This window comes from Sporosarcina sp. P20a, assembly GCF_002743175.1.
Taxonomy (GTDB): domain Bacteria; phylum Bacillota; class Bacilli; order Bacillales_A; family Planococcaceae; genus Sporosarcina.
Genome location: NZ_PDYT01000027.1, coordinates 1 through 41,211, shown reverse-complemented (window position 1 = coordinate 41,211; position 41,211 = coordinate 1). Strand labels below are relative to the sequence as shown.

The 41,211-nt window shown below is 45.2% G+C and carries 44 protein-coding genes; 1 reads left to right on the top strand and 43 read right to left on the bottom strand.

What is annotated here, in order from left to right; translation table 11 throughout:
• Window positions 1-129 precede the first annotated feature (129 nt).
• From CSV72_RS16600 to CSV72_RS14910, 43 genes are all read right to left on the bottom strand, one after another.
• Window positions 130-729: a hypothetical protein gene (locus CSV72_RS16600; protein WP_158232234.1), complete on the bottom strand. Its 600-nt coding sequence runs from the start codon at window positions 727-729 to the stop codon at window positions 130-132.
• 185 nt (window positions 730-914) lie between these two features.
• Window positions 915-1,316 carry a hypothetical protein gene (locus CSV72_RS15115; RefSeq protein WP_099679040.1) on the bottom strand — a complete coding sequence of 134 codons (402 nt, stop codon included), beginning with the start codon at window positions 1,314-1,316 and terminating at the stop codon, window positions 915-917.
• 90 nt (window positions 1,317-1,406) lie between these two features.
• Window positions 1,407-1,802 carry a hypothetical protein gene (locus CSV72_RS15110; protein ID WP_233191321.1) on the bottom strand — a complete coding sequence of 132 codons (396 nt, stop codon included), beginning with the start codon at window positions 1,800-1,802 and terminating at the stop codon, window positions 1,407-1,409.
• Between the two features lie 81 nt (window positions 1,803-1,883).
• A complete protein-coding gene (gene fabZ, locus CSV72_RS15105; protein WP_099661588.1) occupies window positions 1,884-2,321 on the bottom strand; it encodes a 3-hydroxyacyl-ACP dehydratase FabZ in 438 nt (145 codons plus the stop codon).
• A 53-nt stretch (window positions 2,322-2,374) separates the two neighbouring features.
• The gene (locus CSV72_RS17065) at window positions 2,375-2,941 is read right to left on the bottom strand and encodes a DNA-directed RNA polymerase subunit beta (RefSeq protein WP_233191319.1); all 567 of its coding nucleotides are present in this window, start codon (window positions 2,939-2,941) and stop codon (window positions 2,375-2,377) included.
• 23 nt (window positions 2,942-2,964) lie between these two features.
• On the bottom strand, window positions 2,965-3,798 hold the full coding sequence (locus CSV72_RS15095) for a flagellar hook-basal body protein (RefSeq protein ID WP_099679038.1): 834 nt from the start codon (window positions 3,796-3,798) through the stop codon (window positions 2,965-2,967).
• Between the two features lie 40 nt (window positions 3,799-3,838).
• On the bottom strand, window positions 3,839-4,663 hold the full coding sequence (locus CSV72_RS15090; RefSeq protein WP_099679037.1) for a flagellar hook-basal body protein: 825 nt from the start codon (window positions 4,661-4,663) through the stop codon (window positions 3,839-3,841).
• 76 nt (window positions 4,664-4,739) lie between these two features.
• Entirely contained in the window at window positions 4,740-5,741 is a 1,002-nt protein-coding gene (mreB, locus tag CSV72_RS15085) for a rod shape-determining protein (RefSeq protein WP_099679036.1), read from the bottom strand.
• Between the two features lie 142 nt (window positions 5,742-5,883).
• Window positions 5,884-7,377: a glycerol kinase GlpK gene (gene glpK / locus CSV72_RS15080; protein ID WP_099679035.1), complete on the bottom strand. Its 1,494-nt coding sequence runs from the start codon at window positions 7,375-7,377 to the stop codon at window positions 5,884-5,886.
• 899 nt (window positions 7,378-8,276) lie between these two features.
• Complete coding sequence (locus tag CSV72_RS15075; RefSeq protein WP_099635444.1) at window positions 8,277-8,549, bottom strand: sporulation transcriptional regulator SpoIIID; 273 nt, start codon at window positions 8,547-8,549, stop codon at window positions 8,277-8,279.
• A gap of 109 nt (window positions 8,550-8,658) precedes the next feature.
• The gene (locus CSV72_RS15070; protein WP_199170119.1) at window positions 8,659-9,315 is read right to left on the bottom strand and encodes a M23 family metallopeptidase; all 657 of its coding nucleotides are present in this window, start codon (window positions 9,313-9,315) and stop codon (window positions 8,659-8,661) included.
• A 30-nt stretch (window positions 9,316-9,345) separates the two neighbouring features.
• Window positions 9,346-10,293: a stage II sporulation protein D gene (gene spoIID / locus CSV72_RS15065; protein WP_099679034.1), complete on the bottom strand. Its 948-nt coding sequence runs from the start codon at window positions 10,291-10,293 to the stop codon at window positions 9,346-9,348.
• An 86-nt stretch (window positions 10,294-10,379) separates the two neighbouring features.
• Window positions 10,380-11,675, bottom strand: a complete 1,296-nt coding sequence (murA, locus tag CSV72_RS15060) for a UDP-N-acetylglucosamine 1-carboxyvinyltransferase (protein ID WP_099679033.1) — start codon at window positions 11,673-11,675, stop codon at window positions 10,380-10,382.
• A gap of 640 nt (window positions 11,676-12,315) precedes the next feature.
• The gene (locus CSV72_RS15055; RefSeq protein ID WP_099679032.1) at window positions 12,316-12,549 is read right to left on the bottom strand and encodes a DUF1146 family protein; all 234 of its coding nucleotides are present in this window, start codon (window positions 12,547-12,549) and stop codon (window positions 12,316-12,318) included.
• A gap of 82 nt (window positions 12,550-12,631) precedes the next feature.
• The gene (locus CSV72_RS15050) at window positions 12,632-13,036 is read right to left on the bottom strand and encodes a F0F1 ATP synthase subunit epsilon (RefSeq protein WP_099679031.1); all 405 of its coding nucleotides are present in this window, start codon (window positions 13,034-13,036) and stop codon (window positions 12,632-12,634) included.
• Between the two features lie 24 nt (window positions 13,037-13,060).
• A complete protein-coding gene (gene atpD / locus CSV72_RS15045; protein WP_099635440.1) occupies window positions 13,061-14,476 on the bottom strand; it encodes a F0F1 ATP synthase subunit beta in 1,416 nt (471 codons plus the stop codon).
• Window positions 14,477-14,509: 33 nt separating this feature from the next.
• Window positions 14,510-15,367: an ATP synthase F1 subunit gamma gene (atpG, locus tag CSV72_RS15040; RefSeq protein WP_099635439.1), complete on the bottom strand. Its 858-nt coding sequence runs from the start codon at window positions 15,365-15,367 to the stop codon at window positions 14,510-14,512.
• Window positions 15,368-15,410: 43 nt separating this feature from the next.
• The gene (gene atpA, locus CSV72_RS15035; protein ID WP_099679030.1) at window positions 15,411-16,922 is read right to left on the bottom strand and encodes a F0F1 ATP synthase subunit alpha; all 1,512 of its coding nucleotides are present in this window, start codon (window positions 16,920-16,922) and stop codon (window positions 15,411-15,413) included.
• 28 nt (window positions 16,923-16,950) lie between these two features.
• A complete protein-coding gene (locus CSV72_RS15030) occupies window positions 16,951-17,487 on the bottom strand; it encodes a F0F1 ATP synthase subunit delta (RefSeq protein ID WP_099679029.1) in 537 nt (178 codons plus the stop codon).
• Entirely contained in the window at window positions 17,484-18,035 is a 552-nt protein-coding gene (gene atpF, locus CSV72_RS15025; protein WP_369802736.1) for a F0F1 ATP synthase subunit B, read from the bottom strand. Before atpF ends, CSV72_RS15030 begins: the two co-directional genes overlap by 4 nt.
• Before the next feature lie 147 nt (window positions 18,036-18,182).
• A complete protein-coding gene (atpE, locus tag CSV72_RS15020) occupies window positions 18,183-18,395 on the bottom strand; it encodes a F0F1 ATP synthase subunit C (protein WP_029053447.1) in 213 nt (70 codons plus the stop codon).
• A 70-nt stretch (window positions 18,396-18,465) separates the two neighbouring features.
• Window positions 18,466-19,176: a F0F1 ATP synthase subunit A gene (atpB, locus tag CSV72_RS15015; RefSeq protein ID WP_029053448.1), complete on the bottom strand. Its 711-nt coding sequence runs from the start codon at window positions 19,174-19,176 to the stop codon at window positions 18,466-18,468.
• Window positions 19,177-19,208: 32 nt separating this feature from the next.
• Window positions 19,209-19,577, bottom strand: coding sequence for an ATP synthase subunit I (locus CSV72_RS15010; RefSeq protein WP_099627792.1), 369 nt, complete (start codon window positions 19,575-19,577; stop codon window positions 19,209-19,211).
• Window positions 19,578-20,263: 686 nt separating this feature from the next.
• Window positions 20,264-21,382, bottom strand: a complete 1,119-nt coding sequence (wecB, locus tag CSV72_RS15005; RefSeq protein ID WP_099679028.1) for a non-hydrolyzing UDP-N-acetylglucosamine 2-epimerase — start codon at window positions 21,380-21,382, stop codon at window positions 20,264-20,266.
• A 15-nt stretch (window positions 21,383-21,397) separates the two neighbouring features.
• Window positions 21,398-22,027: a uracil phosphoribosyltransferase gene (upp, locus tag CSV72_RS15000; protein WP_099679027.1), complete on the bottom strand. Its 630-nt coding sequence runs from the start codon at window positions 22,025-22,027 to the stop codon at window positions 21,398-21,400.
• A 394-nt stretch (window positions 22,028-22,421) separates the two neighbouring features.
• Entirely contained in the window at window positions 22,422-23,675 is a 1,254-nt protein-coding gene (gene glyA / locus CSV72_RS14995; protein WP_099679026.1) for a serine hydroxymethyltransferase, read from the bottom strand.
• A gap of 55 nt (window positions 23,676-23,730) precedes the next feature.
• On the bottom strand, window positions 23,731-24,276 hold the full coding sequence (locus CSV72_RS14990; protein WP_199170118.1) for a TIGR01440 family protein: 546 nt from the start codon (window positions 24,274-24,276) through the stop codon (window positions 23,731-23,733).
• 18 nt (window positions 24,277-24,294) lie between these two features.
• Window positions 24,295-24,735 (bottom strand): ribose 5-phosphate isomerase B, encoded by a 441-nt coding sequence (gene rpiB / locus CSV72_RS14985; RefSeq protein ID WP_099679024.1) that lies wholly within the window; start codon window positions 24,733-24,735, stop codon window positions 24,295-24,297.
• Window positions 24,736-26,181: 1,446 nt separating this feature from the next.
• Complete coding sequence (locus CSV72_RS14980; protein ID WP_099679023.1) at window positions 26,182-27,474, bottom strand: methyl-accepting chemotaxis protein; 1,293 nt, start codon at window positions 27,472-27,474, stop codon at window positions 26,182-26,184.
• Window positions 27,471-27,917, bottom strand: coding sequence for a low molecular weight protein arginine phosphatase (locus tag CSV72_RS14975; protein ID WP_099679022.1), 447 nt, complete (start codon window positions 27,915-27,917; stop codon window positions 27,471-27,473). The genes CSV72_RS14980 and CSV72_RS14975 overlap by 4 nt, the downstream gene beginning before the upstream one ends.
• A gap of 54 nt (window positions 27,918-27,971) precedes the next feature.
• Entirely contained in the window at window positions 27,972-28,475 is a 504-nt protein-coding gene (locus CSV72_RS14970) for a manganese efflux pump (protein ID WP_099679021.1), read from the bottom strand.
• A gap of 79 nt (window positions 28,476-28,554) precedes the next feature.
• Complete coding sequence (locus tag CSV72_RS14965; RefSeq protein ID WP_099679020.1) at window positions 28,555-29,586, bottom strand: L-threonylcarbamoyladenylate synthase; 1,032 nt, start codon at window positions 29,584-29,586, stop codon at window positions 28,555-28,557.
• Window positions 29,587-29,646: 60 nt separating this feature from the next.
• The gene (locus CSV72_RS14960; protein WP_099679019.1) at window positions 29,647-30,216 is read right to left on the bottom strand and encodes a stage II sporulation protein R; all 570 of its coding nucleotides are present in this window, start codon (window positions 30,214-30,216) and stop codon (window positions 29,647-29,649) included.
• A gap of 47 nt (window positions 30,217-30,263) precedes the next feature.
• Entirely contained in the window at window positions 30,264-31,115 is an 852-nt protein-coding gene (gene prmC, locus CSV72_RS14955) for a peptide chain release factor N(5)-glutamine methyltransferase (RefSeq protein WP_099679018.1), read from the bottom strand.
• The gene (gene prfA, locus CSV72_RS14950; RefSeq protein ID WP_099679017.1) at window positions 31,108-32,184 is read right to left on the bottom strand and encodes a peptide chain release factor 1; all 1,077 of its coding nucleotides are present in this window, start codon (window positions 32,182-32,184) and stop codon (window positions 31,108-31,110) included. The genes prmC and prfA overlap by 8 nt, the downstream gene beginning before the upstream one ends.
• A gap of 92 nt (window positions 32,185-32,276) precedes the next feature.
• Window positions 32,277-32,873, bottom strand: a complete 597-nt coding sequence (locus CSV72_RS14945; protein WP_099679016.1) for a thymidine kinase — start codon at window positions 32,871-32,873, stop codon at window positions 32,277-32,279.
• A gap of 759 nt (window positions 32,874-33,632) precedes the next feature.
• Window positions 33,633-33,848 (bottom strand): 50S ribosomal protein L31, encoded by a 216-nt coding sequence (gene rpmE, locus CSV72_RS14940; protein ID WP_099679015.1) that lies wholly within the window; start codon window positions 33,846-33,848, stop codon window positions 33,633-33,635.
• A 440-nt stretch (window positions 33,849-34,288) separates the two neighbouring features.
• On the bottom strand, window positions 34,289-35,569 hold the full coding sequence (gene rho, locus CSV72_RS14935; RefSeq protein ID WP_099679014.1) for a transcription termination factor Rho: 1,281 nt from the start codon (window positions 35,567-35,569) through the stop codon (window positions 34,289-34,291).
• Window positions 35,570-35,731: 162 nt separating this feature from the next.
• Window positions 35,732-36,697 carry a class II fructose-bisphosphatase gene (gene glpX / locus CSV72_RS14930; RefSeq protein ID WP_099634589.1) on the bottom strand — a complete coding sequence of 322 codons (966 nt, stop codon included), beginning with the start codon at window positions 36,695-36,697 and terminating at the stop codon, window positions 35,732-35,734.
• A gap of 137 nt (window positions 36,698-36,834) precedes the next feature.
• A complete protein-coding gene (locus CSV72_RS14925) occupies window positions 36,835-38,112 on the bottom strand; it encodes a UDP-N-acetylglucosamine 1-carboxyvinyltransferase (protein WP_099679013.1) in 1,278 nt (425 codons plus the stop codon).
• Between the two features lie 20 nt (window positions 38,113-38,132).
• A complete protein-coding gene (gene fsa, locus CSV72_RS14920) occupies window positions 38,133-38,780 on the bottom strand; it encodes a fructose-6-phosphate aldolase (RefSeq protein WP_099634591.1) in 648 nt (215 codons plus the stop codon).
• A gap of 95 nt (window positions 38,781-38,875) precedes the next feature.
• Window positions 38,876-39,733, bottom strand: coding sequence for a class II fructose-bisphosphate aldolase (locus tag CSV72_RS14915; RefSeq protein ID WP_099679012.1), 858 nt, complete (start codon window positions 39,731-39,733; stop codon window positions 38,876-38,878).
• Between the two features lie 97 nt (window positions 39,734-39,830).
• A complete protein-coding gene (locus tag CSV72_RS14910) occupies window positions 39,831-40,199 on the bottom strand; it encodes a response regulator (protein WP_099679043.1) in 369 nt (122 codons plus the stop codon).
• A gap of 245 nt (window positions 40,200-40,444) precedes the next feature.
• On the opposite strand from CSV72_RS14910, the gene CSV72_RS14905 reads away from it, so the two are divergent.
• Window positions 40,445-40,966: a DUF2529 family protein gene (locus CSV72_RS14905; RefSeq protein WP_099679042.1), complete on the top strand. Its 522-nt coding sequence runs from the start codon at window positions 40,445-40,447 to the stop codon at window positions 40,964-40,966.
• Window positions 40,967-41,211 lie beyond the last annotated feature (245 nt).

The following is a 41,211-nucleotide window of genomic DNA, read 5'->3' as shown; positions in this document are numbered from 1 at the left end:
ATCTGGAACGCCTATTGCGTACAGAAGCAATCAGGTCGCATGATAGAGAAAGGATTACATGCGAATTGTAGGGTGCTTCTTCATGTGCGTTTTATCGAGTGTCTACTTGACAGGTTGTAAGTCAGACGTTTAGAGCGCTTGCCGAAGTGCAATGAGCGAATGGCGCGAGCGATAGAGCGCTTGGGAGGATATATAGAGCGACTCGCGGAGTTTGAGCGGATAACGTGCTACATAGAGCACTCGCACACTGGCATTGAGCGGATAAGTGGACGTATAGAGCGATTGCTGAAGTGCATTGAGCGTATAAGCACACGTATAGAGCACTTGCCGAAGTGCATTGAGCGGATGGCGCGTGCGATAGAGCGCTTGGGTGAAGGTATAGAGCGGCTCGCGGAGTTTGAGCGGATACGGAGTTACATAGAGCGTTCGTACACTGGCATTGAGCGGATAAGCACACGTATAGAGCGCTTGCCGGAGTGCAATGAGCGGATGGCGCGTGCGATAGAGCGCTTGGGAGGATGTATAGAGCGGCTCGCGGAGTTTGAGCGGATAACGTGCTACATAGAGCGCTCGGACACTGGCATTGAGCGGATAAACGGACGTATAGAGCGATTGCCGAAGTGCATTGAGCGGCTGGCGCGGGCGATAGAGCGCTTGGGTGGATGTATAGAGCGGCTCGCGGAGTTTGAGCGGATACGAGGCTTGCATAGAGCGCTCGTACACTGACATTGAGCGGATAAGCGGATGTATAGAGCACTTGCCGAAGTGCATTGAGCGGCTGGTGCGAGCGATAGAGCGCTTGGGAGGATATATAGAGCGACTCGCGGAGTTTGAGCGGATACCAAACCACATAGAGCGCACACAAAAACGGCCCCAGCATTCAATATGCAGGGCCGTTTTTATAATGGCGGGAATCATCGCATTTTACGATCTTCATCGCGCAATACGCCGTCTGGAGCAGCGTCGTTACCGTTCATGTTGCCATCCATATTGTTGTCGTCGCGTGCGCCACGGTTTTCGTTGTTGTCATCGATTAGTTCATCGCGTGTTTTGTCTATCCCTTCGCGTGTTTTATCGATGCCTTCGCGCGTGTCGTCAATAATGTCTTCGCCTTCCCTTTTCATGATGCCACGGTCATTGTTGTCGTCAAGACCGTCGAGATTTGGACCCATACGTTCGTTTCCGTTTGGCGTATTGTCACGTTCCATATCTTGCATGGGTGTTTCGTTGTTGCTTGGTAGCGCGCCATCGTTCGTGTTACACGCGGTCAGAACGAGTGCGGATGCGAAAACTACGGGCAATGCTTTTCTGATCATAAAAAAATTCCCTCCTTTTTTACAAGCTGTGAACCATACGTATCGGTATGTTCATCGATAGCTTGTGCGAAAAGGAGAGAACTATTCGTTTTAATTATTCGTATGACCTGATGTGGTTTCTAATACGTTTTGAACGTATACAGCTTCCGCTTTACAGCCATAATCATAATGTGTGTCAAGATTTTGTTGTAAAATTTCAATTTGCGCGATCTGCTCTTCGGTCGGTGGATCGTTGAGAATGCGGATTAATACTTCTTCCACGCGCTCTGCTAATTGTTTATGGAACTCAGGATCTACTTTGACGTCGTCAGGAATTTTGTCGTACCAAAGTGCTTTGGTCGTAATGTATTCCCGCCAGTTCGCGTAAAACTGTTCGATGTTATATTCTTCTGCTGACCAGCCGATTTCACTCATATACTGTTCAAAAGATTGGGAAATGGAACGAGTGATGCTACTCTTTATATTTGGAGAAAGCTTATTTAACATGCTGTAGTATACCCTCCCACTGTTTGCCAAAATTGGCTTTCCAATGATTATTGTATCATTTTTCAGTACTGCGTCATGATGTTATTGCTCTTGGACGGGTCCGAGTGCGAAAGTAATATCTGCTTCACATGCCACTTCGCCTTCAACGGTTGCGATGGCTTTTCCTTTGCCGATTGTTCCACGCAAGCGGACAATTTCCACTTCTAGACGAAGCGTGTCTCCTGGTGTGACTTGACGCTTGAAACGGCAGTTGTCGATGCCTGCAAAAAATGCTAAACGGCCTTTGTTTTCTTCTTTTTTCAGTAAAGCGACTGCGCCTACTTGAGCGAGTGCTTCTACGATTAAGACACCTGGCATAACTGGGTAGCCAGGGAAATGGCCATTGAAGAAGTCTTCGTTAATAGAAACATTCTTTAACCCGACTGCGCGCTTGCCTTCTTCGAGTTCTTCGATGCGATCGACGAGCAAGAACGGATAGCGATGCGGGATGATTTCTTGTATTTGTTGAGCGTTCAGCATGAAATTTGTCTCCTTTATTCCAGAGTATCTGAAGAAATCAGATGTCTCTGTACTTATTTACCGTTCATGATATCAAAAATATGCTGCCATGTCTCTTTTTTGAAGACATCGCCTGCTGAGCCGTCGCCGATTATACTGAAACCAACTATTGTTCCACCTATAGCGGCTAAGACGAGTACTACGAGTAGCAAGAGTAATCGTAGCCAAATCGGAATCAAGCGTACTTGAACCCAGCGCATTTCACTTACGGGTTTTTTCGCTTTTTTGGAACGCTCTTTGCGTGTCCATTTCGACTTCGTTGTTGCTCGGGAAGACGCGTCGGTTGCTTCAGGTGCAGAATGTTTTTCTTCAGGTTCTGTTTCGACCAAAATTGTCTCTTCTGAAGCGTCAGGAGCTGTTTCTAGCTCTTCCGTATCCGTTATCGGCTCAATGTCCGCCTGAACTTCCTCGTCTGTTGCATGAGGCTCTGATAGCGTAACGGCCACTTCGTCCATGTTAGTCGGATCTGTGTCTGTAAGCTCGATCGGATCTTCCATTTCCGGAGTTTTCAATGGTTCGAAAGGTTTCACAGGTGATAATGGTTCTGTTATTTTTTTGAAATTTGAATTTTTATCTGTCATAGTAAGTACTCCTATTGCACGCGTTAGCGAATGCCGTTAATTAAGCCCATCATCTGGTCCGCCATAGTTACGGATCGCGCATTGAATTGATAGGCACGTTGCGTCGAAATCATATCCGCCATTTCTTTTTCATACTCTACGTTGGATGTTTCGAGCGCCGAGTTTTGCAAGCCAATTTGATCTCGTCCAGCACCCGTCATTTCGGTCAATAAATCATTGGCTGTTACTCCGAGTGCGGCTAGGTTTGTCGGCAAGCCAAAGCTGGTCGCGGAAAGCTTGACCATTGAATTCGGTTTTTCTAGGACGGTGACACCGAGATTAAATTCTTGCGTGCCTTCTGGTGTAATTACTTGCAATACACCGTTATTCCCAATTTGATAGCTGGTCGCTTGTCCAGAAAAGACGATTGGACGGCCTGCGCTATCAGCCACTGCGAGTCCTTCTTCATTGACTAGCGTATTATCCCCATTGGCAGTCGGTGACAAGTAGAAATTACCTTTACGTGAATAAATGATTTCTTCACCGCCGTCTGTTGGCTGGATTAAATTAAAATGTTGTTTCGGTTCGGTTAGCGCAAAGTCTAGCTGGCGGTCTGTTATTTGTAAAGAGCCCACTTTCCAGTTCATCTGCAGGCTGCCAAGGTGCGCGCCCGTTCCCATACGAATGCCAAAGTCTGAACTGCGTTCGGCTTGATCTGCTTTGTCATTATTGATTTGCTGGAATAAAAGTTCTTGGAATGTAGCATCCGAAGATTTATATCCATGGGTACCGACGTTCGATAAGTTGTTGCCAATCAAGTCGAGACGTTGTTGCAACTGGTTCATCGTGTTGGTGGCTGTAGTCATCGTGCGAATCATCAAAGGTCACTCCCTTTTCGCATGCTTCTATATGTAGTCATTAATTGACACGTCCTACTTCATTGACCGCTTTTTCCATACTGCGATCATAGGCTTGCAAGACTTTTTGATTGGCTTCAAATGCACGGTAGGCTGTCAGCATATCCGTCATCGAGCGCGCGGCGTCGACGTTGGAATCTTCGAGAAATCCTTGTTGCATCGAGTACGTACCGCCTGTCGGTAACGCATTGCCATCAATTGTCGTGAAGAGTCCGTTGTCTTGCTTCGACAATGCATCCGGTGCGTCAGAGTAGGCAATACCTAGTGTCGCGACTTCTGTTTCTCCAGCGAAAATCGTACCTGCATCCGTCACGCGAATATCATCACTTGTCAGTTCAATCCGATTGCCAGCATCGTCAAGGACGTATAAACCGGATGGATTAGTCAGGTAGCCTTCTGCGTTGACAGTGAAATTACCGTTTCGTGTGTAGAATTGACTGCCGTTCTCGCCTTCTAACGTGAAAAACACGGTTCCTGCAGCGCCTGTTTCTTCATTGACTTCCATCGGTCCGTCCAGCAACGCGATATCGGTCTTCTGTTCCGTTTCACGCAGTTGTCCCTGTGCGAATAAAGGCAAGGTTTCTTGCATATATACGCCTGTCGATAGCTCGCCTACTTCGGAAAGATTTCTAAAGTTCAAACCTTTTTCCGTTGGGACGCGCGTTGAATCCAAGCGAGACAACAACATGTCGGGGAATGCGCGAATCGAAGACTGTTCCGCCTTATAGCCTGGCGTATTCGCGTTCGCGATATTATTGGATAGCATTTCCGTCCGGCGTTGCTGTGCAATCATGCCTGATCCTACTGTATAAAAACCACGAAACATTCATTTCACTCCTTTGCATCATTATGTCGAATAATCATTGTTTTTAGTATACACTACTTGCCGCTTGCATGGCAGTTCAAATTATGCGTGTTGAGTTTTTACCGACCGAGTCCATGAGCAATCCAGTTCCTTCTACTATACAAGTGAGCGGATTTTCCGCAATGAACACTGGCACGTCGAGATGTTCGGATAATAGCGTATCTATTCCTGGTAGCTTTGCGCCGCCACCGATTAATATGATGCCGCGCTGCGCAATATCTGCAGCGAGCTCTGGTAATGTTTCTTCTAGTGCGTCTCTTGTCGTCTCCACAATTTTACCGATTGGCAGACGTAATGCCTGATGAATCTCTTCCGCCGTCACTTCAATTGTTTTCGGAATACCGGTGGCGAGGTCACTGCCATGCACATTCATCGCGCTCGGTTTCTCTCCACCCATCAGCACAAGACCGATGTCTTTTTTCACTTGTTCTGCCGTTTTTTCACCTATATAAACATTATGTTTTTTTCGTATATGCTGGATAATACATTGATCGAAATGAAGGCCACCGATATTCGTTTTCTTAAACGAAACAATTTCTCCCATCGATAGCACGGAAGCATCTGTCGTACCTGCACCCAAATCGACTATCATATTGCCTGAAGGCTTAGAGATGTCAATACCTGCTCCAATCGCCGCCATTTTTGACTCTTCTTCAATGACGACTTGTTTGGCTCCGGCTCCCATCATCACTTGTCGGATCACGCTTTTTTCCACTCGCGTCGTATCCGCTTTACAACCAATCGTAACGTGCGGCCGAATACGCAAGCTTTTTCCTAGCGCTTTCTCGAGGAAGTGCCTAATCAACACACGGACCATTTCGAAGTCCGCAATGTTCCCGACTTTCATTGGACGTATGATCTGAATATGTTCTGGTGAACGACCTATCATTTGATAGGCCTCATTACCAAAAGCAACAGGTTCATCCGTACGTTTATCGATCGCAATGACAGCTTGCTCATTAATAACGAGACCGTTGTCTTTCACATATATCAATACATTGGCGGTACCCAAGTCTATTCCAATCTCTTTCGAAAACATCGTGACCCGACCCCTTCCTCATACGTCCTATCTGATTACATTCGTTAGCTGTTCATTATATCATATTTCTACTTTTTTTGACATCGTTCGAGGGTAGGCTTTATATCAAAAAACCGCCAGCAAGTTAGCGGCGGCTAGTGAATTATTTAAAAGCAATCGTTGCGTTAATGGCTTTTTGCCACCCTTTGTAGAGATCTTCACGTACAGATTCTTCCATATTCGGCTCAAAAGGTCGATCGAGGCGCCAGTATTCTGCGATTTCATTTCTATCCTTCCAAAACCCTACCGCAAGCCCCGCAAGATAGGCCGCGCCGAGTGCCGTCGTTTCATTGATCGTCGAACGTTCGACTGGCACATTGAGCAAGTCTGCCTGGAATTGCATAAGGAAATTATTGTCCACAGCTCCCCCATCCACCCGTAACGTTTTCAATGAAATCCCAGAGTCTGCTTCCATTGCGTCAAGGACGTCTTTTGTTTGGTAGGCAAGTGATTCAAGTGTCGCGCGCACGAAATGCTCCTTCGTCGTACCTCGTGTCAGGCCGAATACCGCGCCTTTGACGTCGCTATCCCAGTACGGTGTACCAAGCCCAACGAATGCCGGTACGACGTAGACCCCGTCCGTCGATTTGACGCGCTTAGCATAACTCTCGCTTTCAGAGGCTTTACGGAACATACGCAGTCCGTCACGCAGCCACTGAATGGCAGAGCCTGCAACGAAAATACTGCCTTCGAGTGCGTACTCTACTTTCCCATCGATTCCCCAAGCGATCGTCGTCAATAAACCGTTATCAGATGTCACCGCTTTTTCTCCAGTATTCATTAACATGAAGCAACCGGTGCCATACGTGTTCTTCACCATACCGCTTTCAAAGCACGCCTGGCCGAATAAAGCCGCCTGCTGATCACCCGCAATACCTGCGATTGGTGCTGCGTGACCGAAAAAGTGCCTGGCGTCGGTATAAGTGTAAATTTCGGACGACTCGCAGACGGTCGGCAACATCGTTTTCGGTATGCCTAGGATGTCGAGTAGTTCTTCATCCCACTGCAAGTCGTAAATATTGTACATGAGGGTGCGCGATGCATTGGAGTAGTCGGTGACATGCGCTTTACCACCAGACAATTTCCAGATAATCCACGTATCGATCGTGCCAAATAGCAAATCACCGTTGTCCGCTTTTTCACGCGCCCCTTCCACGTTGTCCAAAATCCATTTCACTTTCGTTCCCGAGAAATACGAATCGATTAGCAAGCCCGTTTTATTACGGAATACATCATGATGTCCAGCCGCTTTTAACTCTTCACAAATGTCAGCCGTCTGGCGAGATTGCCACACGATCGCATGGTAGACCGGGTCGCCAGTGTGCTTGTCCCAGACGACAGTTGTTTCACGTTGATTCGTGATGCCGATCGCTTCAATTTGCGTGGGTGCAATGTTTTTTTCAGAAATGACCGCGGCAATGACGGACAGAATCGAGCTCCAGATTTCGTCGGCATTGTGCTCCACCCAGCCAGACTTCGGAAAATACTGCGTGAATTCCTGCTGCGCCGTGTGGAAGATGTTGCCCTTCTTATCAAATAGGATCGCACGTGAGCTCGTCGTACCTTGATCGAGCGCGAGAATATACGTTTTCGTCATGATTCATTCCTCCTGTTGGTGGTGTTTGGTTTTTATTATACATGTTTTTTGGGGTGGGTGGCTTGGGGTGAATGGGTAAGCTGGCTGGTAGAGCGGGTGTGGGGATGGATTGAGCGGGTTTGGCGATGCATAGAGCTCTTGCGGAGGTGGATTGAGCGGGTTTCGGGGATGATTGAGCGGGTAAGACAGCACATTGAGCGGTCGCGGACAGATATAGAGCGGATAGCCCCGACGAGTGAGCGGATTTCGCGACTCATTGAGCGCTCCCGGACTTACATTGAGCGGAATGGCACGAGCGATTGAGTGTCGGGTGAGACATTACATCGAGCCCTCGCGGAGGTGGATTGAGCGGATCACGTAGATCATTGAGCGGGTAAGCCCGCACATAGAGCGGTCGCGGACAGATATAGAGCGGATAGTCCCGACGATTGAGCGGATTTCGCGACGCATTGAGCGCTCCCGGTCATACATTGAGCGGAATGGCGCGAGCGATTGAGTGCTGGTTGAGACGTGACATAGAGCTCTCGCGGAGGTGGATTGAGCGGATCTCGGGGATCATTGAGCGGGTAAGCCCGCACATAGAGCGGTCGCGGACAGATATAGAGCGGATAGTCCCGACGATTGAGCGGATTTCGCGACGCATTGAGCGCTCCCGGACTTACATTGAGCGGAATGGCACGGGCCATTGTGTGTTGAGTGAGACGTGACATCGAGCACACGCGGAGGTGGATTGAGCGGATAACGTACAACATTAAGCGACCCGCCCGCCCAAATTGCCAAACTACTTAACTTCAACCCAAGCACACAAAAGCTATCCAGATACACTCCTCTGGATAGCTTTTCACCATTTCAAGCTGCTTGTATAAGTACAGTATCTTACTGCTTCATTTTCAGTGTGGCTAGGCATCAGCTTTTTGTGCTTCGGATTCATTTTTCCATTTTTGGCGGGTGGCTTCTCCTCCGCGCAGGTGGCGGATCGATTTGTGATAAGCCAGAATTTCTGCGACTTTCCTTGACAAGCCTGGATCTACATTTGGTAATCGTTCGGTTAAGTCTTTGTGGACCGTGCTTTTGGAGTAGCCGGTCGCAGTGGCTAGCGCGCGCACTGTCAAGTTGGTCTCGATCAGTAGCTTGCCCAGTCGTACGCAGCGTTTTCTAATTTGCTCGTGCACGCCCTCTTCCTTTCTCTATTCACTCCTTTGACTAATGTAGTGTATGCGAACAGGTAGCAACATATGAAAAAAGCCATTCCGGGGGCTGGAATGGCTTGGGTGCTACGTATTAAAATGCTAGGAAATCGTGTGGGTTTACGGCCACTCCATCTTGCTGAATTTCAAATTGCAAGTGGACGCCTGCTTCGGGGTTCCATTCATTCTGAGTCGTCGTAGCAAGCACTTGTCCTTGTTGGACCGTGTCGCCTTCTTTCACGACTACGCCTGTCAATGAACCGTAGACTGTCGTTTTACCGTCCGCGTGTTTCAATCGAATTTCCGTGCCTTTGAATGAATCCACGATGACTTCTTCGACTGTTCCACTCATTGCCGCTACGGCTTCGAACGGTTCACCATCCATCGATAGAGAAAGTCCTTTGCTGGTGACATACGTCTGGTTGAATACGAGTAGTGCTTTCTCACGCACTGCTTCGTCTGCTTCTGCATCATAAAATTCTTGTAAGATGGCGACTTGATCTACTTTTGCTTCATCGAATGGATACTTCAGTGTTTCTTTTGATGCGTTTGTTTCTACCGTGCCGTTTTCTTTTGGCTGTTCTATTTTTGCCACTTCAGACGGTACAGAATCTTCCGTCGTCAAGGCGGTGTATCCCCATACCATGCCGATGAATAAAAGCGCTACGCTCGTATAAATGGCAGGCCAGAACCAGCCGTTCTTCGTTTTCTTGTTCTCCTGAGAAGGGGCCTTTGGTTTTTCTTCTCGCATGTTCATCACCTCACTTGCATTCTTTGCAAGTTACGAGGATTTTAAACATCGATCTTCAGGTAAATTTATTTTTTGGATTTTTGTGCCTGTATAATAGTGCGAAACAATTTGATCTGCAGTCCATCCTTTTTGTGCGAAAGCTTCCGCACCGTATTGACTCATCCCGACTCCATGGCCATAGCCAACGGTCGTAATATGGACGATTTGATTGTTGACGTCATATGCAATATTAAAGTCGGTGGAAGCCAAATGAAGTTTTTCACGAATTTGGCGGCCGCTCGTTTCATATTGTCCAGACATGATTTTCTGGACACGTCCGGTTTGATTGCGGACGAGCTTTAGTTCACGAAATTGATTGGCATCCCAGTTGAAACCGAGTTTTCGATTCCATTCAGTCAATGTGAGTTCTTGCTTGCGCTCTACGGTTGGCGCTACATCTTCTTCACCTGGGCTTTCAACGCTTTGCAAATACTCGATCGGATTGCCACTGAAGTTTTGCGCGGCTTCTGTTTTTCCATTAGATGTAGAGAAAAACATGGCCGATATGATTTCTTCCCCGTACACAATAATCTGGCCTTGGGTCTCTTCTGCTGCTTTGCGAACTTTCTTTTCATTGTCTTTGAACGACTTGCCCCAGCGCTCCTTACGTTCGGCTTCTGTGCGGTATACTTGCGCAGAGACATCTTTAGCAATCGGCTTGATTCCTTTATCTGTGTTTCTTGCGGCATATGTGCGGGCTGCAATGACTTGAGCTTTTAATGCTTCGGGATGAAATTCGGCAGGCATCTCACCCGCTACCACTCCGACGACATACTCTTCAAGCGGAATCGGCTCGTCCACACCGATCACCGTGATCATCACATCGCAGTACTTCTCCTCTCGTTGGTCTACCAGTTTAAGCACTGGTGCTTGTCTTACAAGAATGGGAATAAAAAATAATGTGAGAATGATGAATAAAAGCAGTAGTTTTTTGTACATACTAGACTATATGTTGAGGGCAGATCGTGTATTCATTGTAAAACATGAAAAAACCATGAACAGTAAACTGTCCATGGTTTCGAGTATTATGCAAATTGAGATTCAGTAACTTCTTGTTCAGATGACACACGCGTTATGTCTGCGCCAAGTGCTTTGAGCTTCTTATCGAAGTCCACATAACCGCGATCTAAGTGAATCAATTCAGTTACACGCGTTACGCCTTCTGCTACGAGTCCGGCTAGGATGAGTGATGCAGCGGCACGCAAGTCTGTGGCTGCGACTTCCGCACCTTGGATTTTTGAAGGTCCTGAAACAATAACAGAACGTCCTTCGATCTTTACATCCGCGTTCATACGGCGGAATTCTTCAACGTGCATAAAACGATTTTCAAATACAGTTTCTGTTAACACACCGATACCGGTAGCTGTTAACATCAATGCCATCATTTGTGATTGCATATCTGTCGGGAAACCTGGATGCGGCATTGTCTTCAAGTCGACTGCCTTTAGTGGGTGCTTCGCTGTAACACGAATTCCTTCATCCAACTGCGTGATTTCTACGCCCATTTCCGTCAATTTGGAAATTAGTGCTGTAGCGTGCTCAGGTACTGCGTTTTCGATCGTAACGTCTCCACCCGTGATCGCTGCAGCTACCATGAATGTTCCAGCTTCGATACGATCCGGAATAATATGGTGAGTTGATGCATACATTGTCGTTACACCTTCGATACGAATATTATCCGTACCTGCACCTACTACTTTACCGCCCATTTCATTGATGAAGTTCGCCAAGTCGACAATTTCAGGTTCTTTTGCAGCGTTCTCGATGATCGTTGTACCTTCAGCGAGAGCAGCAGCTGTCATAATATTTTCTGTTGCGCCTACACTCGGGAAATCCAAGTAGATTTTCGCGCCTTTTAATCGGCCGTCTACTTTTGCTTCCACATGGCCATGTCCAAATGAAATTTCTGCTCCCATTGCTTCGAAGCCTTTCAAGTGTTGGTCAATAGGTCTTGACCCAATTGCACAGCCTCCTGGTAATGCGATACGCGCGAATCCGTTACGCGCCAGTAACGGTCCCATTACTAAAATGGATGCGCGCATTTTACGTACAAATTCAAATTGTGCTTCATCAGCTAGTCTTCCACGTGAATCTACGATGACTTCCCCTTTTTCCGGATCATGCGTGATTTTTGCGTTCAAACTTTTTAGCACTTCATTGATCGTTCGTACATCTGATAGATTTGGAACGTCACGAATCACGTTCACTCCTTCAGATGCTAATAAAGCAGCAGCCAAGATCGGTAATACCGCGTTCTTCGCACCTTCTACACGTACGTTCCCTTGTAAAGTCCGTCCGCCGTTAATAATAATTTTTTCCACCAGTAGCCCCTCCGAGTCCAATTTATCCTTCACTCACACAGCCTATTATCAATAATCGTCTATAAACATTTTCATTGGTGTTGCAGATCAATTGTTAAAGTCAAATTTCACATATAAAACTTATACTATTGTACCGTGTAAAACCTTATGAAACAAGTATCTTCCGGCGCAGTTTTGTGTTATTTCTTGCGTGATGTAGTATATGTGGAGATTAGACACAAAGTGATTGCATTTGACCGTTCATTTATAGCCACACTACTGTTATTACCCGCTAATCTTACATTTTACACGCAATTGGAGATATTTTTATTACATGCATATTACAAAGTTGCTACATGGTATGTCTATTTTGAGATACAATCGGGATTTTCACTCCGAACAAGGGACTCTTGTCCTATAGTCCTGCGGTGATGCCCTCGGTGTCGTCCCCTTCCTCCGTTGAAATCCCACTTATAACTTGTCGTCAGTCAGTTTCATATATTGAAGATAGTTCTTCCTACTATAAGTTGAACAAATATTGTTGAAATTCAATGGTGCTTTTGTGATGACACTTCTACTGTTCAACTTATATGTTTTAATTTCTTTCAGCTAGAGTTCTGATTTCCCCTGGTCTTACTGGTAGAGCTTCAGCTGAAGGAAATCAAAACCAGGTTGCCCATCTTCCTGACCAATAGGATATGTCTAAAAAGAATTTTGATACGGTCGAACCTATAGCAATACTTAACAAAATAAACAAAAGTTGTGTTTGGAATACGCGGTTTTTTCGTATGATGTTTTCTGGCAAAATTGCTTGTAGTGCAATGAAGCTGATGCCTATGAAGAAGATGTGCGATATGATCGCGAGTAATGGATTGCTGCCTAGCATGCTGTCCATAGTGTCCACTCCTTTTTTTATTTCTTGGATATAGAGAAAATGGGCAGACAGAGGTTGTCTGTCCACCCATTGCATTTATAGATTAAATACGTTGTTCATACACTTGCATGCGGTTGATTGCGCGTTTTAAATCAAGCTCTGCTAATTTTTGAGAAAGGTCGTCAGATTTATTCTGTAGATCTTGTTCAGCTTTTTCAGCAGCTTTCTTTGCACGTGCAATATCAATGGACTCAGCCAGTTCCGCACTCTGTGCCAACACAGTGACAACTTCAGGACGGACCTCGATGAAGCCTCCGTGGACTGCGACTGTTTCTGTTTTGCCATCTGTTTTTAGGCGAAGTGCACCAATTTGAAGCGGCGCGACCATCGCGATGTGACCGGGTAGAACCCCGATCTCACCAGCTTCGGTAACTGCAATCACCATGTTCGCATCCATTTCAACAACAGGGCCGTCGGGAGTGACGATATTCACTTTGATTTTACTCATTTTTTTCCCTCCTGGTCCCTTTTCTTAGACTTCTACACCCATAGCTTTAGCTTTTGCGATAACGTCTTCGATACGTCCAACTAAACGGAATGCATCTTCCGGCAAGTGATCATACTTACCTTCTAGAATTTCAGCAAAGCCTTTGATTGTTTCAGGAACTGGAACGTAAGAACCTTTTTGTCCTGTAAACTGCTCAGCAACGTGGAAGTTTTGTGACAAGAAGAACTGAATACGACGAGCGCGATCAACGATCTGCTTGTCATCTTCATCTAACTCGTCCATACCTAAGATTGCGATGATATCTTGCAATTCACGGTATCGTTGAAGAGTTGTTTGTACTTCACGAGCTACACGGTAGTGTTCCGGTCCAACGATTTCTGCACTCAATGCACGTGAAGAAGAAGCTAGTGGATCCACAGCTGGGTAGATACCCATCTCTGAAAGTTTACGCTCCAAGTTCGTTGTTGCATCTAAGTGAGCGAAAGTTGTTGCCGGAGCTGGATCCGTATAGTCATCCGCTGGTACGTAGATTGCTTGGATCGATGTAACCGATCCTTTATTTGTAGATGTGATTCGCTCTTGTAACTGACCCATTTCAGTTGCCAATGTTGGCTGGTAACCAACCGCAGAAGGCATACGTCCAAGTAGTGCAGAAACTTCAGAACCTGCTTGTGTAAAGCGGAAGATGTTATCGATGAACAATAGAACGTCTTGTCCTTGCTCATCACGGAAATATTCAGCCATAGTCAAGCCAGAAAGTGCTACACGCATACGTGCGCCTGGTGGCTCGTTCATTTGACCGAATACCATTGCCGTTTTCTTGATAACGCCTGAATCTGTCATTTCAAAGTACAAGTCATTTCCTTCACGAGTACGCTCTCCAACACCAGCGAATACGGAAATACCACCGTGTTCTTGTGCGATGTTGTTGATTAATTCCTGAATTAGAACTGTTTTACCAACTCCAGCACCACCGAAGAGTCCGATTTTACCACCCTTGATGTATGGTGCAAGCAAGTCAACTACTTTAATTCCAGTTTCAAGAATTTCTACCTCTGTAGAAAGGAATTCGAATGTTGGTGCAGAACGGTGAATTGGGTCACGTTGTGAATCAGCAGGAACTGGCTCACGCAGGTCAATTTCCTCACCTAGTACGTTAAATACACGTCCGAGTGTAACGTCGCCGACTGGAACAGAAATAGGTGCGCCTGTATTAATAACTGACGTACCGCGTTTCAAACCATCTGTCGAGGACATCGCAATCGTACGAACAGCATCATCACCAAGGTGAAGTGCTACTTCTAAAGTCAATACTTCAACCACTCCGTTGGAACGATCGATATTAACCTTCAATGCGTTATAGATCGCTGGAAGTTGTCCGTTTTCAAACTTCACGTCTACAACCGGACCCATAACTTGAAGAATATGTCCATTACTCATGCTTTTCCCTCCTGTCTTACTGTTTCAAATCTATTATTCGAGTGCTGCTACGCCGGCTACGATTTCAGTGATTTCCTGAGTGATCGCTGCTTGACGAGCGCGGTTAAATTGTAATGTTAACGAATCGATTAGGTCAGACGCATTGTCTGTAGCCGTCTTCATCGCTGTCATACTGGAAGCATGTTCGCTCGCTTTTCCATCGAGTACCGCTCCATAAATGAGGCTCTCCGTATATTGTGGGAGAAGTGTTTCGAGAATCGCTTCTGCTGAAGGCTCGAACTCATAAGATGATGAAGCTGATACAGATGAAATATCTGTGAGTGGAAGCAATTTACGTTCAGTTGCTTCGTTGGAGATGGCGGAGATGAAGTGGTTGTAATACAAGAACACTTCATCATAAACGCCTTCTGTGAACATGCCAACAGCCCGATTCGCGATATCTTTTACTTCTTCAAAACGAGGGTGATCCGAAAGTCCGATCAGGCTTTCTTCAATCTGGTAACCCAGACGGTCGAAGAATTCATAGCCTTTACGACCGATCGCGATAATGACCACTTCATCTTTCGATTTATGGCGTTGTTCGATTGCACGGGTAACTGCACGGAAAATGTGCGCGTTGTATCCACCAACTAGTCCACGGTCAGAAGTAACTACGATATACGCAGACTTCTTAACGGGACGTGCAGTTAATAGTGGATGTCCGGAATCTTTCGTTACGGCTGCAATGGCACCAACTACTTCTTCTACTTTATCCATGTAAGGTACGAATTTCTTCGCATTCACTTCGGCACGGTTCAGTTTAGAAGCAGATACCATTTGCATCGCTCTCGTGATTTGACTCGTCTTTTTTGTTGAAGCAATACGGCTTTCTATCTCGCGTAAGGACGCCACTGGCTATTCACCACCTTTATTTTAAGATCCATTCAATGAAAAATTATGCTTCAGAAGTCACAAAGTTTTTCTTGAATTCGTTGAACGCTGCGCTCATTACGTCATCTGCTGGAAGATCTTTCGTTGTACGAATGTGATCATACACTTCCGTATGGTTGGATTCTAACCAGCTAGTGATTTCACTTTCAAAACGCAATACGTCTTTTACTGGAATATCGTCGAGGTAACCGCGTGTCAGTGCATATAGACTGATTACTTGGTATTCGACTTTCAACGGCTTGTTCAAGTCCTGCTTCAAGATTTCAACTGTGCGGTGTCCGCGGTCCAGTTTACCTCTTGTCAGTGGATCAAGATCCGAACCGAATTGTGAGAATGCTTCTAGTTCACGGAATGCTGCCAAGTCCAAACGAAGTGTACCGGCAACTTTCTTCATTGCTTTAATTTGCGCTGATCCACCAACACGGGATACGGAAAGACCGGCGTTGATCGCTGGACGTACACCTGAGAAGAATAGGTCAGACTGCAAGAAGATTTGTCCGTCTGTAATAGAGATTACGTTTGTTGGGATATAAGCAGAGATATCTCCAGCTTGTGTCTCAACGAACGGCAATGCTGTAATAGATCCTGCTCCTAGTTCGTCATTCAACTTTGCAGCACGCTCAAGTAGGCGGCTGTGTAGGTAGAAGACATCTCCTGGATATGCTTCACGGCCCGGAGGACGACGAAGTAGCAAGGACAGTTCACGGTAAGCTGCTGCTTGTTTAGATAGATCATCATAAACGATTAGCACGTGCTTGCCGTCGAACATGAATTCTTCTGCCATCGAAATACCTGTGTATGGTGCCAAGAAAAGCATTGGCGACGGGCTTGATGCAGAAGCAGTGACTACGATTGTGTAATCGAGTGCACCGTTCTTACGTAGAGTTTCAACAACCCCACGAACAGTAGATTCTTTTTGACCGATTGCAACATAGATACAGATCATGTCTTGGTCAGCTTGGTTTAGGATTGCGTCAATTGCAACAGTCGTTTTACCTGTTTGACGGTCACCGATGATTAATTCACGTTGTCCACGGCCGATTGGAACAAGAGCGTCAATCGCTTTGATTCCTGTTTGCAATGGTTCGTGAACTGATTTACGCGCCATAACCCCTTGTGCAGGGCTTTCGATAGGACGAGTTTTTGTTGTATTGATTGGACCAAGTCCATCAACTGGTTGTCCAAGTGAATTGACTACACGTCCGATCAATTCTTCTCCGACTGGTACTTCCATAATACGGCCTGTACGACGAACTTCATCGCCTTCTTTAATGTCTGTGTATGGCCCAAGGATAACGATACCTACGTTGTTCGCTTCCAAGTTTTGTGCCAGACCCATTACGCCGGTAGAGAACTCAAGAAGTTCCCCCGCCATGACATTGTCGAGGCCATGAGCAAGTGCGATACCGTCACCTACACGGATTACAGTACCTGTTTCACTTACTTCCATTTCAGACTGATAATTTTCGATCTGTTGTTTGATCAGACCGCTAATTTCCTCAGCTTTGATGCCCATGTATGTCACCCCTCTTAATTCAAATTAATTAATTGATTAATTGACGTTCCAGACGTGCCAGTTTTGCACTGACACTGCTGTCGTAAATTTGGTTGCCGATCTGAAGGCGAATGCCACCGATCAAGCTTGGATCAATAATATTTTCGATATGCAATGATTGTTTTCCTACTTTGTGCGCAAAGGCAGTAGAAATAGCTGTACTTTCTTCATCAGAAAGCAAACGTGTAGAGTAGACTTTCGCTTCGGCAACTCCAGAAGCCTCGTTAGCGAGTTCCTGGAAGTCTTCGATTAGACTGCCTATTTCTTCAATACGACCTGCATCAAGCAACACATATAGTGTGTTCAATACAAGTTGGTTTGCTCCATTGAAAAATTGCCCAATCAATTCTTTTTTCTTCTCTGTAGAGAACTTTGGCGAAATTAATAGCTCACCAAACTGCTTGTCTCCAGTGAATACTTTTTTCATTTCTTGTAGATCGTTTTGCACGGAAAGCGTTTGTTGCTTTTCCTGTGCTGCTTCAAACAATGCAACGGCATAACGTTTTGCGATTACCGATTGGCTCATCGCCCTTCGCCTGCCTTCACAATCGTTTCTTCGATCAATGCGCGGTTATCTTCCTCAGAAATTTCTTTCCCAAGAACCTTAGACGCAGCCAAGATAGAAAGAGATACGAATTCTTCGCGAACTGCTGCAACTGCTTTCTCTTTTTCAGTAGCGATTTCGAGAGTTGCAGATTCTTTCATACGGTTAGCTTCAGCGCGTGCAGCCATAATCAGCTCTTCACGTTGAGTGTCACCTTGTTTCTTCGCATTCTCTACGATAGATTGTGCGCTTTCGCGTGCTTCTTTTAATAGAGCACGTTGCTCTTCAAGAAGCTTTGCAGATTCTTGACGACTTGCTTCGGCTTGTTCGATCTCAGTAGCGATTAATTGCGCTCGTTGATCCATCACGCCCATTAACGGACCCCATGCAAACTTCTTTAGAAGTACCATGAGAATCGTGAAAAATACTACAGTGACGATAATGTCGCCTAAATTTAGACGTTGGTTTAAACTAGCTAAAAATCCTGCGTCAGCGTTTGCTGATAAGAGGACGAAGGTATCCAACACGATTGTTTCACTCCCTTCAAGAGCTCATGACTCTTTCGTTTCTTACTCTAATTAGAACACTCTATTCATTCAGTACTATCATTTGTTTAGTTGTTGACATAAAGCAATGGCGAAGACCGATACTGCATGCTTCGCCATGTAACGCAATTATTATTTGTTCATTACGATAAACGCAATAACAGTTGCGATGATTGGAAGTGCCTCAACCAATGCAACACCAATGAACATTGTTGTTTGTAGAACGCCACGTGCTTCTGGTTGACGAGCGATCCCTTCAACTGTCTTAGAAACGATTAAACCGTTACCGATACCTGCACCAAGTGCACCTAGACCAACTGCAATAGCTGCTGCTAATAAACCCATACCTGCCATTTTGTATTTCCTCCTAATATTCTTTGTAGTTTTGTTCCCTGATTACAGGGTAAATATATGTTTAGTGATCTGTGCTGACCTTGTGAGCCATATAGACCATCGTTAACATAACGAAGATAAATGCTTGGATCGCCCCGATGAATACCGAGAAACCGAGCCACGCAAGTGCTGGTATAACAGCTCCGGCAAGACCGAAGATGCTTGAAGCACCTAATGTTGCAAGTAAACCAATCAAGATTTCACCTGCGAAAATGTTACCGTAAAGACGAAGACCGAGTGTCAACGTGTTTGCGAATTCCTCAATGATCTTCAATGGTGCCAAGAATGGAATTGGCTGGAAGTATGTTTTCAAATACTTGCCCATTCCGAGTTGTTTCACACCATAGTAATGCGTTAACGCAACAACTGTAGCAGCGAGGGTTAACGTGATAACTGGATCGGCTGTCGGTGATTTCCACCAAAGTTGGTCATCCCATACGATTGCAAATGGAAGTCCAATCATATTTGCAACGAAGACAAACATGATCAAAGTGATGCCTAGTACGTGGAAGCGGCCTCCCGTTTTCCAGTCCATGTTATTTTTGATGATGCCTTTGACAAAGTCCATGACCCACTCCATGAAGTTTTGCATACCCGTAGGTTTCATTTGAAGCCGCCGCGTAGATGCTACTGCAATCAGGAAGACAATCAGACACGTTACAAATAACATCAGTATATTCGATGGGTTAAACCCGATTCCGAATAAAATAAACTGTGGATTTTCATGATTCACGTTTTTGTTCACCTCCCCTTGCTAGTAAAGTGTCATTGCTTCAAATGGAACAGCAGATGACCAGTAAACAGCAATGCATAGGGTATCATTAACCCGATTACCGTGCTGATCAGATCAAACTCCTCCGGCATAACGAGTGCAATGGCCGTAGCCCCTACACCTGATGCAAAACGTAAGCCCATACCTAATGACTTCGCTCGCTTCCCTTCATCGATAGACCGGTCAAACCGTTCCATCCGTCGAACGAGAATCCAAAAGTTATACATACCGAAAAGTGAACCTAAGATGAGCCCAGCGAAGATTGTCCGGTAGTCCAAGAAGAACCAACCGAGCACGAACAATGCAAGCAAAAAAAAGAAACTCTTCTTTTGCTGTTTGAAAATTTCCTGCATACTTTGCATTGTCGATTCTCCCAATTCGTATTTTGGATTACAGCGTCTGAAGTGTTCAGTAATTCCCGACTTGTGTCGAGTTTTGAGTCTTTGTCGTTTTGAGTTTTTTCAACGACATAGATCCCTTGAAAAGGAATCTGGAAATTGTAAGTGAATCGCCTTTTCCGTCCACCAGGTGACGTTGCTACATGCGACGTCGACAAAGAGTTGGGATTTAGCGCTTCCGAGTGAAGACTTGAAACCTACGAAACATGATTTCTGTACTCAATTTATGTATGAGTTCCTTATCAATCTTACCCTTTGTTAGCATACAATAGAGGGTTTTTTATGTCAATTGATTCAAGTGATTAATTTCACAATGTGTTGCCTTTGTCAAACATTCGACATATTTGTTTTCTGGATGTATATGGTGGTTTTATCGTTTATTTCAGATGGATTATTGTTAGTGTTTTCAGATTGAAATGTTCTGGGCTTCGTTGATTTAATACTCTGAAGACTGATGGGCTGTTGACGTAGGGATTGGTGCTTCGGAGGGGACGCTTTTCCATGGGCCCGCGGTGAGCCACGCCCTCCGGAAAGCGTCCCCAGCTGGAGCTTCAATCCCGAACCACAAGCCCCCTCCCCTCCCCTCTCTTAACAACTTTATTTGCAGACAGAAAAAAACAGCAGATGAATGTTCTCTGCTGTTTTAATTCTTATAGTGAATGTAAATATTTGAGTAAGGACTCTACTATTCGTGCTGATGCATGGCCGTCGCCGTAAGGGTTGTGAGCCTTGGACATTTTTTCGTACTCTGCATCGTCCGATAGGAGTGCGTCGGATAGTTGGAAGATGTTTTCTTCTTCCGTTCCTGCTAAACGCAATGTTCCTGCATCGATACCTTCTGGGCGTTCGGTTGTGTCCCGTAGAACGATGACAGGCTTTCCAAGAGATGGTGCTTCTTCTTGGATGCCGCCCGAGTCTGTGAGAATGATATGCGCACGCGCTGCGAAGTTATGGAAGTCCAACACTTCTAGCGGCTCGATCAAATGAATACGATCGTTGTCGCCTAGCAGTTCATCCGCCACTTCACGTACAGCCGGATTCATGTGTACAGGATAGATTACTTGGATATCATCGTGTTTGTCGAGCAAGCGATTGATTGCACGGAACATATTACGCATTGGTTCGCCCAGGTTTTCACGTCGGTGTGCAGTCAATAGCACTAAACGGTCGTCTCCAAGCGTATCAAATATCGGGTGATGATAATCTGGATCTACTGTCGTTTGCAATGCGTCGATTGCCGTGTTGCCTGTGACGTAGATACGATCCTTGTTTTTACCTTCATCGATCAGATTTTGCGCTGATCTTTCAGTTGGTGAGAAATGAAGATCGGCAATAACACCAGTCAGTTGGCGGTTCATCTCTTCAGGGTATGGTGAATATTTATTCCACGTACGCAACCCTGCTTCAACGTGACCTACTGAAATTTGATTATAGAATGCAGCAAGACTACCGATGAACGTCGTCGATGTATCACCGTGGACGAGCACGATGTCCGGTTGCGCTTCTTTCATTACTTTGTCCAAACCTTCCAGACCGCGCGTCGCCACATCGATCAGCGTCTGGCGATCTTTCATGATATTTAAATCATAGTCTGGTGTGATTTTAAATGTTTCCAACACCTGGTCAAGCATTTGACGATGCTGGGCAGTGACTGTGACAATTGACTCGATTTCGTCTGGATGCTTTTCAAGCTCAAGAACGAGAGGCGCCATTTTAATAGCTTCCGGTCTCGTGCCGAAAATCGTCATCACTTTCCATTTCTTAGTCAATGAATGATCCCTCCATTATTTCGTGCCGAATAAACGGTCACCCGCGTCACCTAGTCCAGGGACGATGTAGCCATGTTCATCCAACTTTTCGTCTAGCGCCGCGATATACACGTCCACGTCCGGATGTGCTTTCGTCAGAACTTCGACGCCTTCAGGAGCAGCAACTAGGCACATAAACTTGATGTTAACCGCGCCACGCTTTTTCATTGAATTGATCGCTTCGACTGCAGTTCCACCCGTCGCAAGCATCGGATCCACTACAATAAATTCGCGCTCTGCCACGTCAGAAGGCAACTTTACAAAGTATTCAACAGGCTTTAGCGTTTCTGGGTCGCGGAATAATCCAACATGTCCCACTTTTGCAGCTGGAATTAAATCGATGATACCGTCTACCATGCCAATTCCCGCACGTAGGATCGGAACAATCCCTAATTTTTTCCCTGCCAAAATACGTGATTTTGCTTCGCAGACTGGTGTCTGGATCGTAATTTCTTGCGTTGGAAGATCACGTGTAATTTCGAATGCCATAAGTGTGGCTAATTCGTTCACAAGCTCGCGAAATTCTTTCGTTCCTGTATCGACCTTTCGTATAAACGTCAATTTGTGTTGAATTAATGGATGATCAAATACATGTACTTTTCCCATTGGTATCGCTCCTTTTCGGAATATCTTGTACATTATAACAGAAATCAAGCGCGAGGCGCAGTGAACTTGTGTGATTTGTCATAATGAAAATATCGACGGGAAGACATTCACTTCTGTGAATAATCATACTTCTTTGGGATTCGCTCTATGTGTTGGTGGATTCGCTCTATGTTTACGCTTGAACGCTCTATGGGCTGGCGGATTCGCTCTATGTTTACGCTCGTACGCTCTATGGGCTGGTGGATCCGCTCTATGTTTCTGCTCAAGCGCTCTATATGTCAGTCCATCCGCTCAATCCTCAACCACAACCGCTCTATAATACCCAAGATCCGCTCATAAACACCCAGCCTACCACATAGAAAAACGCCCGACACAAGGTCAGGCGCTAGTTTTCTTACTTATATAGAGGATGCTGATCTGTTAGAGCTGTAACCGCTTTGCGTGCTTCTTCTTTTGCTGTTGGATCTTCGTGGTTTTTCAACAATGTTGCGATGATACGTCCCACTTCTACCATGTCATATTCTACGAAACCACGTGTTGTAACAGCCGGTGTACCGATGCGGATACCAGAAGTGATGAATGGTCCTTCTGTGTCGAATGGTACTGTGTTTTTATTTACAGTGATACCGATTTCGTCCAGTACGTGCTCTGCTACTTTACCTGTTAGTTCAAGTGACTTCAGCTTTACAAGTACGATGTGGTTGTCTGTTCCGCCAGAAACGACGTCGATACCTTCTGATTGTAGTTTTTCAGCCAATGCTACAGCGTTTTTCTTCACTTGTTGTGCATATTCTTTGAATGAAGGTTCCAATACTTCTTTGAACGCTACCGCTTTTGCAGCGATTACGTGCATCAACGGACCACCTTGAACGCCTGGGAATACTGTTTTGTCGATTTTCTTGCCGAATTCTTCTGCTGTTTCTTCATTCAATAGAATGATACCGCCACGTGGTCCACGCAATGTTTTATGTGTTGTGGATGTCACGAAGTGTGCGTGTGGAACCGGGTTTTGATGTTCGCCTACTGCGACTAGACCTGCGATGTGTGCCATATCTACCATCAAGTATGCGCCAACTTCATCCGCAATTTCACGGAATTTCGCGAAGTCGATTGCACGTGGATATGCACTTGCACCCGCAACGATCATTTTCGGCTTGTGCTCAAGCGCCTTTTGACGAACGTCTTCATAGTCGATGACTTCTTCTTCTTTTGTCACACCGTAATCTACGAAATTATAAAGTTTTCCGGAGAAGTTAACTGGTGAACCGTGTGTTAAGTGACCGCCGTGAGAAAGGTTCATCCCAAGAACTGTGTCGCCAGGCTCAAGTGCCGTGAAGTAAACAGCCATGTTTGCTTGTGCACCGGAGTGTGGCTGTACGTTTGCGTATGCTGCACCGAAGATTTCTTTAACGCGATCGCGTGCGATGTTTTCGACTACGTCTACGTGCTCACATCCACCATAGTAACGCTTGCCTGGATATCCTTCAGCATATTTATTCGTCAAGTAAGATCCTTGCGCTTCCATTACCGCTTCTGTTACAAAGTTTTCAGATGCAATTAATTCGATGTTCGAGTTTTGACGATTCTTTTCAGCCATGATTGCCTCATATACTGCTGCATCTTCGCGTTGTACATTGCTTAAGTCCATTGGATTGTATCCCCTTTTTTCTGATAGTTTTATATTTTCTTGTATTGTACACGGTTTACTCGTATTTCGCACGACTTCCGCCAATTAATTTTGGACGAGTTGTCGCAAGTGTGATGACAGCTTCACCGATTTTATTAATCGATGTACGGATTGGTACTACAACCGGCTTCATTTGCATGCCAATTAAAGTTTGTCCGATGTCGATACCGGCATTTGCCTGTACCGATTCCACTACGACGGGATCGCTGAATTGTTTGTACGCATAGGTAGACATCGAGCCACCCGCTTTAAAAACGGGTACAACGGATACAGGTTCTAAATGAAATTGCTGTGCCGTCTTACGTTCCAATGTGATCGCACGGTTGATGTGCTCGCAGCCTTGGAAAGCTAAATGTACATGGTATTTATCCGCAAACGCTTGAAGCGGTGCGAATAATGCTTCCCCTATTTCAAGTGCGCCGTTCGTGCCGATCCGTGCACCTGCTACTTCAGAAGTAGAACAGCCGACGACGAAAATCGTCTCTTCGGCAGGTGGTGCTTGTTCGGCAAATTCGGTCAATGCTTGTTCTAGTTGCAGTTTCCATAATTGAATGGCATCCACTTGTTCCACCTGCTTCCTTTAGTTCTTTTCAAGTTCCATCATTTTATTTATACGACGCTCGTGACGGCCGCCTTCAAATTCGGTTTCAAGCCAAGTACTAACGATTTCTCGTGCTAATCCTGGTCCAATCACGCGTTCCCCCATTGCTAAAATGTTGGAATCGTTATGTCCGCGTGTTGCTTTTGCGCTAAATACATCATGAACGAGCGCGCAACGGATGCCTTTGATTTTATTGGCTGAAATGGACATGCCGATTCCTGTGCCGCAAATCAAGATTCCGCGGTCTACTTTCCCCGCTACGACGTCATTTGCTACTGGTACTGCATAATCTGGATAGTCGACGGAAGTGTCGGCATCCGGCCCGTAGTCAATAAATTCTATGTCGAGTTCGGTTAATAGATTGGTGATCTCTTTTCGGAGGTTATTGCCTCCATGGTCTGAAGAAATTGCAACTTTCACTGCGCACCCTCATTTCTATTTTTACTTATCGCTTATTCTATCATTGTTCGATAAAAAAAACATCGGTTTTACTGTACTTTTTTTGAATTTTTCATTTTGAAACGTTGAAGTTTTGTCATAAAGACGAATGTTATACGAATAAAATGAAAGTATTGTACGTGTTTGGAGTCCGCAAAGTCGTGTGAGTGGCGCGATTGTCCTTTTTCGAAGTGGAGACGTTACCCGATCGAGAAGCGCGGTTGGCGAGAGAGACTAGGCGGTTGCAGGCCTTTGTCACTTTTTGTTGGGGGCGTCGCTCGACTGGTTGTTAGAGATGGAAATTAGTGCGTGTTCGTTTTCTGGACCCGCGCAAGCACTTGGGGGATTGCCTACAGCCAAGAGCCAGCTGGCGGTGATGCTGCCAGTTGTCTCATTGCCTACCCCGCAGTTGTGCCTGCGCTACCGAGCGTTACTTATTTAGGTTGTGGTTTTCAGAGGGCTAGAAAACTGAGTGATTGCGTGTAATACCCAACTGAGAAACGCGTTTGACGGGAAGACTATGCGGCTGCGGGTCTTTGTCACTTTTGGTCAGGGCCTTGCTCGACTGATTGTTGGGCACTGAAGTTAGTTAGTGTTCGTTTTCTAGACCTGCGCAGGCACTTGGGGGATTGCCTACAGCCAGGAGTCAGCTGGCGATGGTGCTGCCAGTTGTCTCCTGGCCACGGCCTACCCCGCAGTTGTGCCTGCGCTACCGAGTGTTACTTATTTAGGTTGTGGTTCTAATAGGAAGAAGATCAGTGACATCGTTATATCTATTATGTATTTCTTGCGAAGGAAGTGTAGGAACCGCCCTATACACGATCTAACGAAGGCGACTGCTGTGGTAGGCGTAGCGAGGAGACAAAGACAGGCGAACTTCCTGTCTCTGGCTCAGCGCGAAAGCCATCCACCAGCGCCGTAGTGAGGGCAATGAACTCTCCACTTACATAGGCAGCTAAAACACAAACTACTGATCAAACAAGAAAAAGAAAAGCACGTGCAAGAACCACAACCCAAAGCCGATTATTACGCACGCTTAACAGAAACGTAATCCACAATCACTAAAGCATGAATTCCATTAAGAATAACTATCAGAACTGCCCTACACCCAATCCAGCGAAGGCGACTGCTGTGGTAGGCGAAGCGAGGAGACAAAGACAGGCGAACTATCCTGTCTCTGGCTCCTCGCGAAAACCATTCACCAGCGCCGAAGTGGGGACAATGAATTCGCCACTTACACTGGCAGCTAAACCACAACCTCCAGGAAAAACAAGAAATAGAAAAGCACCTGCAAGAACCACAACACAACGCCGCTTATTACGCACTGTTATCAGAAACGTAATCCCACAGCACCTCAACAGTAAAAAACAACAACCCAAACAAAAAAACGACCCAGAGCATGAAACACCCCAGAATCGTCTGAATTTATTACATTGGCGTACGGTCGAACCTCCGGATGACTTTGTACAACTCTTCCGACTGCTCCTTTAGCTCCAACGCCTTGTTTTTGGTTTGGTCTATCGACGCCACCTGCTCTTCTGTAGCGGCACGAACTTCTTCTGCACCAGCTGACGTATGCTCTGCGATCGTCGCTACTTCCATCGACTGCTTGGCTGTGCGCTCGATCGTCTGCATTTGATTGCCGACGATTTGGCCGATTTCTTCTACGTAAAGCGCCATCGTCTGAATGGTGGCGGTCATCGTTTCAACGTTTCCATTCGTTTTCGTTGCGCGTTTCGCCTCAGTGGATGCCGTTTCTACTTGCTGTTTCATTTCAGCTACGACTTGTTTGACGTCTGATTGGATCGTTTGAACAAGTCCCGAAATCATCTGAACAGCTTTTGCACTTTCATCCGCTAAATTGCGGACTTCTTCTGCGACGACAGCAAAGCCTTTACCGTGCTCCCCTGCCCGTGCCGCTTCTATAGATGCGTTCAGCGCTAGTAGATTTGTCTGACCTGCGATGTTACCGACAAGTTCTACGATTTCACTGATTTTATGAGCATTTTCATCGAGTACTTGTATCGTTTCCAATGAATGCTCGCTTTGATTGCTCATTTGATGAATGCCCGCTAATACTGATTGGAAGATCTCTGTAGTCGCGTGTAATTCCTTTAACATTACTTTAGATTGCTCGGATGATTGTCCTGCTCGATTATTGACTTCCACCGCGAGTTGCCGAATGTCTTCTATTGCATTGACTGTTTCGCGAATCGATTCGGAAGTGTTTTCTGCGCCATCGGAAATGTCGCCAATCGTGCGTGCAATGGCGTCGGATTGGCCGGATGCAGCGCTTGTCTCTTTCGTCAATTCATCGACGGATTGGGCAGTAGCTTGGAAATTGGATTCGATTTGTTCAATAATGCTCCGCAAATTGACGACTACTTGCTGGAATGCTTTGGAGACGGAATGAATTTCATCCGATGAGTTCGGTAGTTGAATATCCGTACCAATTTTCCCATCCGCCACTTTCATAGCGGCAGTTTCCAAACGTTGCAACGGCTTGGTCAAAATGGTACTGAACATGGCCGCTAAAATACCTGACCACATAATGCCCATCGCGTATGTAAGCAGTTGAAAAACGAATGGACGTACATTCGGGAAAAACGTTGGCTGTACCCAGTTAATGAATACCGCACTCGTCGTATACGTGATGACTGCAAGAATTACGATAAATAAGACAAGTTTCGCCCGTAGCCCTACTTTTTTCGGTTCATTCATAAGTTCCCCTCCGCTTGCTTTCGGATGACGGAGTTAATGAGTTCTGTCAGCTCATGAAATGTGGTGCGGTATGTTTCCAAATCTCCACCATATGGATCATGTACATCAAGACCCGCCATTGTACCCGCGTACTCTTTTAATGTAAACACTTTTTCTTTCATTGCAGGATACCAATTATGCAGAATATCTCGATGGTTTGCTGTCATCGTTAATACAAGATCAGCCCACTCCATATCAACAGATTTGACTTCATTAGAATAGGGAGTGAATGGAATTTTTTCTTCCGTCAGCAACCGTGCTGAGTTCGGGGAAATCGGCAAGCCATCTATCGCATGAATACCTGCTGATTTCGCCGTAATACCTGGCATGTTGGCGTGATTGACTAATGCTTCTGCCAAAGGACTTCTACATGTGTTGCCTGTACAAATAAAATAAATATTCATTTTCTTCACCTACTTTACAGAATAACGGATTTATGAGAAAAAAGAAATAGTTTTTTAGAAAAATAAGGATAATACACCCATACATATAAATGTAAAACCTGCTATTCGTCGAATAAATGTACCATTGATCACACGCATTCGGCCTGTGTACATTAAAGCGATAGCCGAAAATATAACAGAAAAGAAACCGGACGCCAAAACAAACAGCCATTTGTTCAGCTGCATCATACCGAATGTCACACTCACTCCGAATGCATCCATGCTGACGATCAGCGCTAAGAAAAATGGTGAAATTTTATTGATGACTGATGGCTGTTCACTGTCCGAGAGGAGAATGTGAAGACCTATGAGTGACAGCATAACACTCGATAGCGCATGGCTCCATCCCGAGAAATAGGACATCACCCATTCCCCTGCGTAGAAACCGACAAGAGGCAGTAACATATTCAGTATAGTAGTCCACAGCATAATCATTAATCGGCCCCGCCGCAGTCGGAGTAATGTATAGACGATCAGAATATCGACAGTTGTAACGATAGCCGCTATGATTTCTATCAAAAAAGTAGCCCCCTCGCAATTCTCGCATCTACTAATCTTATGCGGGTGCTAAAGGGGGCTATTCCTCATTATCGAAATGTTACTCGGTGAAACGCTTGCCGTCTGACGCTTTATCGAGACGATTCATAACAGCTGCTCCGATACCCGAATGATCGGTCTCAATTGCGAGGATTATTTCTGCCTCTGTATTGTCGCATTGGCGAATCGCTTTGTAGAGACTTGATGCCATCGCTTCACGACTGTTAATGGAACCTGTGGAAAAGTACCAATCCGCGTTTTCTGTGTATAACTCATCAGGTCCGATAATCGCGACTCGTTTATTTTGTTGATGAATAGTGTCTAGCGCATGCGCAATAGAATCCGGATTCGGCTCGATGATGAATAGCGGTGCTTCAGGCGCATAATGAGCATATTTCATGCCTGGCGCGCGCGGTGTTGCTGTTTGATCTGTAGGTAGCGTCGCCATATGAACGGTGCCAATTAACTCTTCCAGCTGCTCTTTCGTAATGCCGCCCGGACGCAAAATGACAGGCGGTGTGACCGTGATATCCAAAATAGTGGATTCGAGGCCTACCCCTGTCTCCCCGCCATCTAAAATCAGCGGAACTCTACCAATTAAGTCGTGATAGACATGATCCGCTTCCGTCGGGCTTGGCTTCCCGCTACGATTTGCACTCGGCGCGGCTAACGGCTGATCCAGTTTGCGCAGTAATGCCAATGCTATCGGGTGGTCAGGCATACGGATAGCTACTGTATTAAGTCCCGCTGTCACGACATCTGCAATGACTCCAGGCTTTCTCTCCATAATTAACGTCAATGGTCCCGGCCAAAATGCTTTCATTAATATGTCTGCGATTTCAGGAATATCTGTTGCGTATTTCTTGATGTCGGACTGGTTCCCAATATGTACGATCAGCGGATTATCTGAAGGTCTTCCTTTTGCCTCGAAGATCCGCTGTACTGCTTGCTCATCTGTCGCAATGGCTCCTAATCCGTAAACTGTTTCAGTCGGGAAGGCAACTATCCCTCCAGAATTGAGGATATCCACAGCCTGTTCATAGATTCTATCGTTATCCACTTGGTTATCCACTGTTTCTTGCAAAGTGTCCACTTGCTCAACCCCTTTTTATACACATTTTATCAATCTTATCCACAGTAATTGTGAATATGTTCATTCGAACAGCGACTTTATCCACTCCCAAATGAAGAATGTAACAGGTTCTTCTTCTTCTGTTTCAGTCACTGTAGCTTCTTCAGGAAAACAAACGTTAGGAAACAATGAACACCACCAATTATCACCTCGACCTGCACCGATTTTCACGACATATGCATCATAAACATCTTGCGGCTGAATGAAATACCCTACGCGCTTCGGCGGAATCACTGCAGCACTGTGCTCAAGCGTTACGTGTGCACCGTTTACTTGTGCTTTTGCGATTTCAAGAAGCGTTGGTTCTAACATTTGAAGCTTCTCATTAATTTGCTGCGTGTTCGTCGATTGATTGATTGCCTGTTCGAGTAATGGTGCAATTTTTTCTTGAACATCTCGTTTCACTCGTTGATCGGCTACTGTATTAGAGTTTGCAAGAATACGAAATTGCGTCGCTTCACCTGCAGTTGCTTGTTGACCGAATACGAGCAATACCGCTTGAATAGTAAGTAATATAAGTACAAATTCTATAAATGCCAATAGTTTCGAAGTTTGAGTCGGTTGTTGGTTAATCGGATAATCTTGTAACATGTCATCCCCTCCTGCACTCTATCTTGACCCGCAGGAGGAGATTTTATTCATTGAATCTCACAAAATATCATTCGATCTTTTTTATTGATATCCTGAACGATTTCCACAGTCGCTTGCGGAAAGGATTTCTGCAAGTATCCTTGCACGATCAATCCTTGCTGATAGCCGATTTCGAAACCGATGAGCGCAGGACGATTCATCAAAGGAGATAAGTTCTCTGCTAGTCTTCGATAAAAGTAGAGACCTTCTTCTTCAGCGAATAACGCCGTTTGCGGTTCGAAATCGTAGACAGTTGGTGACATAACCGATTTTTCATGTTCTGCGATGTAGGGCGGATTGGATAAGACGATATCCCATTTCTGTTGTTTCAACGGTTCTTCCATATCCCCTTGTAGAAAAGTTATATCCGCTTCATTGCGCTCTGCATTGCGTTTTGCGACTTCAAGCGCCGTTTCACTGAAATCAGTGGCGGTTACTTTTGCAGTCGGTCGTTCTTTTTTGAACGCGACAGCAATCGCTCCACTACCTGTTCCAATATCCGCCACTTGAATGACTTGATCCCCGAATAATTGATTCGCACGTTGCAATGCATAATGGACGAGTTCTTCCGTTTCAGGACGCGGAATCAAGACGTGTTCATTGACTTCGAATGAATAGCCGTAAAAAGACTCTTCACCGAGAATATATTGAATCGGCTTACCAGTCAGTAATTCCGTGATAATAGCCCAGAATTGCGAATCCATTTCATGCGAAATTTCATCACGAAAACTCGCTAAATAATTCGCCTGACTCATTCCTGTGACCGAACGCATAGCAAGTTCAGCCGTATGCGCGTCCATTCCGCGTTCCTGTAGCAACTGCTGCGCTCGTTGCACGGACGCAAATAGTGTCTCAGTCATTGCGATCCAAGCTTTCCAAGCGATGTGCTTGTTCTTCTATAATTAACGCATCGATTACTTCATCCAATTTCCCTTCTATAATCTGATCGAGTTTTTGAATGGTCAAACCGATTCGATGGTCCGTCACACGATTTTGCGGGAAGTTATATGTGCGAATACGCTCAGAACGGTCTCCTGATCCAACGGCCGTTTTCCGTTTTTCATCGTATTCCGCTTGCACTTCTTGCATAAACTTATCGTAAACACGTGCACGCAAGACTTTCATCGCTTTTTCTTTATTTTTAATTTGAGATTTTTCGTCTTGGATCGATACCGTCGTCCCTGTCGGCAAATGCGTCAGGCGCACGGCAGACATGGTCGTGTTGACGGATTGTCCGCCCGGTCCAGATGAGGCGAATGTATCGGTACGGATATCTTTGTCATGAATCTCAATTTCTACTTCTTCCGCTTCAGGCAAGCATGCAACAGTAGCAGTCGACGTATGCGTTCGTCCACCCGATTCCGTTTCCGGTACACGTTGCACGCGGTGCGCTCCGTTTTCATACTTCAACTTGGAATAAGCACCTTTACCATCGATCATGAAAATGATTTCTTTAAATCCGCCAAGTTCAGTTGGTGATGAATCAATCACTTCCACTTTCCAATGATTCATTTCCGCGAACCGTGTATACATACGATACAGACTACCAGCAAATAAAGCTGCCTCGTCTCCGCCCGCAGCGCCTCGGATTTCCATGATGACACTTTTATTGTCATTCGGATCTTTTGGAATCAATAATACTTTTAATTGTTCTTCAAGAGACTCGATACGGTCTTCGAGTTCATCGATTTCCATTTTCACTAATTCTTTCATTTCATCATCAAGTGGCTCATCTTGCATTTCTTTTGAATTGTTATATTGAGTGTAGACATCTTTGTATTCACGGTATACTTCGACCGTGTCTTGTAAATCAGATTGTTCTTTTGAATAGCTTCGTAATTTATCCAGATCATTGACGATTTCTGGATCACTAAGTAGTTCATTGAGTCGATCATAACGGTCTTCTACTGCTTGCAGTCTATCGAACATAGTCGGTTCACCTCTTCTGAAATAATGGATTATATACTAGTATATAGCAGAAACGTCTATCCTTACGTACTTAAGGATAGACGGAAATATGTTTATTTTGCAAACTGCGTACGGCTGACAGGCACTTCGTGGTGCTGACGGCAACGTGGTTCGTATGCTTCGGACGCACCTACCAGAATAATTGGATCATCTTGGCATGCGGGTTGTCCATCTATCAATCGTTGTGTTCGGCTTGAAGGTGATCCGCAAACAGTACAGACCGCTTGAAGTTTTGTCACCAGTTCCGCTACCGCCATTAGTTCCGGCATCGGCCCAAACGGTTCGCCTTTGAAGTCTTGATCTAGTCCTGCAACGATCACGCGAAATCCGCGATCTGCTAGTTCGATCGCGACATTTATAATATCTTCATCAAAAAATTGTGCTTCATCAATGGCGACCACATCGAAATCATCTGATACGAGGTTCGGTATTTCACTCGCTTTGGAAATAGGATTGGCAATAGTTGACGCACCATCGTGGCTAACCACAGCTTCCTCGCTATACCGATCGTCAATGGCCGGTTTGAATACCGCAATTTTTTGTTTGGCAAATTCCGCCCGACGAATCCGGCGAATGAGCTCCTCCGATTTACCTGAAAACATACTGCCGCAGATGACTTCCATCCAGCCGCCTTGCATTGTAACGTACATGGTCAATCTCCTTTCACTGATCGTGCTTTATGTATGTGGTTTTTTGATTGGTGTTGCTGGTGTTGCTGGTGCTGCGGGTAGAGCTGTTGGCGTGCTATTATGAGCGGGTAGCTGTCTTGATAGAGCGGGTGGCGTGTGATTATGAGCGCGTAGCTACTTGGATAGAGCGCTTAGCGTGCGACTATGAGCGGGTACACACACAGTTTGAGCGCTTAACGCATAACTATGAGCGGATACACAATCACATTGAGCGCTTAACGCACAACTATGAGCGGATACACGCACACTTTGAGCGCTTAACGCATAACTATGAGCGGATACACACACATTGAGCACTTAACGCACAACTATGAGCGAATACACAATCACATCGAGAGCTTAACACACAACTATGGGCGGATACACGCACACTTTGAGCACTTAACACACAACTATGAGCGAATACACAATCACATTGAGCGCTTAACTCACAACTATGAGCGGATACACAATCACATTGAGCACTTAACACACAACTATGAGCGGATACACGTACACTTTGAGCGCTTAACGCACAACTATGAGCGGATACACGCACACTTTGAGCGCTTAACACGCAACTATGAGCGGATACACGCACAGTTTGAGCACACAACGACAACAATAGAGCAAACTCCACTGAAAAGTTAACATTAATCCCTCTATATTTGCTAAACTACGCGCTAAATTAATAAAGATACCCGTCTGGCACGACTGCACCTGACGGGTATCTGGCTTTTATTACTCTTGTTCTTCTGACTTGATGCCGTATTTTTTGTTGAAACGGTCAACTCGTCCATCTGCAGTAGCAAACTTCTGACGGCCAGTATAGAATGGGTGACATTCTGAGCATACTTCCACTCGAATATCTTCTTTTACAGAACCTGTTTCAAATGTATTGCCACATGAGCAAGTTACGTTTGCAAGTTTGTAATTGGGATGAATTCCTGCTTTCATCGATATCTCTCCTTTCGCCCTGAACCATCTGGAACAGAGTGTGAAATTATGGATGTTTTATTGACCAGTTGTCAATAAAACGATCGATGCCGTACACGACCCGTGTTTGTCAGCCGTATATGCGGTGTACAGAAAAACTGTACTTGATTAGTATAGCAAAATCCGATACGTTGCGCAACTGTTTGATTTGGGTATTTAATGGGTGGCGGACTTAGTAATGGGTTGGATTTCCGCTACAGCCGAGGGGACGCTTTCCGGAGGGCCGCTTGTTGAGCCAACCAGTTCGCTTCGCTCTCTTTGGTTGTCTCAACGTTCGGGCTGATCCTCCCGGAGTCGCCCCTCGGCTTCCGCTGCAATCTTAGTTTGTAAGTACATACATCACTATTTATGTTTGTTAAGGGCATAATTCAAAACCAAATTCACGTTGGAGAATCAGAAAGTCAGATGAGACCTTTACCCTTTTTCGCCTTCATTTCTTCATTGAGCTTATCGAAGAATTCTGCGTTGTTTTCGGATTGGCTTAGTTTTTTCATGAAGCGTTCGGTGAAGTCGTGGGAGTCTGAAAATGTCTTTCTGATAGCCCATAGTTTTTCCAAGTTGTCTTTCGGAATGAGTAGTTCTTCTTTTCGTGTGCCGGATCGACGGATGTCGAGTGCAGGGAAGATTCTGCGTTCGGCTAGGTTGCGGTCAAGGTGGAGTTCCATGTTGCCGGTTCCTTTGAATTCTTCGTAGATGACTTCATCCATGCGTGAGCCGGTTTCGATTAGGGCTGTGGCAAGGATAGTTAAACTTCCGCCTTCTTCAATGTTACGTGCAGCGCCGAAAAATCTTTTCGGCCGGTGGAAAGCTGCTGGGTCAATTCCTCCGGATAGTGTTCGTCCACTCGGCGGAATGACTAGGTTGAATGCGCGTGCTAGTCGTGTGATGGAGTCCATCAGGATGATGACGTCGCGTTTACTTTCAACGAGACGCATTGCGCGTTCGAGTACGAGTTCTGCCACCTTGACGTGATTTTGTGGTACTTCATCAAATGTGGAACTGACTACGTCTGCTTTGACAGAACGTTCGATGTCCGTTACTTCTTCTGGACGTTCATCGATCAGTAGTACAATAAGTTCCGCGTCGGGATGGTTTGTTGTGATCGAGTTGGCAATTTCTTTCAACAACATCGTTTTTCCGGCTTTCGGAGGAGCGACAATTAATCCACGTTGACCAAATCCGACAGGTGAAACGAGGTCCATGATCCGCGTAGATACATTACTCTTTGATGTTTCTAAATTAATTTGACGTTCCGGGTACAAAGGTGTCAATGCCGGGAAATGAACACGTTCACGTGCGACTTCCGGATTTTGCCCGTTGACTGCTTCTACTTGCAGTAAACCATAGAAACGTTCGTTTTCTTTTGGTGGACGAACTTTGCCTGTTACTTTGTCGCCGTTACGCAAATCGAAGCGACGGATTTGAGATGCTGAGATGTAAATATCTTCTGAACTGGATGAGTAATTAATCGGACGTAGGAATCCGTATCCTTCAGATTGAATAATTTCGAGGACGCCTTCCATGAAGAAGAAGCCTTCTTGTTCTGCGCGGGATTTCAATATAGCGAAGACCAATTCTTTCTTTGTCAGTTTGCTATAGTTGGTAATTTTGAACTGCTTTGCTAGAGAGTATAGCTCTTTCAGCGTCATATTCTCTAGGTCCGCGAGGGTAATCATTGTCATCTATGCGTACACCACTCTTCATTTATTGTATGGAAAATTCGGCATAGTAAATAGAAAGGAGAGTACGTGATGTACTTCCTTTCTTTTAGTAGCCGGACATTATGGATCTAGATAGTTTTTTAGGAAATAGAGACCCGGCTGTGACACCGGGTGTTGAGGGAGTTAGTCTTGCATTACGAGAAGAGGTTTTTTCTTCATGCTGTGGCGACCTTCTACGAAACGAATAGTTCCTGATTTCGAGCGCATAACGATCGACTGAGTTCGGCAGTATGAACCTTTAAACTGCACGCCATCCATTAATTCACCGTCTGTTACGCCTGTTGCTGCGAAAATACAGTCGTCTCCTTTTACTAAATCGTCCATCATTAGAACTTTGTTTACGTCAATACCCATCTTGATGCAACGTTCTCTCTCTTCATCGTTTGAAGGAACAAGACGTCCTTGGATTTCTCCACCAAGACATTTCAATCCGACTGCTGCGATTACACCTTCAGGAGCACCGCCTCTGCCGAATAAAATATCTACACCCGTGTCATCGAAAGCAGTGTTAATAGCTGCTGCTACATCGCCATCTTCGATCAATTTGATACGTGCGCCTGCTTCACGAATTTCTTCAATGATGTCTGCGTGACGTTCACGATTCAAAACAGATGCAACCAAGTCAGATACTGATTTATTCTTCGCTTTTGCTACAGCCTTCAAGTTATCTGTAACGCTTGCGTCGATATCAATTTTACCAACTGCTTCAGGTCCTACCGCGATTTTGTCCATGTACATATCCGGTGCATTTAGCAAGTTGCCTTTATCTGCAACCGCAAGAACCGCTAGTGCGTTCCATCCACCTGCTGCTACGATATTCGTACCTTCAACCGGATCAACAGCGATATCTACAGCGGGTCCGTGACCTGTCCCAAGCTCTTCGCCAATATATAGCATAGGTGCTTCGTCCATTTCACCTTCACCGATCACGACTACACCTTCCATAGGAATTGTGTCGAATACTGTACGCATTGCTTCTGTTGCCGCATCGTCTGCCTCGTTCTTCAAACCGCGTCCCATCCAGCGAGCTGCCGCTACGGCTGCTGCCTCTGTTACACGCACTAATTCCATTGATAAACTACGTTCCATAATGTTTTGTTCCTCCTGTTTGCGGTAAGGCGCGTATTGCGAATTACCTTTCATTTGCCTACGTCCGCATCCATCGGCTACTTTCTACGTAATGGATGTGTCGTTTGAGTCTATTATACACCTTTTGGCAATTACCGTCACTCAGAAATTGAAGATGAAGTGAGCACTTTCACTTTACTAATTTCGGCACCGAGATTTTGCAGCTTCTCAACGATACCGCCATACCCGCGCTCAATATGTTCAATTTCATGGATTTCTGTTTCTCCGGTCGCTAATAATCCTGCTATTAATAACGCGGCACCTGCACGTAAATCTGTTGCTTCAACCGTTGCAGCTTGCAATTCTGTTGGTCCTGTTATGATAGCTGAACGGCCTTCTACTCTACCGTCCGCATTCATTCGACGAAGCTCATCGATTTGTTTAAAGCGTGCTGGATAGATCGTGTCTGTCAGAATAGATGAACCTTCCGCCTGTGTCGATAAAACACCAAACGGCTGTTGCAAGTCTGTCGGGAATCCTGGATATACAAGAGTTTTCACATCGACTGCATGAAGTTTTTCAGTTTTCGGAATAAAAATCTGTTCTTCACCGACTTCTACTTTAACGCCCATTTCGCGAAGCTTCGCTGTGACAGCTTCAACGTGCAACGGGATGACATTATCGATTGTGACACCATCGCCAATTGCAGCTGCCATAATCATATGTGTACCTGTTTCAATACGGTCTGGAATGATTGTGTGTTTCGTACCGTGCAATGTTTCTACACCTTCAATACGAATAACGTTCGTTCCTGCACCTTTAATATTCGCGCCCATATTGGAAAGCAAAGTCGCGACATCAATAATTTCAGGTTCTTTCGCAGCGTTCTCAATAATCGTTTTACCTTTTGCTTTAACAGCAGCAAGCATGATATTGATTGTAGCCCCCACGCTAACGACGTCTAAATAAATTTTCGCGCCATACAGTTCATCTGCACGCAAATAAATAGCGCCGTGTTCGTTTTCAACTTTGGCACCCAGTGCTTCAAAGCCTTTTATATGTTGATCAATCGGGCGTGGACCCAAGTGACAACCTCCAGGTAATCCAATGACTGCGTGCTTGAACTTGCCAAGCATCGCCCCCATCATATAGTAGGATGCACGAAGTTTTTTGACGTTCCCGTTAGGCAATGGCATAGAAATGATTTCAGTTGGATCGATGATCATCGTGCCATCTTTCATTTCCACTTTGCCGCCGATTTCTTCGACGAGCGCCTGCAATGTATAGACATCTGAAATTTCGGGAAGACCTGCAATTGTAACAGGTGAGTCAGCTAGAATAGCGGCAGGAATAAGAGCCACTGCGCTATTCTTTGCTCCACTTACTCTGATCGTTCCTTGCAGTCGCTTTCCGCCTTTGATTTTATAAACGTCCATTTCAAGCTCCTTTTGTTCTATCACTTATTCGTTCTAGTTTCCCAGTCTTTCAAAAACTGATCGATTCCTTTAGTTGTCAATGGGTGTGCAAACAGACTCTGAAGTACGTTGAATGGAGTTGTCGCAATATGTGCTCCTGCAAGTGCTGCAGCTGTAATATGCTGTGGGTGTCTGATGGAAGCTGCGATGATTTGTGTATCCAAGTCGTGAATTGTGAAGATATCTGAAATCGTTTCGATTAATTCGACACCATTTTGGCCAATGTCATCCAAACGTCCGATGAATGGTGAAACGTATGTCGCGCCTGCACGTGCTGCAAGCAATGCTTGATTAGCACTGAAAACGAGAGTGACGTTTGTTTTGATTCCTTCTGCTGAAAATACTGAACAAGCTTTCAAGCCTTCAGGTGTCATTGGTAGTTTTACCGTAATGTTTTCTGCAAGTGCTGCAAGTTTACGTCCTTCTTCAATCATACCTTCTGCATCCAGAGCGATAACTTCCGCACTGACAGAACCAGGTACGAGTGCCGTAATTTCTTTCAAGCGGTCATGGAATGAAATGTTTTCTTTCGCGACAAGCGATGGATTGGTTGTGACACCAGAGATGATCCCCCAGCTATGCGCTTCTTTAATTTCCTCAAAATTGGCTGTATCTATAAAAAACTTCACGTATGTTGTCCCCCTAGTTGTATTTATTCATTTAGCTAAAAAGCAAAAGAAGGAGACATATTGCGCTCCCCCTTTGTTCTATCGAAATTCTGTAATTACGCTTGCTTTGAACTGCCGAACTCACGCATTTTATCGATCACTGTTGCTTTGATCGCTTCGCGCATTGGTCCAAGGAATTTACGTGGATCATAAACTTCGGAATCTTCGTTTAAGATTTCGCGTACTGCTTTTGTACCTTGAATCTGATTTTCTGTGTTGACGTTAATTTTAGACGTACCAAGTGAAATAGCACGCTTTATATCCTTCGTCGGAATGCCTGTACCGCCGTGCAACACGAGTGGAATATCTCCTTGTTTTGAGATTTCTTCCATTTCTTCAAACCCAAGATTCGGTTCGCCTTTATACGGTCCGTGTACAGAACCAAGTGCAGGTGCTAGACAATCGATACCTGTCTTTTCTACAAGCTCTCTACATTCAGCCGGATCTGCATAAATAACACCGTCTGCGATGATGTCGTCTTCCTGACCGCCTACTACGCCAAGTTCAGCTTCTACTGATACATTATGTTGCTTTGCAAAATCTACCACTTTTTTCGTGATTTCGATGTTTTCTTCAAGTGGCTTAGAAGATGCATCGATCATAACAGAAGTGAAGCCTGCTTCGATCGCTTCTTTACACTTCTCAAAGCTTGAACCGTGATCTAAATGAATCGCTACTGGCACAGTCGTACCGAAGTCTTCCATTAATCCTTTGACCATCATAACGACTGTTTTAAATCCGCCCATATAACGTGCAGCGCCTTCTGAAACACCTAAAATAACAGGTGATTTCTCTTCTTCAGCAGCTTGTAAGATCGCTTGCGTATATTCCAAGTTATTCAGGTTGAATTGACCAATTGCATATCCTTGCTCTTTACCTTGAATCATCATTTCCTTCATCGAGACCAGTGGCATATAAAATTCCTCCTTGAGTTTCCCACGAATTTTTATGTGTTTTTATTATAATAATTTCTACCACTAGCATATCAAATTCATGCGCTGATTACTACTATCAGACGTCCAGTAGCTCTAACCTTCTTAATACACTATCACGCACTTCGAATATATCAAACGGCTTGGTGAAGTGCTGATCGATACCTAGTTTATCGGCATCATTGAGCAATTCTATTTCACTGTACGCCGTCATCATCATAACAATGGCTTCAGGTGAGATGGTTCGGATTTCTCTAAGCACTTCGACGCCATTCATGCCCGGCATCTTCATATCAAGTAAAACACAGTCCGGATTCTGTTTTCGAACTATTTCTAACGCTTCTTTTCCATTTGATGCAAGCGCTGTCATTATTCCGGTTGGTTTGAAGATTTCCTCCAGTAATAACCGTATCCCTGGTTGGTCATCCACAATTAATAAATGCTTCATTCCCATATCCCCCATCACCTATTTTTTCCAGGTTTAATTCTGTACTCTCATTATAACCCGACTATTATTATACGTATATAGTAAAATTAAATTTTCAGAAAAATTATGTGTACTTCTATTTCTCTATTCTATCTGTATATACTGTTATTCTAGAAAATTCAAACAACTCCTCTATTTTTCGCCAACTATTTTGCACTTCTTTCTTTTCTGACCTATACTGAGCTTTTGGAGGGATTTTCGTGAAAATGTTGACAACACAAATTAGAGGTCTTCTGGAGAGAATTGCAGAAGGTCAAGAAGAATCGATGGAAGAAACTGCTCGTTTATTGGCGCAAGCTTTAGTAGGCGAAGGACGAATTGTCTTGGCAGCTTTTGATGAATTAGAAGCTGTTACTGCGACTGCACTGGATGGTGTCGAACCGTTAAATGGTGCGATTCGCTACACCAAAGAGTTGGAATTGACGACTGCGGATCGCGTCTGGTTGCTTGTGCGAAAGGCAGATCATCCCGTTGCACTTGAGCTGGCACGCGAGCTCGCCGATCAGTTCATCCCGTTCGCTGTGATAGCTGCGGATAAGGAAGATGACGACAATGAACTCGCATCTCTTGCGTATACGTATATTTCGACAGGTTTGAAAAAGGGGCTAATTCCGGGTCCTACTGGCGAAAGAATCGTCCAGCCCCACGCGCTTGCTGCGTTGTTTGTATACGAGGCAGTGAAGCTGTCGATTAATGATATGTTGGCGGATGAGGATGACGAACTGTAAGCTGGCAATGGTGTTGGGGTGAGGGATTTGCGCTCTAGGCGGACGCGTTCGGGAGGGTGGGCGGTGAACCACACCCCTTCGCTTCGCTCGCCGGGTGTTTCACCTGTCCCACTGATCCTCCCAGAGCCATTCCTGTCTGGTCAGTGAGGCCCTATTGAAAAAGAAAAGTCCCCTTGTTATCATTCAGGGTGTCAAGGCATCGACGACTTGACCCGGAATCATAAACAAGGAGGACTCCAATGAAT

Coding starts and splice junctions, on each gene's coding strand:
- CSV72_RS16600 (WP_158232234.1), bottom strand. CDS start 729: ATGTCAGTGTACGAGCGCTCTATGCAAGCCTCGTATCCGCTCAAACTC.
- CSV72_RS15115 (WP_099679040.1), bottom strand. CDS start 1,316: ATGATCAGAAAAGCATTGCCCGTAGTTTTCGCATCCGCACTCGTTCTG.
- CSV72_RS15110 (WP_233191321.1), bottom strand. CDS start 1,802: ATGTTAAATAAGCTTTCTCCAAATATAAAGAGTAGCATCACTCGTTCC.
- fabZ (WP_099661588.1), bottom strand. CDS start 2,321: ATGCTGAACGCTCAACAAATACAAGAAATCATCCCGCATCGCTATCCG.
- CSV72_RS17065 (WP_233191319.1), bottom strand. CDS start 2,941: ATGACAGATAAAAATTCAAATTTCAAAAAAATAACAGAACCATTATCA.
- CSV72_RS15095 (WP_099679038.1), bottom strand. CDS start 3,798: ATGATTCGCACGATGACTACAGCCACCAACACGATGAACCAGTTGCAA.
- CSV72_RS15090 (WP_099679037.1), bottom strand. CDS start 4,663: ATGTTTCGTGGTTTTTATACAGTAGGATCAGGCATGATTGCACAGCAA.
- mreB (WP_099679036.1), bottom strand. CDS start 5,741: ATGTTTTCGAAAGAGATTGGAATAGACTTGGGTACCGCCAATGTATTG.
- glpK (WP_099679035.1), bottom strand. CDS start 7,377: ATGACGAAAACGTATATTCTCGCGCTCGATCAAGGTACGACGAGCTCA.
- CSV72_RS15070 (WP_199170119.1), bottom strand. CDS start 9,315: ATGCGAGAAGAAAAACCAAAGGCCCCTTCTCAGGAGAACAAGAAAACG.
- spoIID (WP_099679034.1), bottom strand. CDS start 10,293: ATGTACAAAAAACTACTGCTTTTATTCATCATTCTCACATTATTTTTT.
- CSV72_RS15055 (WP_099679032.1), bottom strand. CDS start 12,549: ATGGACAGCATGCTAGGCAGCAATCCATTACTCGCGATCATATCGCAC.
- CSV72_RS15050 (WP_099679031.1), bottom strand. CDS start 13,036: ATGAGTAAAATCAAAGTGAATATCGTCACTCCCGACGGCCCTGTTGTT.
- atpD (WP_099635440.1), bottom strand. CDS start 14,476: ATGAGTAATGGACATATTCTTCAAGTTATGGGTCCGGTTGTAGACGTG.
- atpA (WP_099679030.1), bottom strand. CDS start 16,922: ATGGGCATCAAAGCTGAGGAAATTAGCGGTCTGATCAAACAACAGATC.
- CSV72_RS15030 (WP_099679029.1), bottom strand. CDS start 17,487: ATGAGCCAATCGGTAATCGCAAAACGTTATGCCGTTGCATTGTTTGAA.
- atpE (WP_029053447.1), bottom strand. CDS start 18,395: ATGGGTTTATTAGCAGCAGCTATTGCAGTTGGTCTAGGTGCACTTGGT.
- CSV72_RS15010 (WP_099627792.1), bottom strand. CDS start 19,577: ATGCAAAGTATGCAGGAAATTTTCAAACAGCAAAAGAAGAGTTTCTTT.
- upp (WP_099679027.1), bottom strand. CDS start 22,027: ATGGGAAAAGTACATGTATTTGATCATCCATTAATTCAACACAAATTG.
- glyA (WP_099679026.1), bottom strand. CDS start 23,675: ATGGACTTAAGCAATGTACAACGCGAAGATGCAGCAGTATATGAGGCA.
- CSV72_RS14980 (WP_099679023.1), bottom strand. CDS start 27,474: ATGAATGAACCGAAAAAAGTAGGGCTACGGGCGAAACTTGTCTTATTT.
- CSV72_RS14975 (WP_099679022.1), bottom strand. CDS start 27,917: ATGAATATTTATTTTATTTGTACAGGCAACACATGTAGAAGTCCTTTG.
- CSV72_RS14960 (WP_099679019.1), bottom strand. CDS start 30,216: ATGTTACAAGATTATCCGATTAACCAACAACCGACTCAAACTTCGAAA.
- prmC (WP_099679018.1), bottom strand. CDS start 31,115: ATGACTGAGACACTATTTGCGTCCGTGCAACGAGCGCAGCAGTTGCTA.
- prfA (WP_099679017.1), bottom strand. CDS start 32,184: ATGTTCGATAGACTGCAAGCAGTAGAAGACCGTTATGATCGACTCAAT.
- CSV72_RS14945 (WP_099679016.1), bottom strand. CDS start 32,873: ATGTACGTTACAATGCAAGGCGGCTGGATGGAAGTCATCTGCGGCAGT.
- rpmE (WP_099679015.1), bottom strand. CDS start 33,848: ATGAAAGCAGGAATTCATCCCAATTACAAACTTGCAAACGTAACTTGC.
- rho (WP_099679014.1), bottom strand. CDS start 35,569: ATGACAATGATTACCCTCGCGGACCTAGAGAATATGACGCTGAAAGAG.
- glpX (WP_099634589.1), bottom strand. CDS start 36,697: ATGGAACGTAGTTTATCAATGGAATTAGTGCGTGTAACAGAGGCAGCA.
- CSV72_RS14925 (WP_099679013.1), bottom strand. CDS start 38,112: ATGGACGTTTATAAAATCAAAGGCGGAAAGCGACTGCAAGGAACGATC.
- CSV72_RS14915 (WP_099679012.1), bottom strand. CDS start 39,733: ATGCCACTGGTCTCGATGAAGGAAATGATGATTCAAGGTAAAGAGCAA.
- CSV72_RS14910 (WP_099679043.1), bottom strand. CDS start 40,199: ATGAAGCATTTATTAATTGTGGATGACCAACCAGGGATACGGTTATTA.
- CSV72_RS14905 (WP_099679042.1), top strand. CDS start 40,445: ATGTTGACAACACAAATTAGAGGTCTTCTGGAGAGAATTGCAGAAGGT.